The following is a 55,400-nucleotide window of genomic DNA, read 5'->3' as shown; positions in this document are numbered from 1 at the left end:
TCGGCCCGTCACTCGTTCAAGCGCCAGCATCCGCCTACCGATCGTCGGCGCGCTGAGCCCGGTGCGCGCGGCTGCGGCCGAGAGCCCGCCGCCGGTCGCGACATGGAAGAAAAGTTGCAGGTCGTCCCAGCTCGCATCTTTCATGAATGAAAACCCCCTTTCCCCAGCGCCTCTACATCGAAAGGGCGTGAAGGCTTAGCTCAAGTGCTCCAGCCAATAGATGGAGGATGAAGCAATGCTTCTCAACTGGGTAGTTCTCTTCAGGGAAATCGAAATCCGCAATCGCCGGATCCGCCGCGATGCTTTTGCCGACCCGCTCGATCGACCGGAGTGGCGCGGAATTCTCTGGGTTGTTCCGATCATTGCTCATCTGGCCGCAAGACGGGGCACAGAAACGAAGGTGCCATGCCGCGATGATTCGCCGATCGCAAGAAGCCTCAGGTTTCGAAGCTCAGTCGCAGCACGTGGTGCAGGAATTCCGGATTGAGCAGCATGTTGAAGCTGACCGTCACCCATTCGCCTTCGCGCTTGACCATGGTTGCGCCGATCTCGTCATGGATGCCAAGAATTTCGAGGAAGAAATGGCTCGGCATTTCCAGGTTCGGGCTCACTTCGAGCAGTGCGCCGGCAAGCGTGATCGTGCGGATCAGACAGCGCACCTGCGTTCCGGTGCTGAGGTGATGGCCGACGAAGATGATGTTGCCGGGCCTGTCGAGATTGAATTCCCTGTAAGCTCGTTCCGGCTTGGGGTGTTCTGTGTCGAGGTGCATCTGAAAGGCCCTTTCAGCCTCCGCTTGTTCTACCACAGGATATTAGCTGAAGAATGCTGACAGCTGCTGAACAACTTCGATAAGATTGAATGTTTATGTGGAACTTGCGGGGAAATCGCACCGATTTCGAGCAGATTTGCCCCAAATTTGCTCATTCCCCGGTGCGCATGCGCCATTCTTGACATGTCGGCGGCGTTCGCGCATACAGAGGCCGGTTCGAGGCACCAGCCGCTCGCGGATGAAAATCCATGGTGAAGTCCTCGCGATCATGGTCACGGCCCCTTGTGCATGCTGACTGGCGGCAATGCGAGCTCCCATTCACAGTCGAAGAGCATGCCTTGCGAAGGCTCACTCCATGACGGCGACCTATCCTGCCATTGAAGAATTGAAGGCCCAGGCCAAGCGATTGCGCCAGGCGATGAACGATCGCGGCACCGCACTGACCCACAGTGCAGCCCTCGAAATAATTGCCCGCCAGCACGGCGCGCGCGATTGGAACACGCTCGCAGCCCTTGCAGCAAAGCCCAATGCCAGCCCGAAGACACAGCTCTTCGTCGGCGCCCATATTCGCGGCCGCTATCTCAATCAGCCGTTCACCGGCGAGATCCTGGCGCTTTCGGCCTTGCCGGGCGGCGATCTCCACAGGATCACCATCCATTTCGACAAGCCGGTTAATGTCGTCACCTTCGAAAGCTTTTCGGCCTTTCGCCAGCGCGTGAATGCGCAGATCGATGCCGACGGCGTCTCGCCGCGGAAGACCTCGAACGGCGTGCCGCATCTGGTGCTCGATCTCTAGATTGCTTTTTTTGAGGCCGTCCAGATCCGGATGATTTTGCCGGCTCGGGCCTTTCCACCCACGGATTTCTCCATGACCGCTCTTTCAGAAGGCAACGCCTTTCTCACCGGCTGGCTGCCGGCCGTCTTCATCAAAACGGCGGCGCCGATCGTCGCGATCACCACCGTCAACGGCCTCTTCACCGTCGTCGACGCCTATTTCCTCGGCGCCTATGTCGGCCCTGACGCGCTTTCTGCCGTCAGCCTGATTTTCCCGGGACTGACGCTGCTCATCGCCCTGCAATCGCTGGTCTCGAACGGCATGGCCAGCATCCTTGCCCGCCGGCTCGGCGCCGGCGATCGCCAAGGCGCGCGCCGAGTATTCACAGGCGCCCATACGCTGGCGCTCGCAGTCATCCTGATGCTCAACGCGCTCTACTGGATCGCGGGCCGGCAGATCATCGATGCCGGTGCTGCCGGCAATGCCGCGGTGGCCGAGGGCGCCATGCTGTTCATGGGCGCGATGATCGCCTTTGCGCCGGTCAGCTTCTTCCTGTCGCTGCATCTCGACGGATTGCGCTGCGAAGGCAAGATCGGTTTCATGACGCTGGTGACGCTGTCGGCCTCGCTGCTGAACATTCTCGCCAACTGGCTGTTCATGGCCGTCATGCATTGGGGCGTGCTCGGTTCGGCGGTCGGCTCCATCGCATCGCAATTCGTCTGTCTCGCAGCCGTGCTCGCCTATCGCCGGCGCCGGCCGGCGGCACTCAGGCCTTCTTTGGAAACCGCATTGACCGAGTGGCGCCGCATCGTCGCCTTCGGCGCGCCGATGAGCCTCGGCTTCATCGGCATATCGCTGGCCTCGGCAGCCATTCTGGTCAATATCTCGCTCTGGAACACGCATGACCACGTCGCGACGATCGCCGCCTACGGCATCATCACCCGGATCATGACCTTCACCTATCTGCCGCTGCTCGGCCTCAGCATCGCCCTGCAGACGATCGCAGGCAACAATCATGGTGCTGGTCTCGGGCGCCGCGTCGGCCAAAGCCTGCAGATCGCCATGCTCTCAGCGCTCATCTATTGCACTCTGGTGGAGATTACTGTCGAATTGCTGGTTGGCCGCCTCGGCGCCGTCTTTGTCGCCGATCCCGCCATTGTCGGCGAGGTCAGGCGAATTCTGCCCTGGACGATCGGCGCCTATTTTCTTTTCGGGCAGATGCTGATTCTGTCGTCCTATTTCCAGTCGATCGGCGATGCGCCGCGCGCGGCGATCTTCGGCCTGTCGCGGCCCTATCTGCTGACCCTGCCGCTCACTTTCCTGCTACCCTTTATCTTCGGCGAGCAGGGGATCTGGATGGTGCCGGTCTTTGCCGAGGCAGGCATGTTTATCCTCGCCTTCCTGGTCCTGTCACAGAATGCGAAACGTCGCGGCTGGCGTTACGGGCTTCTGCGGGCCTGAATCGCAAGAGCCGCGCTGGGAGCGCGGCTCTTGCCTGATGTCTTCTATTCCTTGCCTGTTGGAACTGCCGATGTAGCGGCTTCCGCCTCGTTCAACGCCTCGGCGCATTCCTGGCAGCAGACCTCGACGGTCTTGCCGCCGAGCTTGACGGTGATGGTCTCGGCGCCGAGTTCGCAGTCGCAGGCGGCACAGGTTGTCTTCTTCATCTGGTGATCCTCCGGTTGATCGTCCACGGATCGGGACGGGCTGATAAGATCATCGAAGACCGCAACGCCGCTGTCGAAATCTTTAGCGATCGACCTGGACCATCACCTCCGGCGCAGCTGCGTCGCGCGCTGGAATTCGGCCGGGGTCTGCCCGAAGGATTGTTTGAAGGAGGCGCTGAAATGGCTGTGGCTGGAAAAGCCGAGATCGAGCCCGAGCGCGGTCAGATCGTCGTACTCTCCGAGTAGATCGAGCGCGCGGGCAAGTCTCAGCCGCAGCTGATAGCGATAGAGCGGTGTCGCCTCGACCTGTTGGAAGACCTGGGTGAGATAAACCGGCGAGACGCCCACTTCGACGGCGATTTCGCCGAGCGTCCAGCGCCGCGCGAGATCGGAGGAAAGCACCAGCTTTGCCCGGTCGACGAGTTTCTGCCGGCCGGCGCTGGCGCCCGGCGCATGCGATGTGCGCTCGCCGAGCGAGCGGCGGACCAGCGTCAGTGCGAGTGTTTCTGCCTCCAGCGTTTCGGCGACATTGCGGCTCAAACCGTGACGCAGGAGGGCGACCAGCGCCTGTGCGCGCGGATCGATCCGTCGGCGCTGGCGGCGGAAGGAAAAAGCAGGGCCGGGCTGCACCTGATCTTTCGGCGCGAGTTCTTCGAGCATGGTTTCGTCGATTGCCAGATCGATGCAGGCGTCGCCACCTTCGATCGGATGGCTGATCCGATATCCCTGGCCGGCATTGAAGAACAACAGCTGATTGGCTTCGGCCACCGTGTCATTGCGGCCGACATGCCGCATGAAGACGCCGCGATAGGGATAGACGAGGCTTGTTGCGTGGGCGCATTCTTCGTCGCTCTTATGGCGGCACTCACCATTGCAGACGATGTCACGAATGGTGATCATCTTCGTTTGCAGGAGCGGTGCTGTTGAAAACTGCGACATTTGATGTTCCGGGTCAGGACAGGCCGCCGACGAGGCGGCCCGAGGCACAGTATCACAACTGACGCCTGTATTTTAGTAGCGACTATAGACGTGAACGTCGCTTTCTGTCTGCCCCCTGGAGAGACCGATATCTTTCAACTGATCGTCGGAAAGTTCCATTAGCGCATTACTGTTGCGCCGTTCGCCTATCTTGCGCGCCAGCCAGCGTGCTGCCGCGACGACGGCAAGAAGCAGGCCGGGACGGAAATGACGCGAAGAGCGAATATTCCGGGCCGAGATTGTGACATTCGAGCTGTGCATGGTGTCCTCCATCCGTGTTTGGATGGAAGCAGTGAACCATCAACGGCAGCTTGCCGCTGTCAGATTATTTAGCGATCTGACGCAGTCCTCACGCCTTGACCAGCCACTCGTGCTCGACGGCGTTGTGGAATTTCCAGATCCGCGTCGGCCCGGCCATGACGTTGAGGTAATAAAGATCGTAGCCATGGCAGGCGGCGCAGGGGTGATAGCCTTTCGGCACCAGCGTCACGTCGCCGTCCTCGATCGCCATCGCTTCGTCAAGCGAGCGGTCGTCGGTGTAGACGCGCTGGAAACCGAAGCCCTGCGGCGGGTTGAGACGGTGGTAATAGGTCTCTTCCAGGAAGCTCTCGTTCGGAAGGTCGTCCTGGTCGTGCTTGTGCGGCGGATAGGACGATGTATGGCCGCCGGGCGTAATCACCTCGACGACAAGCAGCGAATGCGCCGAGCTGTCGTCCTCAGGCATGATATTGTTGACGTAGCGCACATTCGTGCCCTTGCCGCGCGTCACCTGCGCATGCGTGCCCGGCGGAATTTCCTTCGCCGGATAGGTGCCACCGCCGGGCGCCGAGCAAACGGCGAGCTCCAGATCAGTTTCAGCCGTCACCGACCACGTCGATTCCATCGGGATGTAGAGCGCATGTGGCGCGCCTTCGAACGGGTTCATGCGGCCGCCGAGCGTGCCGAAATCCTTGGTGCCTGCCGACGCCTTGCCCTTGCCGCTCACCCAGACGAGGCACACTTCGCGGTCGCCGGTCTCTCCGGAAACGGTATCGCCCGGTTTCATCCGATGCAGGTCGAAGCCGACATAGGTCCAGCCGGCATTCTCAGGGGTGACATGCGTGACCCGGCCATGTGTGCCCGATGGTTTGACCTTGAGGTTTGGCATGGTGATTTCTCCTCGTAAGTTAGGGGGCACGGTCCCCTCATCCGGCTGCCGCCACCTTCTCCCCGAGGGGAGAAGGGATATGCCGCGCCGTCTCTTTTCCCCTTCTCCCTTGGGGGAGAAGGTGCCCGGAGGGCGGATGAGGGGGCCTCTTGCTCCAGCAGTTCGGCAGGACCTTTCAGTTATCCCTTCGGAAACCCTTCGGTCTCGACTGTATAACCCGCGGCGGTCATGACCCGCATCAATTCCGCATGGCCGATCTCGGCCATCTTCTGCGGAGGTGACTTGCGTGGATCCTGTTCTGCCTCGACAACGAACCAGCCTTCATAGCCGTGATCGGCCAGCCGCTGGACGATGGCGCCGAAACCGAGCGAGCCGTCACCCGGCACCGTGAAGGCGCCGAGCGCCACTGCGTCGAGGAAGGATTGCCGGCTGCGGTCGAGCCCGTCGACGACAGGCTTGCGGATGTCCTTGACGTGAACATGGTTGATGCGGGCGTGGTGGTTGCCGATGGCGCGCAGCACGTCACCGCCGGCAAAGGCGAGATGGCCGGCATCGAGCAGCAGCGGAATGCCTGCGCCCGAAGAGCGCATGAAGGCGTCGAGTTCCGGCTCGGTTTCGACGACGGCGGCCATATGATGGTGATAGGAGAGCGGCATGCCCTGTTCGGCGCACCATTCCCCAAACTCGGTGACGCGGCGGGCATAGGCCTTCATCTCGTCGTCGGAAAGGCGCGGCTTGGTCGCGAGCGGCTTGGACCGGTCGCCCTGGATCGAGCGGCCGACCTCGCCATAGACGATGCAGGGCGCATTGACCGCCTTGAACAGCTCGATCATCGGAGCGATGCGGTCCTTGTTGGCGGCAAGCTCCTCGATAACCAGCGTGCCCGAGAACCAGCCGCCGCACAGCGTCACGTCGGCGGCGCGCAGGATGGGCAGCATATCCTCGGGATTGCTGGGAAAACGACGGCCTTGCTCCATGCCGGTAAAACCGGCGCTGCGCGATTGCCGAAGGCATTCCTCCAGCGATACGTCGTCGCTGAGTTCAGGAAGATCGTCGTTCCACCACGCGATGGGCGACATGCCGAGTTTGGCCTTCATCATATTCTCCTCAAAAGCACTGCGGAAGAGCGGCTCCGCTCCTCCGAAAAATGACAGCAGTAGATTAGCCGATGCGCTGGGCGGCGCGTGCCTCGACATAGCCCTTGCGCGCCTCGTTGACCTGTTCGCGGGGGCTGACCTCCGGCACCGCGACATCCCACCAGTGGCCGCCGGCCTCGGTGGTAACAAGCGGATCGGTGTCGATGAGGAAGACCGAAGTGCGATCGTTCTTCTTCGAACCGGCGATCGCCTGCTCCAGCTCGGTGATCGAGCCGACCTTGACGGCAATGGCGCCCATGCTTTCGGCATGCGCGCGGAAATCGATCTCCGGCATCACCTCGTGATAGGAGTCCTTGAGCAGATTGTTGAAGTTGGCGCCGCCGGTGCCCATCTGCAAGCGGTTGATGCAGCCATAGCCGCGATTGTCGAGCACGACGATGTTCAGCTTGAGGCCGAGCATGACCGAGGTCGCGATCTCGGAGTTCATCATCATGTAGGAACCGTCGCCGACCATGACGACGACATCCCGTTCGGGATGCGCCATCTTGGCGCCGAGCCCGCCGGCAATTTCGTAACCCATGCAGGAAAAGCCATATTCCATATGATAGCTGCCCGGCGCTGTCGCCGGCCAGAGTTTGTGCAACTCGCCGGGAAGGCCGCCCGCAGCGCAAAGTACCGTCGTATTCTCGCCGCCGATCGTGCGCGCCACCGCGCCGATCACCTGGGCGTCGGAGGGCAGGGCGGCATTGGTCGTCGCCAACGCTTTGGCGGCGGCCTCCATCCAGGCCTTCTTCTCCGCAGCCGCCTTTTCGGCCAGTGCCGCCGGCGCCTTCCAGCCGGAAAGCCCCGCCGAAAGCGCCTTCAGCCCTTCGCGGGCATCGGCCACCAGCGGATGGCTGTCATGCTTCACCGCATCATAGGCGGCGATATTGAGACCGATCATCCTGAGGCTGTCGTTCTTGAACAGCGCCCAGGAGCCGGTGGTGAAATCCTGGCAGCGGGTGCCGACGGCGATAACGAGATCCGTCTCTTCGGCAATCGCATTCGCCGCCGACGTGCCCGTGACGCCGACCGAGCCAAGCGCCAGCGGATGGGTCTCGTTGATCGACGATTTGCCGGCCTGGGTGACGACAACCGGAATGGCGTGGGCCGCGGCAAAGGCGGCAAGCTCCTTCGTCGCCTGCGAATAAAGCACGCCGCCGCCGGCAACGATCACCGGCTTCTGCGAGGCCTTGATCAGCGCGATGGCATTCGCCAGCTCGTCGGCATCCGGTTGTGGCCGGCGGGTCGTCCAGACTTTTTCATCGAACAGGCTTTCCGGGTAATCGTAGGCTTCCGCCTGGACGTCCTGGCAGAGCGACAAGGTCACCGGGCCGCAATCCAGCGGATCCGTGAGCACTTGCATGGCGCGCTTCAGCGCCGAAATGATCTGCTCGGGCCGGGTGATGCGGTCGAAATAGCGCGAAACCGGACGGAAGGCATCATTGGCCGAAACCGTGCCGTCGCCGAAATCCTCGATCTGCTGCAGCACCGGATCCGGCGCGCGGTTGGCGAAGACATCGCCCGGCAGGAAGAGAACCGGAATACGATTGACATGCGCGACGCCGGCGGCCGTCACCATGTTCAGCGCGCCGGGGCCGATCGAGGTGGTGCAGGCCATGAAGCGCGTGCGAAAATTCGCCTTGGCATAGGCGATCGCCGCATGCGCCATGCCCTGCTCGTTGTGGGCGCGATAGGTCGTCAACTCTCCGCGCACCTGATAGAGCGCCTCGCCCATGCCGGCGACGTTGCCGTGGCCGAAGATCGCCCAGACGCCGCCGAAGATCGGCACCTTTTTGCCGTCGACAACAGTCATCTGCTTTTTGAGGAAATGTGCGACGGCCTGCGCCATCGTCAACCGTATCGTCTTGCCCATCGGGGCCTCCCGAACTTTGAACTCTCTATCTATCTTCCCCTCCCCAACCCGTCCCCACAAGGGGGAGGGGCCAATCTGCCGGGCTCTCTGCTTCGCGCCGCAACGTTTCATCCTCGGGATGCTCGCTCATGGCGTGAGGTGATGCCTCAAGTTAAGTCCCTCCCCCTTGTGGGGAGGGGTTGGGGAGGGGTCTTAATTTTCCTACTGACGCTCGCGCGTCTTCAGCCACGCCTCTGTCAGTTGCCGGAAGCGGCCGGCCATATCGCTGATCGCTTCCTCGTCGTTCATTGCGCCCGAAAGCCAGGCGCGCGCCGCATCGGCAAAGATCGTCCGGCCGACGGCAAAGCCCTTCACCGAAGGAGCAGCCAGCGTCGCCTCGAAGCAGGAAATCAGCTCGTCGGCGGGCGCCTCGAGCCCGAGCAGTACGATACCGCGGCACAGGGGATCATTTTTGGCGATCACCGCATCGATCTTCTTCCAGGCTTTGCTCGATGCCTGCGGCTCGAGCTTCCACCAGTCAGGCTTGATGCCGAGTGCATAGAGCTCCTCCAGCGCGGTTGCGATCGTATCGTCCGTCAGCGGTCCGTTCTTGCCGGCAATGATCTCCACCAGCAGTTCGCGCCCGACCTTGCGGGCCGCCTCGAACAGCGTGCGCAGCTTCTCCTGCTGCTCGGTCTTCAATTCGGCCGGATCATCGGGATGATAGAAGCACAGGCACTTGATGCAATGGCCAAGCGGCCATTCCACAAGCTGCGAGCCGATATCCTGGCTGAATTCGAAACGCAGCGGCTTCGAGCCCGGCAATTCCACCGGCCGGCCGATCCAGGAAAAATTCTTCGCCGCCGCATCGAAGAAGGCGTCACGGCCGAAACGTTCGTCGATCAGCATGCCGTAGCCGTCGCGGCCATTCGAAACCCGCGACGCTGCGGCGACCGCCAGCCGCTTGAAGGCGACGATCTTTTCGTGGCCGACGCCGAGTTCATCGGCAACGCTGACGAGTTGTGAACGATGATCGATCGCCAGCGCCATCAGCAGCGGGATTTCGCCGCGCCGGGTCGATGCCCAGTGGATATGGTTGATCGCCTCGTCCTTGCGCAGCGCACGGTGTTTGCTTCCGCTCGTCAAAAAGAAGTCAAGTTCCGCCCAGGTGGGATATTCCGGCGAGCAGAGCAGACGGGAGACGGCAAACGCGCCGCAGGCATTAGCCCAGGTGGCGCAGGTCTTCAGCGGCTCGTCACGCAGGAAGCCGCGCAGGAAGCCGGACATGAAAGCATCGCCGGCGCCGAGCACGTTGAAGACTTCGATCGGAAAACCCTGGCCGACGATGCCGGCTTCAAGATCGTCGGCGATCGGCCCGTCATAGACGATGCAGCCCATGGCGCCGCGCTTGAGCACGATCGTTGCCGGCGACAGGCGACGAATCTCCTTGAGCGCGCCGAGCACGTCGTCGGCGCCGGAAGCGATCAGGATTTCCTCTTCGGTGCCGATGATGAGGTCGCAATCCGGCAGCGTCTCCTTCATCTTCGAGGACACCCGGTCGGATTTCACGTAGCGCTCGAAGCCTTCCGCATGGCCGGCAAGGCCCCAGAGGTTGGGCCGGTAGTCGATGTCGAAGATCACCTTGCGGCCGTTCGCCTTGGCGATGCGAATCGCCTTGCGTTGCGCGGCCTCGGTATTCGGCCTCGAGAAATGCGTACCGGAAACGAGAACGGCGCGCGACGATTTGATGAAATTCTCATCGATATCGCCTTCATCGAGCGCCATGTCGGCGCAGTCGGACCGATAGAAGATCATCGGCGACACGCCCTCGGCCTCGACCGCAAGCAGCACCAGTGCCGTCAGACGCTCCTTGTCGGTGACGATACCGTCTGTTGCCACACCTTCGCGCGCCGACTGCTCGCGGATGAAGCGTCCCATCTGCTCGTCGCCGACACGGGTGATGAGACCGGATTTGAGGCCGAGCCGCGCCGTGCCGATGGCGATATTGGCCGGGCAGCCGCCGACGGATTTGGCGAAGGAGGCAATATCCTCCAGCCGCGAACCGATCTGCTGGCCGTAAAGATCGACCGAGGAGCGGCCGATAGTGATTACATCAAGCGCCGGCTCCGGCTGTGAGCTCGGATTCGATTGTACCATGATGTCCTCCCGCTAGATTTTGCGCGGCTTCCAGTGCCTGCGAATTTTCAATAATGAAACATTGGTTCCGTTATTTTGTCAATTCGGAATGTTTATTCCATTTTCGCTTTTCCAGCTTTTGGATGCTGAAGCTTGCGGCGCCGTTCGGCGATCGCCACCGGAAGCGCCATGGTGAGCGCCATCGAGGCAGAAAGCGAGCGGAAGCCGGCGAAATCGGCTTCCGCCACCTCGAACCAGTGCGTGGCGCAGGCGGCAAGCGGCGAGAACGCCGAATCGGTGATCGCGATGACGGGGACGCCGCGGTCGGCAAGCTCCTGGCTCTGGCTGAGGCTGTCGGCCGCATAGGGCGAGAAGCTCGCGGCGATCGCTGCATCCTTCGGTGTTGCGAACTGCACCATTTCGGGGTCGACGCCGTTCGGCGAGGCGACGATCTGGTGGCGGATGTTGAGCTTGGAAAAAGCGTAGGTCATGTGCGCCGTCAGCGGGTAGGAACGCCGTTTGGCGATCAGATAGATGGTTTCTGCGGCGGCAAGGATACTCACCGCTTTCGTGAACGTATCGCTCTGCACCGTCGCCGCCAACCGGTTGACCGACTGGCTGGCCGCGGCAATGAAACCGGAAAGCAGATTGGCGTCCTCGTCGTCGCCGCTCGTTTGCTCCAGCGTGACGAGCCGCTCTTCATAGCTCAGGGTTCGGTCGCGCAGCCTTTCGCGGAAGATGCTCTGCAGGTCGGAAAAGCCTTCGTAGCCCAGATGATGCGCCAGGCGCACCAGCGTCGAGGGCTGGACGTCGGAGGCGGCTGCAATGCTTGCCGTCGTGCCGAAAGCGATCTCGTCGGGATTGCCGAGCGCGAAAGCGGCGACCTGCGCCAGCCGCTTCGGCATGTTCGCCTTGCGCTCGATGATGGTGCTGCGCAGGCTTTCGAAATCGCGCGGCACACGCGCCTGCCTCTGGGGATCGTTATCCATGCTTGCTGCCCGCGAGATGAAACAAATATTCCATATTATTGAGCATAGACGATTTCAAATCACACGCCTAATTGTTTTTAATCCTCTGTAATTGAAGGGTTTTGAACAATTTTTCGGGAAAAACGCGAAAATGCCTGCGGACAACTCTCTTGTCAAAATGATCCAAATATTCCAAAAATCCGCGCGCAGCTTTGGAGGAGACGGAAATGAAGTCACTTGGCATCGGTTTGATCGGCACCGGCTACATGGGCAAATGCCATGCGTTGGCGTGGAATGCGGTGAAGACCGTGTTCGGCGATGTCGAGCGTCCGCGTCTCGTGCATCTGGCCGAAGCCAATGCCGGGCTGGCGCAGACGCGGGCCGGTGAATTCGGATTCGAGAAGGCGACGGCCGACTGGCGGGAACTGATCGCCGACCCCGAGGTCGACGTCGTCTCGGTCACCACGCCCAATCAGTTCCACGCCGAGATGGCGATTGCAGCCCTCGAGGCCGGCAAGCACGTCTGGTGCGAAAAGCCGATGGCGCCCGCCTATACCGATGCCGAGCGCATGCTGGAAACGGCGGAGCGTTCCGGCAAGGTTGCCGCCCTTGGCTATAATTACATCCAGAATCCCGTCATGCGGCACATCAAGATGCTTGTTGGTGAGGGTGCCATCGGCACGGTCAACCATATCCGCGTCGAGATGGACGAGGATTTCATGGCCGATCCCGATGTCTTCTTTTATTGGAAGAGCGAGCTTTCCGCCGGCTACGGCGCGCTCGACGATTTCGCCGTGCACCCGCTGTCGCTGCTCTGGTACCTCTTCGGCCATGTCGAGGCCGTCATAACCGACATGGTGAAGCCCTATGCGAACCGACCGCTCAGCGACGGTGGCCGTCGCGCCGTCGAAAACCACGATGCCGCCAACGTGCTGATGCGGCTTGGCGGCGGCATCTCCGCTGTCTTGATGGCGAATCGCGCCGCCTGGGGCCGCAAGGGCCGCATCGCTCTGCAGATTTATGGTTCGAAAGGCTCGATCGTCTACGACCAGGAGCGGATGAACGAATTCGAACTCTATCAGGCCGAAGGAAGCGGCTCCGAACAGGGTTTCCGCAAGATACTGGCGGCGCCCGCCCATCGGCCCTATGATCGGTTCATCCCAGCGCCCGGCCACGGCCTAGGCTTCAATGATCTGAAGATCATCGAATGCCGCGAGCTGATCCGGGCGATATCGGGCGAGCCGTCGTCGATCGTGACATTTAAAGACGGTCTCAGGATAGAGAAGTCGGTGCATGCCATGGCACAGTCCTTCCACGAGCGTCGCTGGATCGAGATCGGCTGAAGGTAAGAAGCCGCTTTCCGTTGACGGCGCGCAGAGCAGGGAATAGGCCTTGGCGCGGTTGTCGGCGCATTTTCGGGAGTGAGATCGTGACGGATAGACTGGTGATCATCGGCGCGGGACAAGCCGGCTTCGCATTGGCGGCCAAGCTGCGTGCCTTGAAGGACGCGCGCCCGATCACCCTTATCGGCGCCGAAGACGTTGCGCCCTATCAGCGCCCGCCGCTTTCGAAGAAATACCTGCTGGGCGAAATGACCTTCGACCGCCTGCTGTTCCGCGCCGACCACTGGTATGCCGACAATAACGTCGATCTTCGCCTTTCGACCTGGGCCGAGCAAATCAAGCCGGACAGCAAACAGGTTCTGCTGCAGGATGGCTCTGTTCTCGATTACGGCACGCTGGCGCTCGCCACCGGCTCGACGCCGCGCCGGCTGCCGGCCGCAATCGGCGGCGATCTCGAAGGCGTCTATGTCGCCCGCGACAAGCGCGATGCCGATCTGCTCGCCGACGAGATGCGCCCCGGTCGCCGCGTCCTCATCATCGGCGGCGGTTATATCGGCCTCGAGGCGGCAGCCGTCGCCCGCCACCGCGGCCTTGAGGTCACCGTCATCGAGATGGCTGACCGCATCCTCCAGCGCGTCGCCGCGAAGGAGACCGCCGACATCATGCGCGGGATCCATCAGACCCATGACGTGGTGATCCGCGAGAAAACAGGGCTCAAGCATCTGGTCGGCAGGGATGGCCGCGTCACTGGCGCCGCCCTGTCCGACGGATCGGTTATCGACATCGACTTTGCCGTCGTCGGCATCGGCGTCGTGCCGAATGACCAGCTCGCCAAGGAAGCCGGCCTCGAAGTCGCCAACGGCATTGTCGTCGACGAATTCGCTCGCACCTCCGATCCGGCGATCTTTGCCGCCGGCGATTGCGCAGCTCTTCCCTGGCAGGGTGGCCGCATCAGGCTCGAATCGGTGCAGAACGCCGTTGACCAGGCCGAAGCGGCGGCCGCCGTCATCGCCGGTGGCAGCGAGCCATATGATCCGAAGCCGTGGTTCTGGTCCGACCAGTATGATGTCAAGCTGCAGATCGCCGGCTTCAATCTCGGTTATGACGAAACGCTGCTGCGCCCCGGCGCCCGCGAAGGCGCCCATTCGATCTGGTACTTCAGGCAAGGCCTGCTGATTGCCGTCGATGCCATCAACGACGCCAAAGCCTATGTGACCGGCAAAAAGCTGCTGGAATCCGGGACCAACCCCGACAGGTCGATTCTCGCCGACCCCTCCGCCGACCTCAAGCGCCTGCTTGGCTGAGCCCAAGACCGATCGTCGCAACGAATCACAGCCAGCGGAAACGCCGTGCTCGGCTCGCCGATCTTATCGAACGCCGGGCAGCAAAGCTCAGCTTCTTCGCTAAAGAGAACGAAGCGCGATCAAATTCCGCGGATCAGCCCAGGAAATGCGGTCTGTTTAAGCAACCGGTCGAAATGCCGGCCACTGCATTTCTTCTGGTGAAACCTGAAAAAACCCTTGCATTCACAGACCGGTCACCATAGTTAGGCCGCACCGGAGAGGTGGCCGAGTTGGTCGAAGGCGCTCCCCTGCTAAGGGAGTATACGTCAAAAGCGTATCGTGGGTTCGAATCCCATCTTCTCCGCCATTTTGATTTTTCCCAGCTCAAATCGATTCTTACCGTCCGGCAGAGAACCCCTTCGCTTAGGTGATTATGTCTCGCGGCGGCGCGATGAGAAAAATCGCTCCGCCCTGGGCGAGAGAATCGCCGGCGGGAATCACCGCCCGCTCCCATGCCCCGGCAAGCGGCGAAACCGGTTCTGTGCATGTCCGGTTACGCTTGCCGCAGTGGCGATATCTCCTTCGGCATCCGGATTTCGTCAAAAAAGCGTCCCAGATATGTTGCGCAGCCCATGTCCAGTTCATTGTTGATCCGGCCTAAGCCGCCGCAAAATCAGGGCTTTCTTAACAAAACATAAAGGAAATCGCGGCCGGTGGCCCGACTTGTGTCCTTTCAGCAACAGGATTTCGGGAAGGCTCCCCCAAACCCCCCATCCGAGCAAGTTGGTGATTGCGTGACGGCCGCCGTCTTGTATTTTCACTCTCGGAAGCAAGGGCGACTGATCGTCCACTTCTTGAAACACGGGGATGGGGCAGGGAACGCTGCTCAGCGAAAGATCCCAAACCCGACCGAAACTTTGAATTGGAGGTCATTTATGAACATCAAGAGCCTTCTTCTCGGCTCCGCTGCTGCTCTCGCAGTAGTTTCCGGTGCTCAGGCTGCTGACGCTATCGTTGCTGCTGAGCCGGAACCGGTTGAATACGTTCGCGTCTGCGACGCTTACGGCACCGGCTACTTCTACATCCCGGGCACCGAAACCTGCCTCAAGATCGAAGGCTACATTCGTTTCCAGGTCAACGTTGGCGATCAGGTTGGCGGTTCGCTAGCTCATCCTAACGACTCCGATTGGGATGCCGTTACGCGCGGTCAGGTTCAGTTTACCGCCAAGAGCGACACCGAGTATGGTCCGCTGACCGGCGTCATCGTCATGCAGTTCAATGCTGACAACGCCACCGATCAGGAAGCCAAGCTCGACTCCGCTTACCTCGACATCGCCGGCTTCCGCGCTGGTCTGTTCTACAGCTGGTGGGACGATGGTCTCTCGGGCGAAACCGACGATATCGGTTCTCCGGTAACGCTACATAACTCCATCCGTTATCAGTACGAAACCGGCGACTTCTACGCTGGTATCAGCGTCGACGAGCTGGAAGACAGCCCGTTCTATGATGGCGAAACCGCCAACAACTTCGGCGTTGCAGTCGGTCTCGGCGGCAAGGCCGGTGCATTCAGCTACCAGATCACTGCTGGCTACGACACCGACAACGAAGAAGGCGCCGTCCGCGCTATGGGTACTGTCGAAATCGGTCCCGGTACGCTCGGTCTCGCAGCTGTCTACTCCACCAACCCGAATGCCTACTACAACGCGGCTGAATGGGCGATCGCTGCTGAATACGCTATCAAGGCGACTGACAAGCTGAAGATCACCCCTGGTGTTCAGTACTACAGCGACTACGGTGTTGACGGCAGCGACTTCGCCGACGGCGATGCCTGGAAGGTTGGTCTGACGGTTGATTACCAGATCGTCGACAACTTCTACGCCAAGGCTTCGGTTCAGTACCTCGATCCGGAAGATGCTGACGACTCCACGACGGGCTACTTCCGTCTGCAGCGTTCGTTCTAATCTGATCTGATTTCGGTCAATCAGGAAAGCCCGGCTCTCGAGCCGGGCTTTTTGTATTCCGATAAATGGCAGGGATAGCTGCCGGATGTCCGGCGTCAATCAGACTATCCGCAGGTGGCGAGAAAAGCTCGAATAGCTGCGGGAATACTGCTGAGATGCAGGAGGGGTGCATGTCCTTGCCCTTCGACAGCGTGAAAGATCAACCTTGAGTGCCGCCGCCCCATTTCATCAGCGGTCTCCTTTGATAGCAGAGATGTATTTTCGCCACGGATCAGCAGGAGCGGAAATCGGCTCAGGCTTTCGAATTGCTCCCAGAGATCCGGTAGCGGCTGGCTGAGATCGACCGATTTCAGTGCCTCGGCGATCGCCGGATCGAAATCGGCGACCGGCCCTCCGCCGATGTCGCGATAAATGGCACGTGCCATCTCGCGCCAGTCGTCGTTTTCAAGCGCGGTGAACGACGCGCCATGATTTTCCTTCAATATATCGGCCGCGGCGTTCCAGTCTTCTGGCCTTCTGCCGCCGTTGAGATAATCGCGGATCCGCGCCAGCCCTTCGGCCTCGACGACAGGCCCGATATCGTTGAGGATGACGGCTTCGAGAAGATCCGGCCGTGTCGCCGCGATCAGGTGCAGGATCAGCCCGCCCCGAGACGTGCCGATGAAGATCGCCCTCTCGATTCCGAGTGCCGCGCAGGCGGCAACGACGTCGCCGGCCTCCATCGTGAGATTGTAGTTCGCCTTGTTCTCATCCCAGGCCGAGTTTCCCCGCCCGCGCGAATCGAGCGCGATGACCCGGCGCGGTTCTGTCATGTCCCCGGAGAGAAGCAGCGCAAGCGGATGAAAATCCCGCGTATTGCGGGTCAGGCCGGGCAGGCAGACGACCGGCAGTCGTCCCGCGGTTACCGCCTCGCCCGGCCGATAGTCGCGGGCATAAAGCTTCAGCCCATCCGAAGACGCGTAAAATCGTTCCTGGATACCGCTTGCATCCGTATCCGGCATCGTATCCCTCGAGAGTTGTTGATCCCGCAGATGTAGCCTGCCGCGCCAAACGGCTTCAGGAGGCGCTGCGTCCGCCGATCAGGTCGCGCTCGATATCGGTCGGCTGGCCGAGACGGGCCTTGTAGACCTCGTAATTCTCCATGACCCGCTGGACGTAGTTGCGCGTTTCGGGGAAGGGGATGCGCTCGATCCAGTCGACGATCTCGTCGATCGACTTGCCGCGCGGATCGCCATAGCGGCCGATCCATTCCGGTACCCGCTTCGGTCCGGCATTATAGGCGATGAAGGTGAGAATGTAGGAGCCGCCGAAGGCGTCGATCTGCTCGCCAAGGTAATGCGCGCCGAGTGTGGCGTTGTAACCGGCATCGGCCGTCAGCTTGTCTTTCGAATAGGTGATGTTGTGGCGCTTGGCCACCGCTTGGGCTGTCCCCGGCAGAAGCTGCAGCAATCCCCGCGCATTCGCCGCCGAAACGGCGGCTGGGTTGAAGGCGCTTTCCTGCCGGGCGATGGCATAGGCGAGTGCCTTGCCGGAGCCGGAGATATTGGCATTAGCCGGGATGACACCGACAGGAAAGGCGAGTGCTGCGACGTCGATGCCGCGTCCATAGGCGATCTTGCCGATCTGCAGCGACAGATGGTGATCGCCGGATTGCTCAGCCTGTGCCGCAAGCACAGCCAGTTCACCCGGGCTCTGCAGTTGATCGGCGAGCGCCAGATAGAGAATGTCGGCCCGCCATCCATGGCCTGCCGCCTCCAGCCGGGCGATCGCCTGCACGGCTTCGCGTCCCTGGAAGCGTTGCCGGTCGTCCGCGGTCGGCGAGGGATAGGTAACGTTCAGCGTCTTCCGCCCTAACCGTTCCGCCGCGAGCTGGCCATAGAAAGTGCCGGGAAAAGTCGCAGCCTTCGCATAGAATTCGCCGGATTTGCCAGGACCTCCGGCCTCCGCCGCTCGTCCCAGCCAATACCAGGCGCGTGAAACCGAGATCGGCCCGTTTGACGTCTGGAGGATCTTGCGGAAGTGTTGTTCCGCGGCTGCCGGATCCTGCAGGCCGCGAAGCGCGTACCATCCGGCATGGAACTCAGCCTCGACGATATCCGTCGGGCTCGTTGCGGCGTAATTTGCGACGATGCGATAGGCCGGCTTGAACTGTCCCTGGTCGACGAGACCACGGCTGACGATACGCTGCTCGTTCCACCACTCGCCCGAATTGACAAGGTCGCTGCGCTCGGGCGGCATCTGCTCCAGAAGTGCTGCCGCCTCGGCATATTTGTCCTGCTTGCGGAGATATTCGATTCGCGCAAACAGCAAGCCGGCATCGCCGCGCCATCTGGCATCGACGGTATCGAGTAGCGCGCCGGCATTGCCAGCCTTGGCGTCGACGGCAGACCAGGCCTTGTAGAGCGACTGCGCCTGGCCCATGTCTCCAAAGCGCTTAGCCTGCGCCACTCGGCCGCGATACATCAGATAGTCCATCCGCGCCTTGTGGTCGGCGGGCGTCAGCAGCGCCGAAAACTCGATGAGCATCTTATCCTCGGTCGCCTTGTCGAGACCCTCTCCACGCCAGACCTTGCGGATATATTTTGCCGCCTGCGCCTGCTTGCCCGTTGCAATCAGCGCCCGGCCGAGGATGACGGCGCCCTGCATCGTCTCAGGTGCGGTATCGCCGAAGGCGGCGAGCACGGCTGATGGGGCGGGGTTTTCATCATAGAGCGCGCGTTCGGAATAGGCGCGCAGCCGCGAAAGGCCCGGCCAGCTCTTGAGCTCTTGCGCAGCACTGGCGATTTCATAGGAGGGAACGCCCTTCAATCCGGAAACGGCGATCGCCCAGGTGAGGATATGGCGGTCGAGCGTATCGTCGCGCATGCTGTCGCGGATCGACAGCGCTAGCTGCGGGTCCTTGTCGGAAAGCGCGTCGAGGCCGGCTTTCAGATCGTTGTTGACTGGCGCGACTGCCGGATTGCGCGGAATGGCGCCTGTTGTGATCGATTCCGGTATGGCCGTCTCAGGAATGAAGCCGAGCGGCTTGACAGCAGGCACGGGCGCGCTCTCGCCGGGAAGCGGCGACGCTACACCGCCCCACGCGGCGGCAATGAAGCCGAAGGCGGACAGAATCAAGACAGCTTTCTTCATCCGGGATCTCGCAACGAAAACACGCCCTGCCATTTGGCTAGAGGCATCTTAACGAAACCTTACCGTACCAGGTAAAATTCATTCACATCTGCTATCGGAATTGCCCTAAACCGAACTCTACGCGCTTGTCGCGATGATTTCGGCGCTCTATGGTGCGCAAAATATTCATGGAATGCGGCCGAAGCAAGGATTTGGTCGTGAGGAGCTTTGCATGTTCAATGGGTCCATTCCCGCCCTCGTCACCCCCTTCACGGATGCCGGACTGATCGACGAAGACAGCTTCGCCGCGCATGTCGACTGGCAGGTCAAGGAAGGCAGCCGGGGTCTCGTTCCTGTCGGCACGACGGGCGAATCCCCGACGCTGTCGCATGCCGAGCACAAACGGGTGGTGGAACTCTGCATCGAGGTTGCTGCAAAACGCGTCCCCGTCATGGCCGGCGCCGGCTCGAACAATACACGTGAGGCGATCGAGCTTGCCCAGCATGCCCAGAAGGTCGGTGCGGACGCAGTTCTGGTCGTCACGCCTTACTACAACAAGCCGACGCAGAAGGGCTTGATCGCGCATTTTTCGGCGATTGCAGAGGCCGTCGATCTACCGATCTATATCTACAACATCCCCGGCCGCTCCGTGGTCGACATGACGCCGGAAACGATGGGTGCGCTCGCCAAAGCCCACAGGAATATCGTCGGGGTCAAGGATGCGACGGGCAAGATTGAGCGTGTCTCCGAGCAGCGCATCACCTGCGGTTCGGATTTCAGGCAGTTGTCCGGCGAGGATGGGACGGCGCTCGGCTTCAACGCCCATGGCGGTGTCGGCTGTATTTCGGTAACGGCCAATGTCGCCCCGCGCCTCTGCGCCGATTTCCAGGCGGCGACGCTGGAAGGCAACTATTCGAGCGCGCTGGAATATCAGGATCGGTTGATGCCGCTGCATAAAGCGATCTTCCTGGAACCTGGTCTTTGCGGCGCCAAATACGGGCTCTTCAAGCTTGGTCGTATGAGCCGCAACGTCCGCTCGCCGCTGATTTCGACGCTGGAACCGGCAACGGAAACGGCGATCGACGCCGCCCTGCGCCACGCCGGGCTTCTGAACTGAAGAGACCGGCCGTCTTCACAAGGCCGGGTCGTTCCCCTACATAAGGGCAAGCAATGAGGGCGCGGCTTTTCGCGCCCTGAAGGGAATATCGTCATGGCCCCCAAAGGCAGCCAGCGCGTGGTGAACAAGGTCGTGGCCGAAAACCGCAAGGCCCGCTTCAACTACGAGATCATCGATACCTACGAGGCCGGCCTCGTGCTGATGGGCACGGAGGTCAAGGCGCTACGCGAAGGAAAGGCCAATATTGCCGAATCCTATGCGTCGGATGAGGGCGGCGAGATCTGGCTGATCAATTCCTATTTGCCGGAATATCTGCAGGCGAACCGCTTCAATCACGAACCGCGCCGACGCCGCAAGCTGCTGCTGTCGGGGCGTGAAATTCATCGCCTGCGCTCTGCTATCAACCGCGAAGGCATGACGCTGATCCCGCTGAAGATCTATTTCAACGATCGCGGCCGGGCAAAGATGGAGCTGGCGCTCGCCAAGGGCAAGAAATTGCACGACAAGCGCGAATCCGAGAAGGAGCGGGATTGGAACCGGCAGAAGAGCCGCCTTCTGAAGGACAATGGCTGACCACACTGGGCTGCCCACTATGCCGTGATTGGCGATCACACTGCAGTCGGCCGCTGTCGCTGATCTCGAGTGTGCAGGTATGGCGGTGCGGGGAGGGGCTGCCACGCCCTTTCCCTCGCGGCCACTCGCTTCGAAATGATCGATTGAGATCAATCCTCTACATCGTTCGCCGGTGCGACTTCGACCTGACGTGGGGCTCGCTCGGCGGGATCGCGACCAATTTCAGCTTTCAGAGATAGGAGATCGATGAAGTGATCGGCTTGGCGACGCAGGTCGTCGGCAATCATCGGCGGCTGGGTCGCCATGGTTGAGATCACCGAGACCTTGCGGCCCCTGCGCTGCAACGCCTCGACCAGGTTGGTAAAGTCGCCGTCGCCCGAGAAGATAACGAGATGATCGACAGTTTCGGACTGTTCCATGGCGTCGATCGCAAGCTCGATGTCCATGTTGCCCTTGATCTTGCGTCGACCCATGGAATCCGTGAATTCCTTGGCAGGCTTGGTGACGACTTTATAGCCGTTATAGTCGAGCCAATCGATCAGCGGCCGGATCGACGAATATTCCTGATCTTCGATCAGAGCCGTATAATAGTAGGCGCGCAGCAAATAACCGCGTTTCTGGAATGCTTTCAAGAGCTTGCGGTAATCTATGTCGAAGCCGAGGCTCTTGGATGCAGCGTAAAGGTTGGCGCCGTCAATGAAGAGTGCAATTTTCTCGCGTGGGTCAAACATCGCTTACCAATCCAATGAGAGCAATAGAAATCCGCAGGACCAAAATCCAATAAAAACAATGACTTGTATTTTGACTTCGATCTGATCCATATTTTAACAATTATTCATATATGAAAGATTTAGGGCACGATTCGGCATATTCCAAGCAACCTTCGGTGGAATTGTGACATTCTCCATGGAAATTTAGCTCGGCCGCGGATAAAGACGAGGGGAGCCGGAATGAAAAACTTGTATTTGCCCGGTTTTAATTGTATCCGGCGTGCTAATCCCGAAATGACGACCGTAAAGGACAGGCAATGGCCCGTGTCACAGTTGAAGATTGCATCGACAAGGTGGAGAACCGCTTCGAGCTGGTTCTGCTCGCCAGCCACCGCGCCCGGCTGATTTCCCAGGGTGCCTCGATCACCATCGATCGCGACAACGACAAGAACCCGGTCGTCGCCCTGCGCGAAATCGCCGACGAGACGCTTTCGCCCGATGACCTCAAGGAAGATCTGATCCATTCGCTGCAGAAGCATGTCGAAGTCGACGAGCCCGAGCCCGATCCGGCCAGCATGATCGCCGCCGGCGGTGTCGCCGCAGCCGACAGCGAAGAGCAGGACGACGTGCCCGAGACGATCACTTTCGACCAGATGTCGGAAGAAGAGCTGCTCGCCGGCATTGAAGGCCTCGTGCCGCCGGAAAAGAGCGACGACTACTAAGCGCGTAGCCTGATCCAGGTCGCATGTGATCCCCCGGTTGAATCCGATCCGGGAAAAGTTTCATGCGATGGAAAAGAGCGATGATTACCAATCGTCAATCTTGCGCCTTTATTGCTTAGGCATATTATTGCCCATGTGTGCGCCAATCGTTGATTGGCGCGCTTTTATTTTTATCGGAGTGGCTTTGGAATGATGCGGCAGTACGAGCTCGTGGAGCGGGTTCAGCAATACAAGCCCGATGCCAATGAAGCACTGCTGAACAAAGCCTATGTCTACGCCATGCAGAAACATGGCCAGCAAAAGCGCGCGAGCGGCGATCCCTATATTTCCCATCCGCTCGAAGTCGCCGCCATCCTCACCGACATGCACCTCGACGAATCGACGATCGCGGTTGCCCTGCTGCACGATACGATCGAGGATACGACGGCGACGCGCGCCGAGATCGACGAACTCTTCGGCGAGGATATCGGCCGCCTGGTCGAGGGTCTGACGAAGATCAAGAAGCTCGACCTCGTTACCAAGAAAGCCAAGCAGGCGGAAAACCTGCGCAAGCTGCTGCTGGCCATTTCCGACGATGTGCGCGTGCTGCTCGTCAAGCTTGCCGACCGTCTGCACAATATGCGCACCCTCGATCACATGTCGGCCGACAAGCGGGCCCGCATCTCCGAGGAGACGATGGAAATCTATGCGCCGCTCGCCGGCCGCATGGGCATGCAGGACATGCGCGAGGAGTTGGAGGAACTCTCCTTCCGGCATATGAACCCGGAAGCCTACGACACCGTCACCAAAAGGCTGGAAGAGCTCTCCAAGCGCAATGAAGGCATTGTCAAGAAGATTGAGGCCGAACTGCGTGACCTGCTGGTCGCAAGCGGCCTGACCAGCGCCTATGTCAAGGGCCGGCAGAAGAAGCCCTATTCGGTCTTCCGCAAGATGCAGTCGAAGTCGCTTTCCTTCGAACAGCTTTCCGATGTTTACGGCTTCCGGTTGATCGTCGAGGACATCCCCTCCTGCTATCGGGCACTCGGCATCGTTCACACCCGCTGGCGCGTCGTGCCTGGCCGCTTCAAGGACTATATCTCGACGCCGAAGCAGAACGATTATCGTTCCCTGCACACCACCATCGTCGGTCCTTCCAGCCAGCGGATCGAACTGCAGATCCGCACCAAGCGCATGCATGAGATCGCCGAATTCGGTATCGCCGCCCACACGCTCTATAAGGACGGCGCCACCAATGCCGACGGCGACATCCTGTCTCGCGAATCCAATGCCTATTCCTGGCTGCGCCATACGATCGAAGCGCTCGCCGAGGGCGACAGCCCGGAAGAATTCCTCGAGCACACCAAGCTCGAACTCTTCCAGGATCAAGTCTTCTGCTTCACGCCGAAGGGCAAGCTGATTGCCCTGCCGCGTGGCGCCACGCCGATCGATTTTGCCTATGCGGTGCACACCAATATCGGCGATACCACGGTGGGCGCCAAGATCAACGGCCGGATCATGCCGCTGGTGACGCGGCTTGCGAATGGCGATGAGGTCGAGATCATCCGCTCCGGCGTGCAGGTTCCACCCGCAGCCTGGGAGGAGATCGTCGTCACCGGCAAAGCGCGCGCCGCCATCCGCCGCGCCACCCGCATGGCGATCCGCAAGCAATATGCCGGCCTCGGCCACCGCATTCTCGAACGCACCTTCGACAGGGCCGGCAAGATTTTCTCCCGCGAGGCGATGAAGCCGGCGCTGCACCGCCTCGGCCAGAAGGAAGTCGAGGATGCGATCGCTGCCGTCGGCCGCGGCGAGATGTCTTCGCTCGACGTGCTGCGCGCCGTCTATCCCGACCATCAGGATGAGCGCGTCACCGTGAGGCCCTCCGGCGACGACGGCTGGTTCAATGTCCGCAGTGCTGCCGGCATGATCTTCAAGATCCCCGGCAAGACCAAGCCCGGGCCTGATGGCGGCCATTCGGAAATCGACACCGACGCCGATATCGGGCCGATCCGCGGCCTGTCCGGCAATGTCGACGTCAAGTTCGCGTCAACAGGCGCGGTGCCCGGCGATCGCATCGTCGGCATCATGGACCAGGGCAAGGGCATCACCATCTATCCGATCCAGTCGCCGAGCCTGCAGCGCTTCGACGATCAGCCCGACCGTTGGATCGACGTCCGCTGGGACCTCGACGAAGCCAACAAGTCGCGTTTCATGGCGCGCATCATGGTGAATGGGTTGAACGAGCCCGGCACGCTTGCCAAGGTCGCCCAGACGGTTGCAGGCCTCGACGTCAATATCCGTTTGCTAAATACCGTGCGGGTAGCGGCGGATTTCACCGAGATGATGCTCGAGGTCGAGGTCTGGGACCTCCGTCAGCTCAATCAACTGCTCGCTCAGATGAAGGAACTGGACTGCATCGCCACGGTTCGGCGGCTTTATGAGTAGGCTCTTTGTTAAGCCCTCAGGGCTTTGAGCGCAAAATTGCACATTTTATGATCGTTCCGTGGTCAAGGTGGAGCGTTAAAAAGGCAAGCAATGCGCTAAATGCATGGCTGTCTCCATGTTGCGGCTGTAGTAATTAACTTGTGCCGAGCCTATCTTCTGGTCATCGAAACGCAAACAGAAGATGAGACAAGAAATGTTTGACCCCATCAAGAAATTCGCCCGTGCCTTCCGCGCTCCGACCACGCAGGAACGTGAAATGGCATATCTCAATGGCTCGCTCGATCGTATCGATCTCGAGTTTCGTCAGCGCCAGGTCGACCGCGGTCTGTTCCGCACGCGCTGATACTGAACTTTATACTTGAGACGAGTGAGGACGTTATGCATGACGGACGCCCCTTGGCATGAAGAAGCTCCTCACCGCGAAGAGAACTGAGCTGTTTTTTACGCGGTATCAACTGCCGCTCTTGTCATGGTCATGTGCGCTGCACTAAATACCGGCCATGTTGTTTCGCCGTCGCAAGCCCGCGGGATTCAAGGAAAAGATGCGAGAGCTTTTATGGCCCCGCAAAGGTTTCCTTCGCCCGATCCGTTATCTGACAATGCGCATCCTGCGCCTCAGCGCTTCGCCGCATGCGGTTGCGGCCGGCGTCGCTGCGGGTGTCTTCGTCTCGTGGACGCCGTTCATTGGCGTGCATTTCGTCATGGCTTTTGTCATCACCTATTTCCTCTCCGGCAGTATGGTGGCCGCCGCCCTCGGCTGCGCCGCTTTCGGCAATCCGCTGACCTATCCCTTCATCTGGGGCATCACCTGGGAGATCGGGCATCTGCTGTTGAGCCGTGAGGATCATCTGGCGGGTCAGACCGTTGATCTGGCTGCCCTCTTTCACAAGCTGAACTTTTCCGAACTGTGGAGGCCGGTGCTCGAACCGATGCTCGTTGGCGCCATTCCGCCCGGGATCGTCACCTCCGTTGCGCTCTATGCGCTGACGTTCTACACCGTGAAGGGTTTCCAGACGCGCCGCCACACACGGCTGTTGGAGCGGGCGCGATTGCGCCTAGCCAGCCCGGCCGGCGACATGCCGAGCGTATGAGCCTGATCAAGAATGCTTAAGCGACGGAAGGTTCCGGCATGATCATCGGCATTGGCAGCGATCTGATCGACATTCGCCGCGTCGAGAAATCCATCGAACGCTTTGGCGAGCGCTTCACCCGTCGCTGCTTCACCGAGATCGAGCGCGCGCGTTCCGACCGCCGGGCAAATCGTGGTGCATCCTATGCCAAGCGTTTCGCCGCCAAGGAGGCCTGTTCCAAGGCGCTCGGTACCGGCATAGCCCAGGGGGTCTTCTGGAAGGACATGGGCGTCGTCAACTTGCCGAGCGGCAAGCCGACCATGGTTTTATCGGGCGCCGCCGCCCTGATCCTCGAATCGATGCTGCCCGCAGGCCATAGGCCCGCCATTCATTTGACAATAACGGATGATTATCCCTTGGCGCAGGCCTTCGTGATTATCGAGGCGTTGCCCGAGAGCCTCTGATCGCGACCTCGGGAGCTGTTGATCGCGACCTCGGGAGCTGTTGATCGCGACCTCTCGTCGCTTTTGATGTTGTCGCCATTGCCGCAACCGGCCGAAGTCGCTAGAACAGGGCGATTTTAGGCCGGGCCGGCCCAAAATCTGAATCCTGTTCTCGATTAAAGAATTAGAGCATGATGTCATAAGAAAACCGCTGACACTTTTCGGCATCATGCTCTAAGAGAACGACAGAAAAATTGCGCCGCCGCGGCGTCTTGAAGGAATAAGACTGCGTGTCCGAAAAAGTCGAAACCAAGCCGAACGCCCTCTGGGAAAATATCAAAGTCATCATCCAGGCGCTGATTTTGGCGATGGTGATCCGAACGGTGCTGTTCCAGCCCTTTACCATTCCGTCCGGTTCGATGATGCCGACGCTGCTCGTCGGCGACTACATCTTCGTCAATAAGTTCGCTTACGGCTATTCGAAATATTCGCTGCCCTTCTCGCCCGATATCTTCAGCGGCCGCCTGTTCGGCTCCGATCCGAAGCGTGGCGACATCGTCGTTTTCCGCTTCCCGCCAAACCCTGAAGTCGATTACATCAAGCGTTGCATTGGCCTGCCGGGCGACCATATCCAGGTTACCGACGGCGTGCTCTACGTCAATGGCAAGCCGGTTCCGAAGGTGGCTGACGGTACCTTCACGTCGGATTACAAACTCGATCCGGGCGCCGATGTACCGGTCTTCCGCGAAACGCTCGACAGCGGCAAGACCTACGATACGCTCGATCAATCTCCCGTGTCGCGCGGCGATAACACCCGTGAATTCATCGTGCCGGAAGGCCATTATTTCATGATGGGCGACAACCGCGACAACTCGCTCGACAGCCGTTTCGACGTCGGCTTCGTGCCTGCAGAAAATCTTGTCGGCCGCGCCAGCGTCATCTTCTTCTCACTCGGCAACGACACCTCCTTCCGCGAAATCTGGAAGTGGCCGACGAATATGCGCTGGGACCGCCTCTTCAAGGTTGTTGAATGAGCAAGGCGCAGACGCTTTCTGCGGCCGACCGCGCAAAGCTTGAAGGCCTGATCGGTCACGACTTCGCCGAAAAGGAACGCCTGGATCGGGCGCTGACCCATGCCAGCGCCCGCACCGAAAAGGGCGGCAATTACGAACGGCTGGAATTCCTCGGCGACAGGGTGCTCGGCCTCTGCATCGCCGAGCTTCTGTTTCGCACCTTCGGTGCGGCGGCGGAAGGCGAGCTCTCGGTTCGCCTCAACCAGCTCGTCAGCGCTGAAACCTGCGCTGCCGTCGCCGACGAACTCAGTCTTCACCTCTATATCCGTACCGGCGCCGATGTGAAGAAATTGACCGGCAAGCGGATGATGAACGTGCGCGCCGACGTCGTCGAAAGCCTGATCGCCGCGATCTATCTCGACGGCGGCCTCGAAGTTGCCCGCCGCTTCATCCTGCGCTACTGGCAGGGCAGGGCGGTCAGGGCCGATGGCGCCAAGCGGGACGCCAAAACCGAGCTGCAGGAATGGTCGCACGCCAAATTCGGCGTCACGCCCAACTACCGGGTTGATGAACGCAGCGGACCGGATCATGATCCGCGTTTCAAGGTGACGGTGGAAGTTGCTGGCATAAAGCCGGAAACCGGCGTAGAGCGGTCGAAGCGCGCCGCCGAACAGGTTGCGGCGACGAAGATGCTTGAGCGCGAAGGCATTTGGCAGCAATCGCCTGCCGGAAACTGACGGGACAATGACACAAGAAGAAGATATCGCGGCCGAAGCTGCTGCAGAAACCAATCGTCCGACGCATTCGGGCTTCGTTGCGCTGATCGGGCCGACCAACGCCGGTAAGTCGACGCTGGTGAACCGCCTCGTCGGCGCCAAGGTCTCGATCGTCAGCCATAAGGTGCAGACGACGCGTGCCATCGTCCGCGGTATCGCGATCCATGACAACGCCCAGATCGTCTTCATGGACACGCCCGGCATCTTCAAGCCACGCCGCCGGCTCGACCGCGCCATGGTGACCTCGGCCTGGGGCGGTGCGAGGGATGCCGATCTGATCGTACTGCTGATCGACAGCGAGCGCGGCCTGCGCGGCGATGCCGAAGCCATCCTCGAAGGCCTCAAGGAGGTCCGGCAGCCCAAAATCCTGCTGCTCAACAAGATCGACCGCGTCAACCGTGAGGATCTGCTGGCACTCGCGGCCGCTGCCAACGAGAAGATCGCCTTCGATCGTACCTTCATGATATCAGCCGAAAACGGCTCCGGCTGCGACGATCTCATGGACTATCTGGCCGCCACGCTGCCGGAAGGGCCGTGGTACTATCCGGAAGACCAGATCTCCGATCTGCCGATGCGCCAGCTCGCCGCCGAGATCACCCGCGAGAAGCTGTTTCTGCGCCTGCACCAGGAGCTTCCCTACGCCTCGCATGTCGAGACCGAAAAGTGGGAAGAGCGCAAGGACGGCTCGGTGCGGATCGAGCAGGTGATCTATCTCGAGCGCGACAGCCAGAAGAAGATCGCGCTCGGCAAGGGTGGTGAAACCATCAAGGCGATCTCGACTGCGTCGCGCAAGGAATTGTCGGAGATCCTCGAGCAGCCGGTCCATCTCTTCCTGTTCGTCAAGGTTCGCGAGAATTGGGGTGATGATCCCGAGCGGTTCCGCGAAATGGGTCTCGATTTCCCGAAATAAGCACGGCAAGGATTTCGTCGGCCAGGCGCCAGACCGTTGTTTCCGCATAAAAAAATCGCTTTGCTCACGGAACAAATTTGTGGCTTTCGCATTCCTGAATGAACGGCGTGCAAGCGATGGTGCGTCGGTTTTGCGACGGCAAGGGCAAACATGGTGACGTCGAGATCGGTCAATTCTTTCAAGACCCCTTGCCAGCAATGTCCCTTGCGGCCCCTGCCGCATTTCAGGGAATTCAGCCGCGACGAGCTGGAATTCGTCTCGAGCTTCAAGAGGGGTGAGCTTGCCGTCGATGCCGGCTCCACTATCCTCGTCGAGGGCGCACACAGCGCTCATCTCTTCACCGTGCTTGCTGGTTGGGGCTTTCGCTACAAGATGCTGGAGGATGGGCGCCGCCAGATTCTGAATTATATCATGCCAGGCGATCTGATCGGCCTGCAGGGAACGATCGCCGGCGAGATGCAGCATTCCGTCGAAGCGCTTTCGCCGGTATCTCTTTGTGTTTTCGAGCGTGACAGACTGATGACGCTCTACAACAAACACCCCTCGCTCGCCTTCGACATCACCTGGATCGCTGCGCGCGAGGAGCGTATTCTCGATGAACACCTGCTCAGCATCGGCCGCCGCACGGCGCTGGAAAGAGCAGCCTACCTGATCGCTTTCCTGTTTGAGCGTGGCCGGAAGCTTAATCTCTTCAACGGCCGCAAATTCATCCCCATCACCCAGCAGCACATTGCCGATACACTCGGCCTTTCCATCGTCCACACCAACAAGACCCTGAAAAAGCTCGGTGAACGTCGGTTGATCCGCTGGCAGGAGCGCGGCTGCGAGGTTCTGAACGGCGAGGAATTGATGGCCATTGCCGGCTGGGAAGGGCTCGGAGAGGGCAAACGCCCCTTCATCTAACCCTTGGCCCTATGTCTTTTTTAAATGCGCATTAGCAGCTCGGAAAATAAGGTCGGTCGTCGCCTTTCCTCCGATTTTGATTCTTATCGACCGGGCAGAAAAGTGGTTTATTCAGAAATGGTGGCGGAATTCACCGATAGCGTGCCATGCGGGGCACCGGAAGGCAATGATGTTGGCGAAACAGCCGGGACGCTGCGACAGGCGCCCGACGGGAGGCATGGAATCATGAGCGCAATCCGTGTTCTGGTTCTTGAAGACAGTCTGATCATCGCGATGGAGGCGGAGGATATGCTGCGCCTGGCCGGCGTCGAGAGTATCGATATCGTCGGCAGTGTGGAGCAGGCGAGGGCTGCTATCGCTGCGGAGACATATGATTTCGCCCTTCTCGACGTCAATCTCGGTGAGGGCATGAGCTTCGGATTTGCCCGCCATCTTCTCGATATTGGCATTCCCTTCGGCTTCGTCAGCGGCTATTCCGATACGGGCGATTTCCCGCCCGACTTGCAGCACATTCCGCTTTTGGTGAAGCCTTTCGACGAAACGGCGATGCGTGAATTCCTGCTGAGGCTTTTCCCGGCTGTCGCCTGATGCGCTCCGTGACAGGAGCATGATGTCGCCCGAAAACCGCTCACTGTTTTCGGCATCATGCTCTAGGATGGATTCGTCGGCCGTAAGGACTTCTTTCGATGCAGTGGCAGGACCATGCGATCATCCTGGGCGTTAAGCGCCACGGCGAGACGAGTGTCATCGCCGAGGTGATGACGCGTGATCGCGGCCGCCATCTCGGCCTGGTTCGTTCCGGCCGGTCGCGCGCCATGCAGCCAGTGCTGCAGGTGGGCAATGCCGTGGAGGTCCTTTGGCGCGCCAGGTTGGACGAGCATCTCGGCGAATTTCGCGTCGAGCCGGTGACGTTGCGCGCCGCCCGCCTGATGGAAACGGCGACCGCCGTCTACGGCGTTCAGGCGATGGGCGCGCTGCTGCGGCTGCTGCCGGAGCGTGACCCGCATCCGCATCTCTTCGATGCGCTGGAGGTCATCCTCGATCACCTGCACAACCCGGCCGATGCCGGCGAACTCTTCGTGCGTTTCGAGCTTGCGGTGCTGAACGATCTCGGCTTCGGTCTCGATCTGGCCGAATGTGCCGCGACCGGCGCCCGTTCCGATCTCGCCTATGTCTCGCCGAAATCCGGCCGCGCCGTCAGCCGCAGCGCCGGTGCCCCCTGGGCGGACAAGATGCTGCTCCTGCCGCCCTTCCTCGGCATCGAAGGCAACCATGCAGCCGACTTCGACAGCCTTGCGGCGGCGTTTCGTCTGACGGGATTCTTTCTGCATCGCCACGTCTATGAACCGCGAGGCATCGAGGCCGTTGCAGCCCGCGAGGGCTTCGTTCAGGCGGCACTCAAGGCGCTCAATCCTGCTTTGCGGACGCTTTCCGGTCAGATCTCCGCCTGAGATCGGTTTTCAGCCGTTTTTTACGGGTGCAAAACATCCTCCGGATTTGGCGGTTTACCCGTATATGAGCCCTTCCTATGTCTTGGAGACGCCAACCAAGGAGGATTTCATGCTGATCAAGACCGCAACCCCGACGACGATCACGCTCTGGAACGGCCGCGAAATTCCGCGTCTCGGCATGGGATGCTGGGCGATCGGCGGTCCCTTCTTCGCCGGCGACACACCACTCGGCTGGGGAGACGTCGACGACGATGAATCGGTGGAAGCGATCCATCGCGCCATCGAACTCGGCATCCGCTTCTTCGACACCGCTTCAAACTACGGCGCCGGCCATTCGGAGGAGGTGCTCGGCCGGGCAATCGGCAATCGCGACGATATTATCGTCGCCACCAAGTTCGGCTTCGCCACCGATTCGCAAACCAAGCAGGCAACCGGCGCTTTCGCCGACGAAGCCTTCATCCGCCGTTCGGTCGAGACCTCGCTGCGCCGTCTCAAGCGCGACCGCCTCGATCTTCTGCAGTTCCACCTCAATGACTTTCCACTGGCACAATCGGACGCAGTCTTCGACACGCTGGAAGCGTTGCGCGCCGAAGGCAAGATCGATGCGTTCGGTTGGAGCACCGATTTTCCTGATCGTGCTGCCCGCCATGCCGGCCGTCAGGGCTATGTCTCCGTTCAGCATACGATGAATGTCTTCGAGCCGGTGCCGGAGATGATCGCGGTGATCGAGAGAAAGGGCCTGATCTCCATCAATCGCGGTCCGCTGGCCATGGGCCTCCTAACCGGCAAATTCACCGCCGACAAGGCGGTCGGCGCCAAGGATGTACGGGGCGCAGCCCTCGACTGGATGGTTTATTTCAAGGACGGGCGCATGGCCCCGGAATTTACCGCAAGGCTCGACGCCGTCCGCGATCTCCTGACATCGGGCGGCCGCACGCTGACGCAAGGGGCGCTTGGCTGGCTCTGGGCGAGGTCGCCGCGCACCCTGCCCATTCCGGGCTTCCGCACCGTCGCCCAGGTGGAGGAAAATGCCGGCGCGCTGGAAAAGGGACCGCTATCGGCCGATGTCATGGCCGGGATCGACGCGGCACTCGCGCGTGTCTGACGCTTCCAAAGCCTGTCGCATCAGATCCTGAGGACACGCATCATGCTGCGACGCGACGCTTGAGCGCCCAGCCCTCCGGCCTCTCTTCTATAATGCTGACTGTGTCGCCGATCATGATCCTGCCGTTGCCGCGTGGGGTGACGTTCCAGCCGAAAAGCGGGCCGGGCACACGTCTGTCGGCCGACATGCGGATGCGGCCCATGGCCGGCATCGGGTTTGGCCCGTCGCGTGAGCCGGTCAACTGGTCCTGCGTCGTCATGATGCAGCGCGAGCAGGGTTTGACGAGATCGAAGCGGATGCCGGCGATCTCGATCGCCGCCCAGCGGTCCTCCGGCCAGGCCTCGTCGATATCGATGACGATGTTCGGCCGGAAGCGTTCCATGCCGACGCTGCCTTCGCCATGGGCGGCGAGATCGGCATTCAGCGCCTTCAGCGAGCCGGTCGTCGTCACCAGGATCTGGTAGCCGTCGGTAAAGGTGACCGGCGTGCCTTCGCCGGCCCATTCGGCATTCGCAGTCCGCCGGGCCTGTCCGTCGAAGAAGACCAGCCGCACCTCGCGGCCAAGCCATTCGGAAAGCTGACGGTTGCTCTCGGGATCGGCGACGGCGGCGCTGACAGTTGATTTCCAGACGGACACATCCATGCGGCTTTCAGGCTGAGGCGGCGGTACCGATATTTCCGGTTTTCCCTGCATCAGCAGCCGAAAGACGCCGGGTTCCGGTCGTACTTCGATACGCGCGAGGTCCGGCAACTCGCGCTGGGTGATGAAGTGCCCGTGCGCATCGGTGATCATTGCTCGCCGGTCGCCAGGAAGCCCATAGGCGTCGATGTCGGCCGAAGGCAGGGCAAGGCCGCGGGCGCTCTTGAGCGGGTAGATGAAGAGGTCGCTGATATGCATGCCGTTCTCCTAGATCTCGTCCATGAATGCCTGGAGGAAGTCGCGCAGGCTTTGGTCGCGATCGGCCGCCAGCCTGCGGCCGGTCTCGGTCTGGAACCCGTCCGCCAGTTTGAACAGCTTCGTCTGGAAATGGTCAATCGCATAACGCTTGTCATCGAGCGGGCGGTTCGCTGCCGCCGGATCGAATGGATCATAGAGTCCAGATCCCAGTCGCCCGGCGATATAGAAGCAGCGTGCGGCGCCGACCATGCCGATCGCATCCAGCCGGTCGGCGTCCTGGAGGATCTTTGCCTCCAATGTCTGCGCCACCACCCCGGCCGAGAAACTATGCGCGGTGATCGCGTGAGCCGCGGCTTCGATATCCGCGTGGCTCCAGCCGAGGTCTGCCAGGATGGCCGATGCCTTTTCCGCCGCCAAGGCCGACGCTTTTGCCCGTAGCGGCGAATTCTTCTCGACGGCGACGCAGTCGTGCAGCAGCACGGAAGCGGCAAGAACCCGCCCGTCGCCGCCTTCTCTAGCATGGATGCGCATGGCGTTCCGGAAGACGCGCAGGATATGGGCAAGGTCGTGCGAGCCGTCGTCGCCATCGGCAGCGTCTGCGATCAGCGCTGCGGCGAGAGTTTCATAAGGAGAGAAGGCTTCGGCCTCGAACATTGCGCCACCTGTTATGAGGAAGAATGTTTTCCGTCGATAGAACACCGGAACGGAAGCGGAGATCTCGGTCAAAGCCCGCGACAATGAAGGCTCGCTGACCGCTGCCGATTTTGTAGCGGCTTGCCGTGCGAGTCGCAATCGAGGCTCAGCCCCGGGGAAGATGCATCTTGCCGCCGTTCTTCGGAAGGGAGAGAAGATGGGGCACGTCACGCACGGGTCTCGGCGGACTGATGTGATAGCCCTGGATCTCGTCGCATTCCTCGCATTCGAGCAGCGCCAGCTGTGCGGCCGTCTCGACGCCTTCGACGGTAACGCGCATGCCGAGCGCATCGCCAAGCAGGATGATTGCATGCATGATCGCATGCGCTTCCTTGTTGTCGACGATGTCGCTGACGAAGGATTTGTCGATCTTGATCTTGTCGAAGGGGAAGCTCGAAAGATAGCTCAGCGAGGAATAGCCGGTGCCGAAATCATCCATCGAGATGCGGATGCCGCGCTCCTTCAGCGCATGCAGGATCGGCAGCACCTCGCTGAGATTTTCCATCAGCACGCTCTCGGTGATTTCGAGCTCAAGCCGCGACGGCGATACAGCAGCAGCGGCAAGCGCCTCGCTGACGTCCTCAGTCAGGTCGCTGCTGCTGAACTGGATCGCCGAAACGTTGACCGCGACCTTGATATCCTCCGGCCATTGCGCTGCATCGTTGCAGGCTTGGCGCAAAACCCAGCGGCCGATATCGACGATAAGGCCGACCTCTTCGGCGAGCGGAATGAAATCCATCGGCGCAACGCGGCCGCGGATCGGGTGGTTCCAGCGGATCAGAGCCTCGAAGCCGCAGATGCGCCGCTGCGAAAGGTCATAGAGCGGCTGGTAATGCAGCTCGAATTCTTCTTTTTCAACGGCTGCTCTGAGGTCGGCCTCCAGCGCATGGCGCAGCTGCATCTGCACTTCCATCTCGCCTGCGAAGAAACGCTCGCGCTTGCGCCCGTCCGCCTTGGCATGCGACAGCGCCACGCCGGCATTCTTCAGGAGGATATCGGTGTCTTCGCCATCCCCCGGGGCGACTGCGATCCCCATCGAGACGCTGAGCTCCACTTGTTTCTCGCCGTGGATGAATGGCTCGGAAAGCGCACGGCGGATCTGCTCGGCAAGGGCAGTCACGTTCCACGGCTGCTGTCTGCCTGTCTGCAGGATGGCGAACTCGTCCGAGCCGAGGCGCGCCAAGGCATTCTCCGAACCAGCCGAGGCTCGGATGCGCTGGGCGACCTGCTGCAATATTTTGTCGCCGACTGACACGCCCATCGTGTTGTTGATCGATTTGAAACGGTCGAGATTGAGGTGAACAAGGGCGATCTGCTCGTCCGGCTTGCGCTCGATGAGCGTCGCATCGACCTGCTCGCGGAAATGGATGCGATTCGGGAGGCCGGTCAGCGGGTCGTGATGGGCGAGATAGGTGATGCGCTCGGCCGCCCTTCGATCCTCGGTGACATCGGCATGAATGGCGATGTTGCTGCCGTCGGCAAGGATGGTCACCATGCTCTGGATGATGCGGCCGTCGTCCATCAGCCATTCGCGCCGACGGATACTGCTGCGTTTTGTGGTTGCAGAGGAATGTCGCCCGACCCGGCGGCCGGGTTTGGCGCTGGCGCCCTCCGCGCCGCGCATTTTGTCGGTGAGATCGGCGATTGTCGCGCCGGCAGCGACATCGTCCTGCGTCAGGCCGAAAAGCTGAGCGAAGCGAATGTTGGAAAGTGTCAGCCGTTGGTCCGCGTCAAATACGCTGAGACCGAGCGGCAGGTTGTTGAGGATGATTTCGAAGAGCCTTTGCTGTCCGTCGAATGCCTGACTGAGGGCGGAAATATTGCCTCTCAGCGCATGGTTTTCTCTCAGCAGCGTATCCGCGCTTCTCTCGATTTCGTCATAGTCGCTTTCATGGACGCGGTAGGTCGCGATCACAAGCTCCATCAAACGTCGCGCATCGACCGATCCATCGGCCATGACGGCCTGGCTGCATTGCTTCCAGAAGAGCGCTTCAGCTTTCATGGGGATGCCTCTTGCGGGGCGGCTGCGACAGCAATGGTCGTCCTCACCTGACGAACGTACCTCATCACATCGAAAACCCTTCCAAAGTGAACATAAAATTGATTTTTTTATAAGCTGAAAGTCTGGGTAGTGGCTTGTGGCGCCCATTCTGGTCGGACGGGATTAATATTCGGTTGCAGTGCGGCAGCGAGGCCAGATCGTTAGGCATTTGTTTTATATGTGAAAAATCGCTGAAATACCGCGAGATCCGCTCATTTGACCTCGACGGAAGGTTGGCAGCCAAGCATTGCGTTAACGGTTGTCAATCATCGTTAATGAGAAGTTAACAACTTATTGACGCACCGCGCAAATCAGTTTAACCAGCGAGTCAATTAGTGATTTTCCACGTTCGTATTGCGTACAAACACCACCGGCTAAAGGCGGTGAATGGAGGTTTGTATGACCAGCACCACATCCGTTTCGGACACTTCATATGCATATCTGGCGACGCTCTCGCGGCTTGATGCCAATGGCGATGGTGTCCTCAGCCGCGGCGAACGCGCCGCCGATCAGAAGCCCGGCATCATCAAGGAACTCCTGGACGAGGACAAGGCCAGCGAAACGCAGCCGAAATTTTCCGGCAGCCTGATTGCGCTGATGATGGACTCGCGTGACAGCGGCGTGGCAGCCAGTATCGCCGTTCCCTATCCTTTGCAGCAGACCGCGCCGACGACCGGCGATCGGTCGGACGATGTTTACCGCAACACTTACGGCCAGTTCGACTTCAACGCCGTCGCCTGAGCCACTCCCGAATCAGGCGATCTGCAAGCCGGCCGTTTGGCCGGCTTTTCCAGTCCTGTGTTCCCAGCGCATGACCCGAAAACCGGAATCGATATCAGCAAAGGATCATGCGTTAATCCAACGGATAGAGCGTCCTTTGTGCTTAATCAGGAACACCTTCCTGGCTGACACGTTCAGAAGGACAACCGGACGGAAGGAGACCTCCATGAAAGCCATGTGCACCATCGCCGCCCTGAGCCTGCTTGCAGTTGCATTGCCGGCGAGCGCTCAGGACAAGCAGACGGCGGTCGCCAATTTCGTCGGCAAGGACGGCAAGGAGGACGGCCGCGCGCAACTGACGGCTGCCGCCAGTGGTGGCGTCCTGATCGAAGTCGAGATATCGGGGCTGCCGGCCAACAAATGGGTGGCCTTCCATGTTCACGAGACCGGCCGCTGCGATGCCGCGACCCATCACGAGTCGGCCGGCGGTCACTTCAACCCTGAGAAGGCCGAGCACGGCCTCCTTGCCGCCAAGGGTCCGCACGCCGGCGATATGCCCAATCAGTATGTCGGAGAGGACGGTATGCTGAGAGCCCAGGTCTTCGATAGCAAGGTCACGCTCGACGGCAAGACCGACGGAATTCGCGGCCGCGCATTGATGGTCCACGCCAATTCGGATGATTATCGCAGCCAGCCCTCCGGTGATGCCGGTGAAAGACTCTCCTGCGGCGTCATCCAATAGACTGTTACGACAAAATTATACGCCGATTCAACGTGTTAAGAGCTATGCGATCTGAAATCGCGGCGGTGCTGGAATGTGTCATTGGCGCGTCGGCGCCGGCTTTTCGGCCGCCGCCCTGCCTTTGGAGTTCTTTGCCGACGCAGCGTCCGGTACATCCGGAACAACGTCCCGATCCCTCTCGTTGAAAGCGAGTTTGACGCGCTTTATCATGTCACGGCTGACCGCCCACCAGTCGCCGGTCTTTGCCCAGTAGCGCAGCGTCACCAAGATCGCGCCGTCACCGAGGCTATCGATGAAGACGCTTGGTTCCGGTGACCTCAGCACCCGGGAATCGGCTTTGGCAAGGCCCATCAGTGTCTCCAACGCTTGATGGATGTCATCCCCATCGGCGATCTTGACGTTCACATCGTTCCGTCGCGTAGGCTCGCGACTGAAATTGGTAATCGGCGTGTTCCAGAGTGTCGAATTCGGCGCCAACCGGTAGAGCCCGTCGCCGGTCCTGAGTTCAGTCGCAAACAACCCGATTTCGCGCACTGTGCCGGCCACACTGCTGGTCTCGATGTATTCCCCGACTCGAAATGGCCTGAGGATCAGCAGCATGATGCCGGCGGCGATATTCTGCAGCGTCCCCTGTAGCGCCAGTCCGATTGCCAGGCCGGCTGCGCCGAGGGTCGCGATGATTGAGGCGGTCTGGACGCCGAACTGGCCGAGCACGGTGATGAACACCAGGATAAGCAGCGCGTAGCGCAGCACATTGGTGAAGAATCGCGCCAGCGTCTCGTCGATGCCATGGACGCGCGACAGGCCTTCATAGGCCCAGCGGCTGGTAAAACCGGCGAGCGCCCAGCCGAGAATGAGCAGGATGACGGCGCCGAGGACGGAAAAGGAATATTGCACTGCCAGCGCGCTCGCCTGGCTGAGCGCCGTTTGCGTGGCGAGAAGGACGTCGGCTGCCTGTTGTTGCATGATCTGGCCCTGTCGATTGTTCTTGGTCGGAGGCTAGATGGAGCGAATGGCGGTAGCGTCAACCGCAGGCGGCGTCGTCGATCGCAAGCACGAAGGGCGCGTTGCCGTCGGCATCCGCACCGCGGCCGATTGCCCGCACTGCCGCGACCAACTGGCCGCGGCGGTTAAGCAGCGCGTCGCCGATCTCGATCAACCGGGCATTCGGCGTCGCGAAAGGCGAGGCCGCCCGCAGCCGGCCGGCAAGCCTTTCTTCGCTCTGATCCGGTACGAGCGACAGCGCGGCGATCAGGGCTGCCGCCGGCGATCGCGACACGCCCATCCAGCAATGGATGAGCAGCGGCGTCTCCTGCCGCCACGATGCGGCAAAGTCGATAATTCCCTGCACATGCGTCTCGTCGGGCGCCACCAGGCCGCCGGTGCCCTTGAAGGCGATGTCGTTCATCGCAAGCGTCAGGTGGCGGTCGGCCGCGATCACGCCAGGTCGGTGAAAGGCCTGCTCCTTGGCGATCAGGCTGATCATGTCACGCGCCTTGTGGCGCACCGCCATCTCCGCGATGCGCGACAGCGGCGAGACGACGATGAAGCTCACGACACCATCTCCCGCTCGGCCTCGATCGCCGCGAAGCGCTCGCAGAACAGTCGCTGCGCTTCGACTGCCGGCAGGGGCTCGATCATCAGCATCTCCGGGCTGATGCCGCGCGGCTGGCCGAAGAATTTCTGCGCCTCGGCGGGTGTGAAGCCGGCAAGCACCGTCGCCTCGAAATAGGCGGCGATCGTATCGGCCTTCTTGATTCGGTCCTTGAGGTCGCGCGAGGGATGCGGCGGCAGGCCGAAGCGCAGGTGCACTGCGGCCTCCAACCGCTTCTCCACCGTCTTGTAGCCGCCGCCGACCACCGATTTGAACGGTGAGATCATATCGCCGATCACATATTCGGGTGCATCATGCAGCAGCGCCATCAGACACTCCTGCGGCCGCGCATCGTTGAAGCGGCGGAAAATGTCTTCAACGACGAGACTGTGCTGCGCCACCGAAAAAGCATGATCGCCTGATGTCTGGCCGTTCCAGCGAGCGACACGCGCCAGCCCATGGGCGATATCGATCAGTTCGACATCGAGCGGCGAGGGGTCGAGCAGGTCGAGCCTGCGCCCGGACAGCATACGCTGCCAGGCACGCGGGGCTTTTGCGGTTGTCACGCACTGGCCTCGTCGGCGCTGGTGGGGAAGACAAGGCCGGACCATGCCGGCAGGACGAGGGAAACAGGTGTTTCGCCGGCGAGCAGCGGCGTGCCTGCGGCGATTGCGGCGCCGGCGCGGTCGATACGCACGATCGCAAGTCCATGGTCGCCTTCGACCGAACCGAGCGTCCCTATAGGCTTGCCGGCCGCGGTGATCTCCGTTCCCGTCCCCGGCAGGGCTGTCACGGCAGAAACGGTCACGACGCGCCGGCGCGCAGTGCCGCGGTGCTGCATGCGCGAGACGACCTCCTGGCCGACATAGCAGCCTTTCCTGAAGGAGAGGCCGCCATTCAAATCCATCAGCACGTCATGCGGGAAGGCATCCTGCAGGGCGAAGTCCGATCCTGAGGTGACGATGCCGAGCCTGATACGCAGCGCGTCATAGAGCGCTTCCTCACCTTTGCCGTGTTTGCCGGGCCGACGGACCAGCGTGACGCCCGCCTTGGCGAAGCGACTGTCCCGGGCGCCCTGGCTGCCCCGGGCGCCCTGGGCGCCCTGGCTGCCCCGGGCGCCCTGGGCGCCCTGGCTGGCGTCGGCATCATCGCCCCAGCAAACGGTGACGCCCTCCTCTGCGCGAAGGGCAAGCGTGACGGCGGCACGCAGCTTGTACATCGTCAGTCGCTTCAGCAGGCCATCGCGCTGGCTGGCGTCCGTTTCGATCGTATAGCCATCGCCCTCCTGCCAGATCATGAAGTCGAACAGGATCTTGCCTTGCGGCGTCAGCAGCGCCCCGGGCCGCACCTCGTCGGACCCGAGCGAGATGATATCGGTGGTGATCAGATTCTGCAGGAAGGATTGGGCTTCCGCACCGCTGACAAAGAGCAATGCGCGGTCTTTCAGGAATACGGCTGGCATGGCGGAACCTGTCGCGTTGGTCATCGCTCACAGGTATGTCTTCATGAGGGGGATCGCAAGCGCCTCATGCGAAACGCGAGAGGAGCAAGCGAGGTGGGCGTCAGTCGCCCGCCGTGAAGAATTTCCATTTGCCCTGAGGCGTAATGCCGAGGCGGTAGAAATTATATCCGCCGAATTCCTGCATGTCGGAAAGATCGCCGGCGGTGACGATGCGCAGTAGCTCGACGCGCTCCGGCGGCGTCAGCGACTTCAAGTCCTTCTCGGCAAAATACGGCCACACATACATATCGTCTGCCGTACCCTGGCCGACATGCACGAAGCCGGTCGAGATGATGTCGAGCATGATGGCGAGGATCTCGTCTCCGTCAGGGTCGCCCGAAAGATCCTTTAGCGTGCCGATCGGATCGTCTGTGGGCTCACCCACCGTCACCTGCGTCTGCTCAGTGCCGGCGCCCATCAGCGGCCGCAGCCGTTCGAGATCGCCGGAGGCGGCCGCCTCGACGATTTGCTCGCGCATCTTGCGAACCGGCTCGGGTACCTTGCTGATGTCGTAAATCACTTCGGCGGGCTTGGCAGCATCCTGGGCGCCTGGCGTCTTGTCGACACCCTGATTATTCTGGCTGTTGACCAGCGGATCCGCCATGGGAACGCCGGGAGCGGCTCCGCTTTGCGGTTGGCTCTGTCCCTGAGCGGCCGGGGCGTCGTTGGTGGGCTGGCCTGGGACCTTGTGCAGTTCGGAAAGCGCGTACGCTGCCGGCGCGAGGAAAACATTGCCGGCGGCGAGGCTGAACGCAAGCAGCACCGGCGCGAGCGGAATTCGCGATACTTTCTCTTTACCGGTGCGCATCAAACTCTCTGATAATAATTATTGCAGGGTGCGGTTCGCGGAGAATTCGCCGGCAAGCATGCGCTCACGGAGCGAATCCAGCAGGGCCTCTGCGCTGCTTTCCCCGTGCAATCTGATGGTCTCCCGCAGTGCATGCGCAATGGCGGCATCAGCGATGATTTCAGGCTCGATTCCGTCCGCCATGCCGTCGGCCCAAGCCTCGTTCTGGTACTCCAGAGCCGCCTGCATCTTTTCGTGGACGATCATGTCGTCGATCTCGTTGAGGCTTGCTTCCATTGTCTTTTCCTCAGAACTTCTCATGTCTTACTGCACCGTTAACAACACTAACAGCCTTTTCCCAAAACGACACGTCCGCATGCGAAAACAGGTTAATTAAACGTCAATTTCCAAAACGCGAGGTAATTTCTGTGGCGAGTGTTGCACCTTCGTTACGGTAGCGCTCTTCTGCCACGATGGCCGCTGCGGTGCAATCCGTATAGACGGAGGCGAACGCGCGGTAGCCGCGATTGAAGGCTGCAGTCAGCCTTTCCTTGCGCAGCTGCTCGTTGCCGGTCTCCGAATCGAGCAGCTGCTGCATGCCGTTGCGCCACTCGTCGGCGTCTGCCGCCTTGCAGAGCGTTCTCAAATAATGCACCGAACCCAACACCTCGGCGAGCCGCGCCAGCTTGTCGTCATAAGGCACGATCACGGCGGGCGGCGGCGTAATCTCCTCCTGTGGAGGCGGCGAATTCTTGCCCTGCGCCATGGTCGGACCGGCCAGGACGAGCAGGGACAAGAAAATGCGTCGAACGGGAATCATGCTCTCAGTTGATACGTTGAGCATGACGGCAACAAGGCGGGCCTGAGAGTTTCCACTTCTATTCGCCGCCCGCCAGGACATGATGCCCAAAAGCGTCAGCGGTTTTCGGCATCCTGTTCTAGCCGCTCGGCGCATTCGAGCACGCTCTGCGGTACGGGCAATCGCCGGATTTCCTCCACCGTGTACCAGCCGACGGCGGCCGCATCGTCGGCGGCTTCCGCCACCACATCCCTATCCGCCTCGACCCGGAAGACCGAGAGCAGGAAATGGCTGTTGACGCTGCCATCGGCCGCATGGGTCTTCAGATCATAGGTCGAAAGCAGCCGCGGATTGCGTGCCGAAATGCCGGTCTCTTCACCGAATTCTCGCAAGGCCGTTTGCTCCGGGGTCTCGCCAGGTTCAGCGCGTCCGCCGGGAAAGGCATACATGTCGGCGGAAGGCGGATTGCGCCGCAGCACCAGCAGGAATCGTCCGTCGCGTTCAAGAATGGCGGATGAGGCGGCTTTGGCGGTGGAGGTCATCGGGGCTGCTCTTGGGGCTCTTGGCTCGGATCGCCCATCCTATCCGATGAACCGATATTTGCATGCCGCCGCTGCTTGGCTTCCCCAGTTTTCGCTGGGATAGTGGTGACGGATTCGAAAGGTGCTTTCGTGACCTACATCATTTACGCCTTCGCCGCCGTCTTCGAGATCGCCGGGTGTTTTGCCTTCTGGGCGTGGCTGAAACTCGAAAAGCCGATCTGGTGGCTGGCGCCGGGCATGGTCTCGCTGGCGCTTTTTGCCTGGCTTCTGACGCTGGTGCCGAGCGAGGCGGCCGGCCGCACCTTCGCGGCCTATGGCGGCATCTACATCGTCGCCTCGCTGCTCTGGCTTTGGCTGGTCGAAAGCCGCATGCCTGATCGTTACGACATCGGCGGGGCGTTGATCTGCCTTGCCGGGACGAGCATCATCCTCTTTGCGCCGAGAGGCTGAAGCGCCTTGACCGGACTCAGGCCCGGTGCAAAGACAAGCCGATGTGTGGACGTTTTGCCCTGACAATCACTAGCGCCGGCCTGCGCGACATTTTCTCCGGTCTGGATTTCGACGAATTTCCGGCGCGCTACAATATTGCGCCGACGCAGCCGATTCTCGTCGTCATTTCAGGCGAGGGCAGGGAGCAGGGCAGCAACTTGGCCGACCGGCGCGCCGTGCTCGTGCGCTGGGGCTTCACGCCGGGCTGGGTCAAGGATCCGAAGGAATTTCCGCTGCTGACCAATGCCCGCTCCGAGACCGCGATCGGCAAGGCTTCTTTCCGGGCGGCCATGCGCCATCGCCGCGTGCTCATCCCGGCCTCCGGCTTCTATGAATGGCATCGTGCATCAAAGGATAGCGGTGAGAAACCGCAGGCCTATTGGATCAGGCCGCGTCAAGGCGGGGTCGTCGCCTTTGCCGGCCTGATGGAGACATGGTCCTCGGCTGATGGTTCCGAGGTCGATACCGGCGCGATCCTGACGACATCAGCCAACTCAGGCATATCCTCGATCCACGATCGCATGCCGGTCGTCATCAAGCCCGAAGACTTTTCGCGCTGGCTGGATTGCAAGACGCAGGAACCGCGCGAGGTGGTCGACTTGATGCGGCCCGTTCAGGACGATTTCTTCGAGGCCGTCCCGGTCTCCGACAAGGTCAACAAGGTCACTAATATGGGGCCTGACCTGCAGCAGCCGGTCGTCATCGAAAAGCCGCTGAAGGCTCCCGAGAAGCGAAGGCCTGACGACGACCAGCTCAGTTTCTTCTGAAGCGGCATCCGCCATTTTTCACTTGGCGGTATAACCGCTTGGTTTGTCTTGTGCGTTGGAGGAGGTTTTGGTGCGGCTTGCTGCAACCGCTCCACGTCAGACCCGCCGCACGGCGGGTTGGAGGATGGCGTGGTCGGCATCGTCTGAGGCTTCCGGCGATAAATCTCAGCATCCGCTTCGTCAGCGGTACCTAACGCATGTCACCCAAAATCACTGCTGTTTTGGGATGACGACATGCGGAGAACCAGACTTGAAGCGCACCGAAGTCCGGTTGGAAGTGTAGCACCTCAAGCGGATTTCTTGACGGTGCCCGGCTTGTTCTTTGCCATCAGCGATGCTGCGACAACGGCCTTCAGGCCAACCGGGCGATAGTTGGCGCTGAGATCAGGCTTGGACGGCTGCTGTTCGCTGCTAATACTCTTTTTCGAGGTCACGATACTCTCCTTACGTGGTTCTTCCCTGGGCATTTTATGATTTGCTGTTTCGTCATAAATAGCGACAAAACAGAGACGCATCCCATCAGGATTTGTAAACGAGCACCATAATTCGCGAGGCTTAACTGAAGCCTACGTTGGTTAATACTTACTGAAGACAGCGGTTCCAACTAAAGTGCGCAGCGGTTTTCGCCGGAGAATCGCGCGTAGCGGTTATCCCGTGGGTGAGAACGTAGAGAGAAGATTTCCCAGGTCAGAAAAATCAGCAATGCGCGGAGATCAGATGTGCCGGCCGATATCGTCGTCGCCGACACCAGGTTCCTCGATCGTCAGCGTCCCATATTTCCGGCGCCATTTCCGTGCGCCGAAGGGAAGCGATATAAGGTAGGCAGCAACGGTAAAGACCATCACCTCCCAGGTGTAGCTCATCAGCAGAGCCACATAGAGCACGACGCCGAGCATCATCGGCAGCACGAGATCGCGCCGCAACCGGTTGCCTTCCGATTTGCCCGACCAGACCGGCAGCCGGCTGATCAGCAGGAAGGCGATAACGACCGTATAGATCGACGAAACATAGGCGAAGGTGCGGTCCGTCGCCAGGCCGAGGAAGCCGAGATAGACCGGCAGCAGCACTAGCATGGCGCCAGCCGGCGCCGGCACGCCGACGAAATATTCCGATTGCCAGCTCGCCTTGTTCTCACGTTCGGCCATGACGTTGAAGCGGGCAAGCCGAAGCCCGGCGGCGATCGCGTAGATCAGGGCGGCGATCCAGCCGAGCGAGCGCGCCTGGTCGAGCGCGAAGACATAGACGACGAGGGCGGGTGCGACGCCGAAATTGACGATATCGGCAAGCGAATCCATTTGCGCGCCGAACTTCGAGGTCGCCTTCATCAGCCGGGCCACGCGCCCGTCGATGCCGTCGAGGAAGGCGGCCACCAGTACCATGGAGACGGCGAGCTCGTAACGGTTCTCGAAAGCCAGCCGGATGCCGGTCAGCCCGGCGCAGATCGCCAGAATGGTGATGAGGTTCGGAAAGACGAGACGGAGCGGGATTTCGCGCAGGCGCGGGCCGCGGGCGGAATCATCCGGACCATTGGGCTCGAAAGGCGGAAAGGGCGTTTCCATATCGCGTTCCAATCTGAACCTGGAGCATGTCGCGCAAAACTGTGCAGCGGTTTGCGATAACGACAGGCGTAAAACAATGGGCTTAAGCGCCAAGAGCGAATCTGAAAGATCGCGACGCGCTTTAGCTGCGGCGGCTGATGACGGGACCCTTGGCGGAGGCAAATTCGGCGATAACAGTTTCCCCGGCAATCGCCACTTGGCCGAGCGAGACGCGTGGCGCGGCACCGGCCGGCAGGAACACGTCGAGCCGCGACCCGAAACGGATCAGCCCGAAGCGCTCGCCGGCATCTAACGGTTCGTTGGGGTTTGCCCAGCAGAGGATGCGCCGTGCCACGAGACCGGCGATCTGGACCACACCGATCTGGCCGTGCCGGGTTTCGATCACCAGCCCGTTGCGTTCATTGTCCTCGCTCGCCTTGTCGAGCTCGGCGTTGACAAAGCTGCCGGAGCGGTAGTTGATGCTGACGATGCGCCCGCGCATCGGCGCCCGGTTCACATGGCAATTGAAGACGTTCATGAACACCGAGATGCGCAGCATCGGCTCGGAGCCGAGATTGAGTTCCGCCGGCGGGGTCACCATCTGGATCGCCGAGACTTTGCCGTCGGCGGGAGAGATCACCAGATCGTCGTCCTGCGGGGTCACCCGTTCGGGATCGCGGAAGAAATAGGCGCACCAGAGCGTGAAGATCATGCCGATCCAGAAGAGCGGCTTGAAGATCCAGCCTAGGATCAGCGACGCGACGAAGAAGGCGGCAACGAAGGGATAACCCTCCTTGTGCACGGGGACGATCGTGTTGCGAACCGTGTTGAACAGGCTCATGCTGCCGGTCTCCTTGCGTTTGCGTTTCTCGCTGGTTAGCGAAAAACCGTCTCCGGGGCAATGCTATGGCCCGCGCCCTGGTTCCGACGCCGGGGTTCTGAACAACAAAAGCCTGTCGGTGCCCTATCCCGGCTCAGCTTGCCGGGGCAAGCCGCGCAATCACGCCGAGGTCGTCGCTTTCTCGCACCTGCTTCAGATGTTCCTCCGCCTGTGTCGCCTCGCGTTGGCGGTTCCACATCGAGGCGTAGAGACCGTTCATTTCGAGCAGGGCGGCATGCGTCCCGCGCTCGGCGATCTCCCCGCTTTTCAGCACGATGATTTCGTCGGCGCCGATGACGGTCGAAAGCCGGTGGGCGATCACCAGTGTCGTGCGGTTCTTCGACACCACGTCGAGCGCGGTCTGGATTTCCCGTTCCGTCGTCGTATCGAGCGCCGATGTCGCCTCGTCGAGGATCAGGATCGGCGGCGCCTTGAGGATGGTGCGGGCGATCGCCACCCGCTGCTTCTCGCCACCCGAAAGCTTGAGCCCGCGTTCGCCGACCTTGGTCTCGAATCCCTCGGGCAGCGTCTCGATGAAATGGGCGATCTGCGCTACCTCGGCTGCCGCAAAGACCTCGCCTTCGCTGGCCGATGTGCGGCCGTAGCGGATGTTATAGGCGACCGTGTCGTTGAAGAGCACGGTATCCTGCGGCACCATGCCGATCACTGAGCGCAGGCTCTTCTGCGTCACTGTGCGGATGTCCTGGCCGTCGACGGTGATTACGCCGCTCTGGATATCGTAGAAACGGTAGAGCAGCCGCGACAGCGTCGATTTGCCGGCGCCCGAAGGACCGACGACGGCAACTGTCTTGCCGGCTGGAACATCGAAAGAAATGCCCTTCAGGATCGGACGGGCCGGGTCGTAGGAAAAGTGCACGTCCTTGAAGGCGATCGCACCCTGGCCGATCCGAAGCTCGGTCGCATCGGACGTGTCTTTGACCTCGGCCTTGACCTCAAGCAAGTCGAACATCTGCTCGATGTCGGTCAAGCCCTGGCGGATTTCGCGGTAGACGAAGCCGATGAAATTGAGCGGCGCGGAAAGCTGCAGCAGCATCGAATTGACGAAGACGAAATCGCCGACCGTCTGCTCGCCGCGCTGGACGGCCAGCGCCGACAGCACCAGCATGATGGTCGTGCCGATGCCGAAGATGACGCCCTGGCCGAAGTTCAGCCAGCCGAGCGAGGTCCAGACATCGGTCGCCGCCTTCTCGTAGCGTTCCATCGATTTGTCGAAGCGTTTTGCCTCCATCTCTTCGTTGCCGAAATATTTGACGGTCTCGAAATTGAGGAGGGAGTCGATTGCCTTGGTGTTGGCGTCGGTATCGCTGTCGTTCATTGACCGGCGGATGGCGATGCGCCAGTCGGATGCTCGGATGGTGAACCAGATATAGGCCCAGACAGTGAAGCCGGTGACGGCGAGATAGGAGAAGCCGTAGCCCCACCAGAAGATCGCCGCCGTCAGCAGGAATTCAATGACTGTCGGGACCGAATTAAGGATCGTGAACCGCACGATCGTCTCGATGCCCTTGGTGCCGCGCTCGATGATGCGCGAGAGACCGCCGGTCTTGCGCTCCAGATGGAAGCGCAGCGACAACTCGTGCATGTGCACGAAGGTCCTGTAGGCGAGCTGACGCACCGCATGTTGCCCGACGCTGGCAAACAGCGCGTCGCGCAACTGGTTGAGGCCGAGCTGAATCAGCCGGGTGATGTTATAGGCGATCACCAGGGCGATGGCGCCGGCCAGCAGCGGCGGCACCGAGCCGGCCAGATCCATCCTGCCGTTCAGCGCATCGGTCGACCACTTGAAGAAATAGGGGACGAGCAGCAGGACGAACTTGGAAATCAGCAGGAAGACCGAGGCCCAGACCACGCGCATCTTGAGGTCCGGCCGGCCGGCCGGCCACATATAGGGCCAGAGGTTGAGAAGCGTCTGCAGCAGGTTGGATTCCGAGACTGTCTTACCGTTTGCCATGCTTGTCTCCAGCCCGGATGGGCTTGCGGCGATTGCCGCGCTTCGATGCCGGCAAGAGCACGGAACCGGGACGTGCCCGAAAGCACTCGCCGCAACCCGCAGCCGCCATCGCCAGATAGGGTGTCGGGCGGACGGATACAACAAATGCGGAGTTCAGGAAAAGACAGGCCGGGCGGTTCGCCCGCCCGGCTTCGTCATCTTGTCTGGCGTTTAGAGGTGTTGGCCGGAAAGGCGCTTGCGGTGCAGCTCTTCGGCATTCGGCAACACATCCTTCGGCAGACCGAAAATCTGACCGGGACGGATGCGGTCTGGATCGACGATCTTGTCTTCGTTGGCGATGTAGATCGTCGTGTAACGAACGCCGAGGCCATAGGTGCGGCGCGAGATCTGCCACAGCGTGTCGCCGCGGCGAATGATGACCGCCGCGTTGTTTGCCGTCAGCGGCGCCTGTTCGATCGTCTTCGGCTGATTGCCTACGACATCGTTTGCAGAGGTCACCGCCGGCGCGGGCGTGGCGGTAAGTTCAGCGATCATGCCACCCAGCCTGTCGAGTGCCGCGCCGACGGACTTCGCGTCCCCAGGCAGGCTCTGCAGCAGCGTCAGCGCATTGCCGGCGACCTGAGAGGCGGCGCCGGACGCTTGCTTGAAGGCATCGGATGCATCTGCCGACGCGCGGAAATCGGCGACCGAGCGCAGTGCGAATTCCGTTGCCGAGCGCGCTGCCGCAAGCTGTTCGGCGCCCGGCAGCTTGCCGTCGGCAAACAGCCCCTTCAGCAGGCCGAAGGCCTTGCCGGTCTCGGCCTTGCGCTTGCCGAGTTCGCCTTCGTCGAGCGGCACCATCGAGGAAGCGCCATTCGCGTCGGCAGGCGCGGATTGGGCGGCGACCCTCACCTGGTCGCCGGCAGGGCGATTGAAATTCACCGCCGCGCGAACGATCACCTTGCCGGAGGGATCGACAACATCAACGCGGATCTTGTGGTCGCCGACCGAAAGCGCCACCACACCGTCGATGACGAAATGGCCGTCCGAGCCGGCCGTGTCCTGGCCGACCAGGCTGTCGTCGGCATAACCGACGACCTTGGCGTTGGCGCGCGCCGTGCCGGCAATGAAGATCTTGTTGCCTTCGATCTCGACGGCATTGACCATCACATCGGGCGCATTCGTCTTGTCGGGTGCGGCGGTGCCGGGGATGGCCGGTGCCGTGGCTGCGGCGCCGGAGGCGGCGTCGGTGAGGTTTGGCGTCTGCAGCGCCAGCTCGCCGGTCGGCGCAGCTGTTGTGGCAGGCGCAGGCGAGCTTTCGCCCGTGGCCGGCTTGTTGGAGGCATCAGCAACTTCGGTTCCGGCCTTCGGCGCGGTGATGATGCGGCTCGCTGTGCCGGGTTTGGATACCATGGCGAGCAGATTGGCACCGTTGCCGTCTTTCGGCACGGAAATGGTCGCGACTTCTTCGGAAAGCGAGCTCTTGCCGTCCTTGCCGGTGAACTTGAGCACCAGCTGGTGGTCGCCCGCTGCAAGCGGCTCGTCGAGAACCGCGGCGAAATCGCCGCTTGCATCGACATTGGCTGTCGTTACGACCTTTTCGCCGTCAAGCACTTCGAGCTTGCCGTTCGGTTCGGCGGAGCCGGCAATCACCGTCGAGCCGTCGGGCTCAACGCGCAAGACGTCGAAGGCGGGAAGCTTCGGGCCGGCATTCGCCGCTGCCGTGCTCGCAGCAGGGTCGGACGCACCGGTCAGCGCAGCCTCGGCCTTGGCGATCGCGGCAAGCGCATCGGCGATGTTCTCCGGCAGCGCCTGGACGATAGCGAGCGCCTTCGCGCCGCCGTCCTTGGCTTTCGTGGCAAGCGTCTGGGTCGCCGGATCGAGGCCCTCGGGGATTGCGAAACCGGCAAGTGCGCCCAGCGCGTTGACGGCCTTGGTCTTGGTGGCGGCGAAGACATCGTCGGCAGGGCCCTTGCCGTCGGCAAACAGCGCCTTAAGTTCGCTGAGCGAGACGCTGGCGCCGGCCGAAAGGCGGCCCACCTTGTCGGCTGTCGCAGCCGCATCCGCCACAGCGGAGCGCGATGTCTTTGCCGACTCGTTAACCGTATCCTTGAGTTCCGTGCTCGCCTGGTTGATCGCGTCGCCGACCTTGCCTGCATCGCCGCCGATGCGCGGCATAACGAAAAACACCATCAGTAGGATTGCGATTACGAGCACTGCAAGGGCCAGCAAGCCGGCACGGTTCTTCATCATTATGTCTCCCAAGGCGGCAATTTGCCGTAGTAACCGAAATTGCTAGCGATTCCCGTTGCTTTTCACAAGCATTCAAAGCAATTCGGCAAGCTAGGCACGCTGCTTTCCAGTCAATTTTCTTGACTGCATTGAAATGGAATAGTTGTTTGCCTCTATGACCGAACAATCTGTATCGATTCGATCCATCTGCGTTTACTGCGGCTCAAGGCCGGGACGCGATCCCTCCCACATGGCGGCCGGGCGCGCTCTCGGACGAGAGATCGCCGAATACGGCCTGCGCCTCGTCTATGGCGGGGGTACCAAAGGCATCATGGGCGCGGTCGCAAGCGGCGTGCTTTCAGGCGGCGGTCAGGTCACGGGCATTATCCCCGAATTCCTGATCGATATGGAGGCGACTCGCCACTCGCTCGGTCAGCTCAACGAACTTATTGTAACCCCTGATATGCATGCGCGCAAACACACGATGTTCGAGCGTTCCGATGCTTTCGTCGCGCTGCCAGGCGGCATCGGCACGCTGGAGGAGATCGTCGAGATCATGACCTGGGCACAGCTCGGCCGCCACGAAAAGCCGATGGTTTTTGCCAACGTCAACGGTTTCTGGGATCCGATGATGGAACTGATGCGCCATATGACCGAAGAAGGCTTCCTGCACACCGCCCACCGGGTGCAGCCGCTCGTCGTCGACGAGATCTCCGGCATCATTCCGGCGATCATGGCCCAGGCAGCCCAACTCGCCGCCGATCGTAACGGCGAGGACGAGGTGATCTCGAAGATGTAGAAGTCCGTACGGGCGCCCTCAGCGCCCGCGGCTTCCCCTCAGCATCGACCAGCTGTAGAGGACCAGCCCTGCCCAGATCAGCGGGAAGGCAATCATGCGCGCCGTGCCGAGCGGCTCCTGGAAGACGAAGACCGCGATCAGGAAAATCATCGTCGGTGCGATATACTGCATGATGCCGATCGTCGAGAGTTTCAGCAGCTTGGCGCCGTTGGCATAGATCATCAGCGGCACAGCGGTAATGACGCCGCAGCCGAGCAGCAGCGTCGTATCTGCAAGGCCGGTGCGGTAGAGGTGGCCCTGGCCGCTGCCGAATTCGAGATAGAGGATATAGAGCAGGGCGGGTCCGCTGAGGATCAGCACTTCGAGGAAGAAGCCCTGGTTCGGCCCGAGCGGCAGCGTCTTGCGGAGCAAAGCATAAAACCCCCACGAGATCGCCAGCGTCAGCGCCACCCATGGAATGCCGCCGCTATCGAATGCGAGAATGGCGACGGCAAGCCCTGCCAGCGCGATCGCGGCGATCTGCAGCGGCTGCAGCTTCTCCTTGAGCAGCACCGAGCCGAGGAAGATGCTGAACAGCGGATTGATGAAATAACCGAGCGCCGCATCGAGCGAATGGCCGGCGCCGATCGCCCAGACATAAGTGCCCCAGTTGACGGTGATCAGCGACGCCGTCAGCGCTGCCATCGCCAGCATGCGCGGCGAGCGCAGCGCAGTCGCGATCTCCTGGGTGCGCCCGAGCACGATCAGAACGATGCCTGCCAGCGGCAGCGACCAGACGATGCGGTGGGCGATCACCTCGGCCGGCGAAATATGCGCCACCGCCTTCATGTAGATCGGCAGGAAGCCCCAGAGCAGATAGGCCGTCAGCGCGAAGGCGAAACCGCGCGGACTGTCTTCGTTCTTGGCCAAGGGAACGGATGCATCGGTCGACATCGGGGTGTTTCCATCTTTGTTCTTCTTCTGATCCGGCCTAGCTTAAGCGCCGTGAATAGGCCAATTCATTTCGTTGAATGAACCTTGAGAGAATTTGAAGCGGAAACGAGGCGACGGACGGATGATGGCGGCAAAGACCGGCAAGGCTTCCTCGCCGAACCGGCGGAAGAGACTTATTCCGCCGCGATCTTGCCTGCCAGCTGCCGGTTCTTCATCAACTTGTAGATGACGGAGTCCATCAGTGCTTGGAACGAGGCGTCGATGATGTTCTCCGAGACGCCGACCGTCCACCAGCGCACGCCGTCGCTGTCGGTGGACTCGATCAGAACGCGGGTGATCGCCTCCGTGCCGCCATTGAGGATACGCACCTTGAAATCGGCGAGCACCAGATCGTCGATCTCGTGCTGGTATTTGCCGAAATCCTTGCGTAGCGCGAGGTCGAGCGCGTTCACCGGGCCTTCGGCATCGGCAACCGACATCAGCGTCTGGCCGTCGATGGTGATCTTCACCACGGCCTCGGAGACGATCTTCACGCGGCCAAGACTGTCGAAGCGGCGCTCGATCATCACCCGGAAGCCTTCGATGGTGAAGAATTCCGGGATCGTGCCAAGCGTGCGGTGCGCCAGCAGCTCGAAGCTCGCATCTGCGCCCTCATAGGCATAGCCGATGGATTCACGTTCCTTGACGATCGAGATCAGCAAGTCGAGCTTTGGATCGTCCTTGGCGACGGTAATGCCGCGCCGCTTCAGCGCATTGATGAAGTTCGCCTTGCCGCCCTGGTCTGACACCATGACCTTGCGGAAGTTGCCGACGGTCTCCGGCGGCACGTGTTCATAGGTCCGCGGGTCCTTGATCAGCGCCGATGCATGGATGCCGGCCTTGGTGGCGAAGGCGGAAGCGCCGACATAGGGCATCTGATGATCAGGCGAGCGGTTGAGCAGCTCGTCGAAGGCATGCGAAAGGCGGGTGAGATTGAGCAGCCGCTCCTCGTCGATTGCCGTTTCGAAACGTGTGGTGTAGGCGCTCTTTAGCGCCAGCGTCGGGATCAGCGTCACCAGATTGGCATTGCCGCAACGCTCGCCGATGCCATTCAGCGTGCCCTGGATCTGCCGGACGCCGGCCTCGACCGCGGCCAATGAATTGGCGACCGCCTGGCCGGTGTCGTTATGGGCATGAATCCCAAGACAGTGGCCGGGAACGCCTGAGGCGATCACCGCCTCGACGATGGCGCGCACCTCCGGCGGCTGCGTGCCGCCATTTGTGTCGCAGAGCACCACCCAGCGGGCGCCGCTGTCATAGGCGGTCTTGGCGCAGGCGAGCGCATAGGCCGGATTGGCCTTGAAGCCGTCGAAGAAATGCTCGCAATCGACAATCGCCTCCTTGCCGGCGCCGACCGCCGCCTTGACGCTTTCGGCGATGCTTTCGAGGTTTTCCTCGTTAGTGCAGCCAAGCGCCACCGCAACATGATAATCCCAGCTCTTGGCGACGAAACAGATGGCGTCGGATTTCGCCTGCAGCAGCCCGGCAATGCCGGGATCATTGGAAACCGAAACGCCCGCCCGCTTCGTCATGCCGAAGGCAACGAAGGCGGCCCGGCTGGTGCGCTTCTCGCTGAAGAAGGCTGTATCCGTCGGATTGGCGCCGGGATAGCCGCCCTCGACGTAATCGATGCCGAATTCGTCCAGCATCGCGGCGATCGCAATCTTGTCCTCGACCGAGAAATCGATGCCGGGCGTCTGCTGCCCGTCCCGGAGCGTCGTGTCGAAGAGGTAGATTTTTTCCTTGGTCACCGCGATGTCTCCGGGGCATTGATTGTTTTTATCCGGAGCTTACCCCCCTTGCCCTGCCGGGCAGAGGGGTAGTCACGGCGTGTAGCATCAGTCCGGCTTCCCGGCAAACTTATCCGTCGCCCGGATCAGCTGGTCGAGAATCCCCGGCTCCGAATAGGCATGGCCCGCACCCTCGATCAGGTGGAGCTCTGCCTTCGACCAGGCCTTGTGCAACTGCCAGGCATATTTTGCCGGGCAGGGCATGTCGTAGCGTCCATGCACGATGACGCCGGGAATATCCTTGAGCTTGCCGGCATCGCGGATCAGCTGTCCCTCGTCCATCCAACCGGCATTGACGAAGAAATGGTTCTCGATGCGTGCGAATGCATAGGCGAATTCCGGCTCCTCGAACTTGCCGCTCGTCGAAGGTTCGGGCAGCAGCGTGATCGTTTCGCCTTCCCAGATACTCCAGGCCTGCGCGGCCTTGAGGCGCACGTCTCTGTCTTCGTGCGTCAGGCGGCGATGATAGGCATGCATCATCTCATGCCGCTCTTCCGGCGGAATGGGAGCGATAAAGCGCTCCCACTTGTCCGGGAACATTTCCGAGACGCCGAACTGGTAGTACCAGTCGAGCTCGGCCTTGGTCAGCGTATAGATCCCGCGCAGGATGAGCTCGGAGACGCGCTCCGGATGCGCCTCGGCGTAGGCGAGCGCCAGGGTCGAACCCCAGGAGCCGCCGAACACCTGCCAGCTGTCGACGCCGGCCATCTCGCGCAGACGCTCGATATCGGCGACGAGATGCCAGGTCGTGTTGGCGTTAAGTTCGGCATGCGGTGTCGACCGGCCGCAACCGCGCTGGTCGAACAGCATGACGTCGTAGAGCTGAGGATCGAAAAGCCGGCGATGGGCGGGCGAAATGCCGCCGCCCGGGCCGCCATGCAGGAAGACGGCCGGCTTGGCGCCAGGCGTTCCCGACCGCTCCCAATAGATCACATGGCCGTCACCGACATCGAGATGGCCGGAGGCATAGGGTTCGATCTCGGGATAGAGTGTGCGCAGGATCTCGGTCATATCTTCACGCCTTTCGCGGGCCAGAGCGCGGTGTCGTGATCGGGATGCTGGAAGGAAATGATCGCCTCCTGCCGCGCGTAGAAATCCTGATCCTTCAGCACCGGCGCATCGAAGATCTCTTCGACCCAGGGCAGGCGGGCCTCGTAGTTTACCTGGACCAGCGGTGCGAGATCGCTGCGGTCGTCGAAAGTGCCGATCGCAAGCTCCAGCCCGCCCGGATGACGATAGGTCATCGGCGTGCCGCAATTGCTGCAGAAGCCACGGTCGATATTGACCGAGGACTGGAAATAGCTCGGCTCGCCGCGCG

The 55,400-nt window shown here is 61.0% G+C and carries 57 protein-coding genes, 1 tRNA gene and 1 pseudogene (2 of these 59 running past the window's edge); 26 read left to right on the top strand and 33 right to left on the bottom strand.

Annotation, left to right across the window (positions count from 1 at the left end):
* On the bottom strand, positions 1-144 hold the 5' portion of the coding sequence (locus HJB82_RS08130) for a LysR family transcriptional regulator (RefSeq protein WP_207583592.1). 723 nt of this gene lie to the left of the window's left edge; only the first 144 of its 867 coding nucleotides appear in the window; the start codon lies at positions 142-144; its stop codon lies off the left edge, out of view.
* A gap of 91 nt (positions 145-235) precedes the next feature.
* Here HJB82_RS08130 and HJB82_RS31510 point away from each other — a divergent pair, with 91 nt between their 5' ends.
* Positions 236-487, top strand: coding sequence for a hypothetical protein (locus tag HJB82_RS31510; protein WP_246762736.1), 252 nt, complete (start codon positions 236-238; stop codon positions 485-487).
* On the opposite strand, the gene HJB82_RS08125 is transcribed toward HJB82_RS31510, so the two are convergent.
* Positions 438-770, bottom strand: a complete 333-nt coding sequence (locus HJB82_RS08125; RefSeq protein ID WP_049733849.1) for a hypothetical protein — start codon at positions 768-770, stop codon at positions 438-440. The two genes, HJB82_RS31510 and HJB82_RS08125, sit on opposite strands and share 50 nt — an antisense overlap.
* Positions 771-1,125: 355 nt before the next feature.
* Between HJB82_RS08125 and HJB82_RS08120 the strand changes: the two genes are divergently transcribed.
* Together HJB82_RS08120 and HJB82_RS08115 are read left to right on the top strand one after the other, a co-directional pair.
* Complete coding sequence (locus HJB82_RS08120; RefSeq protein ID WP_221139800.1) at positions 1,126-1,566, top strand: glyoxalase superfamily protein; 441 nt, start codon at positions 1,126-1,128, stop codon at positions 1,564-1,566.
* 72 nt (positions 1,567-1,638) lie between these two features.
* Positions 1,639-3,006 (top strand): MATE family efflux transporter, encoded by a 1,368-nt coding sequence (locus HJB82_RS08115; protein WP_221139799.1) that lies wholly within the window; start codon positions 1,639-1,641, stop codon positions 3,004-3,006.
* 44 nt (positions 3,007-3,050) lie between these two features.
* Here the strand turns inward: HJB82_RS08115 and HJB82_RS08110 are convergent, their stop codons facing one another.
* From HJB82_RS08110 to HJB82_RS08075, 8 genes are all read right to left on the bottom strand, one after another.
* A complete protein-coding gene (locus tag HJB82_RS08110; protein ID WP_207583595.1) occupies positions 3,051-3,212 on the bottom strand; it encodes a hypothetical protein in 162 nt (53 codons plus the stop codon).
* A 102-nt stretch (positions 3,213-3,314) separates the two neighbouring features.
* A complete protein-coding gene (locus tag HJB82_RS08105) occupies positions 3,315-4,151 on the bottom strand; it encodes a helix-turn-helix transcriptional regulator (RefSeq protein ID WP_207583596.1) in 837 nt (278 codons plus the stop codon).
* A 72-nt stretch (positions 4,152-4,223) separates the two neighbouring features.
* Positions 4,224-4,451: a DUF1127 domain-containing protein gene (locus HJB82_RS08100; RefSeq protein WP_207583597.1), complete on the bottom strand. Its 228-nt coding sequence runs from the start codon at positions 4,449-4,451 to the stop codon at positions 4,224-4,226.
* A gap of 88 nt (positions 4,452-4,539) precedes the next feature.
* Positions 4,540-5,337, bottom strand: coding sequence for a 5-deoxy-glucuronate isomerase (gene iolB, locus HJB82_RS08095; RefSeq protein WP_221139798.1), 798 nt, complete (start codon positions 5,335-5,337; stop codon positions 4,540-4,542).
* Positions 5,338-5,516: 179 nt separating this feature from the next.
* The gene (iolE, locus tag HJB82_RS08090; RefSeq protein WP_221139797.1) at positions 5,517-6,434 is read right to left on the bottom strand and encodes a myo-inosose-2 dehydratase; all 918 of its coding nucleotides are present in this window, start codon (positions 6,432-6,434) and stop codon (positions 5,517-5,519) included.
* 64 nt (positions 6,435-6,498) lie between these two features.
* Complete coding sequence (gene iolD, locus HJB82_RS08085) at positions 6,499-8,349, bottom strand: 3D-(3,5/4)-trihydroxycyclohexane-1,2-dione acylhydrolase (decyclizing) (RefSeq protein ID WP_221131477.1); 1,851 nt, start codon at positions 8,347-8,349, stop codon at positions 6,499-6,501.
* A 201-nt stretch (positions 8,350-8,550) separates the two neighbouring features.
* On the bottom strand, positions 8,551-10,485 hold the full coding sequence (iolC, locus tag HJB82_RS08080; protein ID WP_221131478.1) for a bifunctional 5-dehydro-2-deoxygluconokinase/5-dehydro-2-deoxyphosphogluconate aldolase: 1,935 nt from the start codon (positions 10,483-10,485) through the stop codon (positions 8,551-8,553).
* 92 nt (positions 10,486-10,577) lie between these two features.
* The gene (locus tag HJB82_RS08075; RefSeq protein WP_221115297.1) at positions 10,578-11,453 is read right to left on the bottom strand and encodes a MurR/RpiR family transcriptional regulator; all 876 of its coding nucleotides are present in this window, start codon (positions 11,451-11,453) and stop codon (positions 10,578-10,580) included.
* Positions 11,454-11,659: 206 nt separating this feature from the next.
* On the opposite strand from HJB82_RS08075, the gene HJB82_RS08070 reads away from it, so the two are divergent.
* The 4 genes from HJB82_RS08070 (at position 11,660) to HJB82_RS08055 (ending at position 16,019) form a co-directional block, all read left to right on the top strand.
* Positions 11,660-12,775 carry a Gfo/Idh/MocA family protein gene (locus tag HJB82_RS08070; protein ID WP_207583603.1) on the top strand — a complete coding sequence of 372 codons (1,116 nt, stop codon included), beginning with the start codon at positions 11,660-11,662 and terminating at the stop codon, positions 12,773-12,775.
* 86 nt (positions 12,776-12,861) lie between these two features.
* Complete coding sequence (locus HJB82_RS08065; RefSeq protein ID WP_221139796.1) at positions 12,862-14,079, top strand: FAD-dependent oxidoreductase; 1,218 nt, start codon at positions 12,862-12,864, stop codon at positions 14,077-14,079.
* Between the two features lie 254 nt (positions 14,080-14,333).
* Positions 14,334-14,425, top strand: a tRNA-Ser gene (locus tag HJB82_RS08060).
* A 568-nt stretch (positions 14,426-14,993) separates the two neighbouring features.
* Positions 14,994-16,019: a porin gene (locus HJB82_RS08055; RefSeq protein ID WP_221139795.1), complete on the top strand. Its 1,026-nt coding sequence runs from the start codon at positions 14,994-14,996 to the stop codon at positions 16,017-16,019.
* A 104-nt stretch (positions 16,020-16,123) separates the two neighbouring features.
* Here HJB82_RS08055 and HJB82_RS08050 read toward each other — a convergent pair whose 3' ends face one another.
* A complete protein-coding gene (locus HJB82_RS08050; protein ID WP_221139794.1) occupies positions 16,124-17,020 on the bottom strand; it encodes an alpha/beta fold hydrolase in 897 nt (298 codons plus the stop codon).
* Positions 17,021-17,075: 55 nt separating this feature from the next.
* The gene (locus HJB82_RS08045) at positions 17,076-19,151 is read right to left on the bottom strand and encodes a lytic transglycosylase domain-containing protein (RefSeq protein ID WP_221139793.1); all 2,076 of its coding nucleotides are present in this window, start codon (positions 19,149-19,151) and stop codon (positions 17,076-17,078) included.
* Positions 19,152-19,362: 211 nt separating this feature from the next.
* Here HJB82_RS08045 and dapA point away from each other — a divergent pair, with 211 nt between their 5' ends.
* Both dapA and smpB read left to right on the top strand, forming a co-directional pair.
* Complete coding sequence (gene dapA, locus HJB82_RS08040; protein ID WP_207583608.1) at positions 19,363-20,247, top strand: 4-hydroxy-tetrahydrodipicolinate synthase; 885 nt, start codon at positions 19,363-19,365, stop codon at positions 20,245-20,247.
* A gap of 93 nt (positions 20,248-20,340) precedes the next feature.
* Positions 20,341-20,820 carry an SsrA-binding protein SmpB gene (gene smpB / locus HJB82_RS08035; protein ID WP_164008587.1) on the top strand — a complete coding sequence of 160 codons (480 nt, stop codon included), beginning with the start codon at positions 20,341-20,343 and terminating at the stop codon, positions 20,818-20,820.
* Between the two features lie 149 nt (positions 20,821-20,969).
* Here smpB and HJB82_RS08030 read toward each other — a convergent pair whose 3' ends face one another.
* The gene (locus HJB82_RS08030) at positions 20,970-21,551 is read right to left on the bottom strand and encodes an NYN domain-containing protein (RefSeq protein ID WP_207583609.1); all 582 of its coding nucleotides are present in this window, start codon (positions 21,549-21,551) and stop codon (positions 20,970-20,972) included.
* A gap of 296 nt (positions 21,552-21,847) precedes the next feature.
* Between HJB82_RS08030 and rpoZ the strand changes: the two genes are divergently transcribed.
* From rpoZ to HJB82_RS07970, 12 genes are all read left to right on the top strand, one after another.
* Entirely contained in the window at positions 21,848-22,252 is a 405-nt protein-coding gene (rpoZ, locus tag HJB82_RS08025; RefSeq protein WP_003558080.1) for a DNA-directed RNA polymerase subunit omega, read from the top strand.
* 189 nt (positions 22,253-22,441) lie between these two features.
* Positions 22,442-24,676 (top strand): bifunctional (p)ppGpp synthetase/guanosine-3',5'-bis(diphosphate) 3'-pyrophosphohydrolase, encoded by a 2,235-nt coding sequence (locus tag HJB82_RS08020; RefSeq protein WP_207583610.1) that lies wholly within the window; start codon positions 22,442-22,444, stop codon positions 24,674-24,676.
* Between the two features lie 193 nt (positions 24,677-24,869).
* On the top strand, positions 24,870-25,019 hold the full coding sequence (locus tag HJB82_RS08015) for a DUF3563 family protein (RefSeq protein WP_207583611.1): 150 nt from the start codon (positions 24,870-24,872) through the stop codon (positions 25,017-25,019).
* A 157-nt stretch (positions 25,020-25,176) separates the two neighbouring features.
* Positions 25,177-25,767 (top strand): DUF2062 domain-containing protein, encoded by a 591-nt coding sequence (locus tag HJB82_RS08010; RefSeq protein ID WP_164008596.1) that lies wholly within the window; start codon positions 25,177-25,179, stop codon positions 25,765-25,767.
* Between the two features lie 38 nt (positions 25,768-25,805).
* Entirely contained in the window at positions 25,806-26,210 is a 405-nt protein-coding gene (acpS, locus tag HJB82_RS08005) for a holo-ACP synthase (protein WP_007626522.1), read from the top strand.
* Positions 26,211-26,479: 269 nt separating this feature from the next.
* Entirely contained in the window at positions 26,480-27,223 is a 744-nt protein-coding gene (lepB, locus tag HJB82_RS08000; protein ID WP_207583613.1) for a signal peptidase I, read from the top strand.
* A complete protein-coding gene (gene rnc / locus HJB82_RS07995; protein WP_207583614.1) occupies positions 27,220-27,939 on the top strand; it encodes a ribonuclease III in 720 nt (239 codons plus the stop codon). Before lepB ends, rnc begins: the two co-directional genes overlap by 4 nt.
* 7 nt (positions 27,940-27,946) lie before the next feature.
* Positions 27,947-28,888 carry a GTPase Era gene (era, locus tag HJB82_RS07990; protein ID WP_164008604.1) on the top strand — a complete coding sequence of 314 codons (942 nt, stop codon included), beginning with the start codon at positions 27,947-27,949 and terminating at the stop codon, positions 28,886-28,888.
* A 150-nt stretch (positions 28,889-29,038) separates the two neighbouring features.
* On the top strand, positions 29,039-29,791 hold the full coding sequence (locus HJB82_RS07985; protein WP_207583615.1) for a Crp/Fnr family transcriptional regulator: 753 nt from the start codon (positions 29,039-29,041) through the stop codon (positions 29,789-29,791).
* A gap of 102 nt (positions 29,792-29,893) precedes the next feature.
* Entirely contained in the window at positions 29,894-30,379 is a 486-nt protein-coding gene (locus tag HJB82_RS07980) for a hypothetical protein (protein ID WP_207583616.1), read from the top strand.
* Positions 30,380-30,477: 98 nt separating this feature from the next.
* Positions 30,478-31,242 carry a DNA repair protein RecO gene (gene recO, locus HJB82_RS07975; RefSeq protein ID WP_207583617.1) on the top strand — a complete coding sequence of 255 codons (765 nt, stop codon included), beginning with the start codon at positions 30,478-30,480 and terminating at the stop codon, positions 31,240-31,242.
* Between the two features lie 109 nt (positions 31,243-31,351).
* Positions 31,352-32,347, top strand: coding sequence for an aldo/keto reductase (locus tag HJB82_RS07970; RefSeq protein ID WP_207583618.1), 996 nt, complete (start codon positions 31,352-31,354; stop codon positions 32,345-32,347).
* A 40-nt stretch (positions 32,348-32,387) separates the two neighbouring features.
* Here the strand turns inward: HJB82_RS07970 and HJB82_RS07965 are convergent, their stop codons facing one another.
* From HJB82_RS07965 to HJB82_RS07955, 3 genes are all read right to left on the bottom strand, one after another.
* Complete coding sequence (locus HJB82_RS07965; RefSeq protein WP_207583619.1) at positions 32,388-33,245, bottom strand: MOSC domain-containing protein; 858 nt, start codon at positions 33,243-33,245, stop codon at positions 32,388-32,390.
* A gap of 9 nt (positions 33,246-33,254) precedes the next feature.
* Positions 33,255-33,899, bottom strand: a complete 645-nt coding sequence (locus HJB82_RS07960; RefSeq protein ID WP_221115292.1) for an HD domain-containing protein — start codon at positions 33,897-33,899, stop codon at positions 33,255-33,257.
* A gap of 145 nt (positions 33,900-34,044) precedes the next feature.
* Positions 34,045-35,940 carry a bifunctional diguanylate cyclase/phosphodiesterase gene (locus HJB82_RS07955; protein WP_221131486.1) on the bottom strand — a complete coding sequence of 632 codons (1,896 nt, stop codon included), beginning with the start codon at positions 35,938-35,940 and terminating at the stop codon, positions 34,045-34,047.
* Positions 35,941-36,366: 426 nt separating this feature from the next.
* On the opposite strand from HJB82_RS07955, the gene HJB82_RS07950 reads away from it, so the two are divergent.
* Both HJB82_RS07950 and HJB82_RS07945 read left to right on the top strand, forming a co-directional pair.
* Positions 36,367-36,720, top strand: a complete 354-nt coding sequence (locus HJB82_RS07950) for a hypothetical protein (RefSeq protein WP_207583622.1) — start codon at positions 36,367-36,369, stop codon at positions 36,718-36,720.
* A 205-nt stretch (positions 36,721-36,925) separates the two neighbouring features.
* The gene (locus tag HJB82_RS07945; protein WP_207583623.1) at positions 36,926-37,441 is read left to right on the top strand and encodes a superoxide dismutase family protein; all 516 of its coding nucleotides are present in this window, start codon (positions 36,926-36,928) and stop codon (positions 37,439-37,441) included.
* 78 nt (positions 37,442-37,519) lie between these two features.
* On the opposite strand, the gene HJB82_RS07940 is transcribed toward HJB82_RS07945, so the two are convergent.
* The 8 genes from HJB82_RS07940 to HJB82_RS07905 all read right to left on the bottom strand — a co-directional run bounded on the left by HJB82_RS07940 (position 37,520) and on the right by HJB82_RS07905 (position 42,664).
* On the bottom strand, positions 37,520-38,407 hold the full coding sequence (locus HJB82_RS07940; protein ID WP_207583624.1) for a mechanosensitive ion channel family protein: 888 nt from the start codon (positions 38,405-38,407) through the stop codon (positions 37,520-37,522).
* 58 nt (positions 38,408-38,465) lie between these two features.
* The gene (locus HJB82_RS07935; RefSeq protein WP_207583625.1) at positions 38,466-38,996 is read right to left on the bottom strand and encodes a tyrosine phosphatase family protein; all 531 of its coding nucleotides are present in this window, start codon (positions 38,994-38,996) and stop codon (positions 38,466-38,468) included.
* A complete protein-coding gene (locus HJB82_RS07930; protein WP_207583626.1) occupies positions 38,993-39,601 on the bottom strand; it encodes a YfbR-like 5'-deoxynucleotidase in 609 nt (202 codons plus the stop codon). Before HJB82_RS07930 ends, HJB82_RS07935 begins: the two co-directional genes overlap by 4 nt.
* On the bottom strand, positions 39,598-40,497 hold the full coding sequence (locus HJB82_RS07925; RefSeq protein ID WP_221139792.1) for a folate-binding protein YgfZ: 900 nt from the start codon (positions 40,495-40,497) through the stop codon (positions 39,598-39,600). The genes HJB82_RS07930 and HJB82_RS07925 overlap by 4 nt, the downstream gene beginning before the upstream one ends.
* A gap of 100 nt (positions 40,498-40,597) precedes the next feature.
* Positions 40,598-41,344 carry a hypothetical protein gene (locus HJB82_RS07920; protein WP_221115289.1) on the bottom strand — a complete coding sequence of 249 codons (747 nt, stop codon included), beginning with the start codon at positions 41,342-41,344 and terminating at the stop codon, positions 40,598-40,600.
* Between the two features lie 18 nt (positions 41,345-41,362).
* Positions 41,363-41,620: a hypothetical protein gene (locus HJB82_RS07915; RefSeq protein WP_003578293.1), complete on the bottom strand. Its 258-nt coding sequence runs from the start codon at positions 41,618-41,620 to the stop codon at positions 41,363-41,365.
* 103 nt (positions 41,621-41,723) lie between these two features.
* Positions 41,724-42,167, bottom strand: a complete 444-nt coding sequence (locus HJB82_RS07910; protein ID WP_207583629.1) for a TIGR02301 family protein — start codon at positions 42,165-42,167, stop codon at positions 41,724-41,726.
* A 71-nt stretch (positions 42,168-42,238) separates the two neighbouring features.
* Complete coding sequence (locus HJB82_RS07905) at positions 42,239-42,664, bottom strand: NUDIX hydrolase (protein WP_207583630.1); 426 nt, start codon at positions 42,662-42,664, stop codon at positions 42,239-42,241.
* A 129-nt stretch (positions 42,665-42,793) separates the two neighbouring features.
* Between HJB82_RS07905 and HJB82_RS07900 the strand changes: the two genes are divergently transcribed.
* Positions 42,794-43,114, top strand: coding sequence for a YnfA family protein (locus HJB82_RS07900; protein ID WP_207583631.1), 321 nt, complete (start codon positions 42,794-42,796; stop codon positions 43,112-43,114).
* Between the two features lie 41 nt (positions 43,115-43,155).
* Positions 43,156-43,920, top strand: a complete 765-nt coding sequence (locus HJB82_RS07895; protein ID WP_207583632.1) for an SOS response-associated peptidase — start codon at positions 43,156-43,158, stop codon at positions 43,918-43,920.
* A 287-nt stretch (positions 43,921-44,207) separates the two neighbouring features.
* Here HJB82_RS07895 and HJB82_RS07890 read toward each other — a convergent pair whose 3' ends face one another.
* From HJB82_RS07890 to HJB82_RS07870, 5 genes and pseudogenes are all read right to left on the bottom strand, one after another.
* Positions 44,208-44,354, bottom strand: a complete 147-nt coding sequence (locus tag HJB82_RS07890; RefSeq protein ID WP_207583633.1) for a hypothetical protein — start codon at positions 44,352-44,354, stop codon at positions 44,208-44,210.
* Positions 44,355-44,633: 279 nt separating this feature from the next.
* A complete protein-coding gene (gene pssA, locus HJB82_RS07885; protein WP_003587548.1) occupies positions 44,634-45,479 on the bottom strand; it encodes a CDP-diacylglycerol--serine O-phosphatidyltransferase in 846 nt (281 codons plus the stop codon).
* 121 nt (positions 45,480-45,600) lie between these two features.
* Positions 45,601-46,314 (bottom strand): annotated as a pseudogene (locus HJB82_RS07880) (phosphatidylserine decarboxylase); the annotation flags it as partial.
* Positions 46,315-46,432: 118 nt separating this feature from the next.
* Positions 46,433-48,310 carry an ABC transporter ATP-binding protein/permease gene (locus tag HJB82_RS07875; protein ID WP_207583635.1) on the bottom strand — a complete coding sequence of 626 codons (1,878 nt, stop codon included), beginning with the start codon at positions 48,308-48,310 and terminating at the stop codon, positions 46,433-46,435.
* A 210-nt stretch (positions 48,311-48,520) separates the two neighbouring features.
* The gene (locus tag HJB82_RS07870) at positions 48,521-50,542 is read right to left on the bottom strand and encodes a LysM peptidoglycan-binding domain-containing protein (RefSeq protein WP_207583636.1); all 2,022 of its coding nucleotides are present in this window, start codon (positions 50,540-50,542) and stop codon (positions 48,521-48,523) included.
* Between the two features lie 154 nt (positions 50,543-50,696).
* Here HJB82_RS07870 and HJB82_RS07865 point away from each other — a divergent pair, with 154 nt between their 5' ends.
* Positions 50,697-51,320 (top strand): TIGR00730 family Rossman fold protein, encoded by a 624-nt coding sequence (locus HJB82_RS07865; RefSeq protein ID WP_018241422.1) that lies wholly within the window; start codon positions 50,697-50,699, stop codon positions 51,318-51,320.
* Between the two features lie 18 nt (positions 51,321-51,338).
* On the opposite strand, the gene rarD is transcribed toward HJB82_RS07865, so the two are convergent.
* From rarD to HJB82_RS07845, 4 genes are all read right to left on the bottom strand, one after another.
* On the bottom strand, positions 51,339-52,253 hold the full coding sequence (rarD, locus tag HJB82_RS07860; protein WP_207583637.1) for an EamA family transporter RarD: 915 nt from the start codon (positions 52,251-52,253) through the stop codon (positions 51,339-51,341).
* A 173-nt stretch (positions 52,254-52,426) separates the two neighbouring features.
* Positions 52,427-54,043 carry a citramalate synthase gene (cimA, locus tag HJB82_RS07855; protein WP_207583638.1) on the bottom strand — a complete coding sequence of 539 codons (1,617 nt, stop codon included), beginning with the start codon at positions 54,041-54,043 and terminating at the stop codon, positions 52,427-52,429.
* An 87-nt stretch (positions 54,044-54,130) separates the two neighbouring features.
* Positions 54,131-55,093, bottom strand: coding sequence for a prolyl aminopeptidase (pip, locus tag HJB82_RS07850; RefSeq protein WP_221139791.1), 963 nt, complete (start codon positions 55,091-55,093; stop codon positions 54,131-54,133).
* A protein-coding gene (locus HJB82_RS07845) for a GFA family protein (protein ID WP_207583640.1) crosses the window boundary here: on the bottom strand, positions 55,090-55,400 show its 3' portion. It continues 166 nt past the right edge of the window; the window shows 311 of its 477 coding nt (coding positions 167-477); its start codon lies beyond the right edge, outside the window; it ends in the stop codon at positions 55,090-55,092. The genes pip and HJB82_RS07845 overlap by 4 nt, the downstream gene beginning before the upstream one ends.

The organism is Rhizobium sp. NZLR10 (genome assembly GCF_019685125.1).
Classification (GTDB): Bacteria; Pseudomonadota; Alphaproteobacteria; order Rhizobiales; family Rhizobiaceae; genus Rhizobium.
This window is presented reverse-complemented; position numbering and strand designations above follow the sequence as displayed.

Bases quoted from the DNA above. Each gene is read 5' to 3' on its own strand.
- HJB82_RS31510 (WP_246762736.1), top strand. From the start codon at position 236: ATGCTTCTCAACTGGGTAGTTCTCTTCAGGGAAATCGAAATCCGCAAT.
- HJB82_RS08125 (WP_049733849.1), bottom strand. From the start codon at position 770: ATGCACCTCGACACAGAACACCCCAAGCCGGAACGAGCTTACAGGGAA.
- HJB82_RS08120 (WP_221139800.1), top strand. From the start codon at position 1,126: ATGACGGCGACCTATCCTGCCATTGAAGAATTGAAGGCCCAGGCCAAG.
- HJB82_RS08115 (WP_221139799.1), top strand. From the start codon at position 1,639: ATGACCGCTCTTTCAGAAGGCAACGCCTTTCTCACCGGCTGGCTGCCG.
- HJB82_RS08110 (WP_207583595.1), bottom strand. From the start codon at position 3,212: ATGAAGAAGACAACCTGTGCCGCCTGCGACTGCGAACTCGGCGCCGAG.
- HJB82_RS08105 (WP_207583596.1), bottom strand. From the start codon at position 4,151: ATGTCGCAGTTTTCAACAGCACCGCTCCTGCAAACGAAGATGATCACC.
- HJB82_RS08100 (WP_207583597.1), bottom strand. From the start codon at position 4,451: ATGCACAGCTCGAATGTCACAATCTCGGCCCGGAATATTCGCTCTTCG.
- iolB (WP_221139798.1), bottom strand. From the start codon at position 5,337: ATGCCAAACCTCAAGGTCAAACCATCGGGCACACATGGCCGGGTCACG.
- iolE (WP_221139797.1), bottom strand. From the start codon at position 6,434: ATGAAGGCCAAACTCGGCATGTCGCCCATCGCGTGGTGGAACGACGAT.
- iolD (WP_221131477.1), bottom strand. From the start codon at position 8,349: ATGGGCAAGACGATACGGTTGACGATGGCGCAGGCCGTCGCACATTTC.
- iolC (WP_221131478.1), bottom strand. From the start codon at position 10,485: ATGGTACAATCGAATCCGAGCTCACAGCCGGAGCCGGCGCTTGATGTA.
- HJB82_RS08075 (WP_221115297.1), bottom strand. From the start codon at position 11,453: ATGGATAACGATCCCCAGAGGCAGGCGCGTGTGCCGCGCGATTTCGAA.
- HJB82_RS08070 (WP_207583603.1), top strand. From the start codon at position 11,660: ATGAAGTCACTTGGCATCGGTTTGATCGGCACCGGCTACATGGGCAAA.
- HJB82_RS08055 (WP_221139795.1), top strand. From the start codon at position 14,994: ATGAACATCAAGAGCCTTCTTCTCGGCTCCGCTGCTGCTCTCGCAGTA.
- HJB82_RS08050 (WP_221139794.1), bottom strand. From the start codon at position 17,020: ATGCCGGATACGGATGCAAGCGGTATCCAGGAACGATTTTACGCGTCT.
- HJB82_RS08045 (WP_221139793.1), bottom strand. From the start codon at position 19,151: ATGAAGAAAGCTGTCTTGATTCTGTCCGCCTTCGGCTTCATTGCCGCC.
- dapA (WP_207583608.1), top strand. From the start codon at position 19,363: ATGTTCAATGGGTCCATTCCCGCCCTCGTCACCCCCTTCACGGATGCC.
- smpB (WP_164008587.1), top strand. From the start codon at position 20,341: ATGGCCCCCAAAGGCAGCCAGCGCGTGGTGAACAAGGTCGTGGCCGAA.
- HJB82_RS08030 (WP_207583609.1), bottom strand. From the start codon at position 21,551: ATGTTTGACCCACGCGAGAAAATTGCACTCTTCATTGACGGCGCCAAC.
- rpoZ (WP_003558080.1), top strand. From the start codon at position 21,848: ATGGCCCGTGTCACAGTTGAAGATTGCATCGACAAGGTGGAGAACCGC.
- HJB82_RS08020 (WP_207583610.1), top strand. From the start codon at position 22,442: ATGATGCGGCAGTACGAGCTCGTGGAGCGGGTTCAGCAATACAAGCCC.
- HJB82_RS08015 (WP_207583611.1), top strand. From the start codon at position 24,870: ATGTTTGACCCCATCAAGAAATTCGCCCGTGCCTTCCGCGCTCCGACC.
- HJB82_RS08010 (WP_164008596.1), top strand. From the start codon at position 25,177: ATGTTGTTTCGCCGTCGCAAGCCCGCGGGATTCAAGGAAAAGATGCGA.
- acpS (WP_007626522.1), top strand. From the start codon at position 25,806: ATGATCATCGGCATTGGCAGCGATCTGATCGACATTCGCCGCGTCGAG.
- rnc (WP_207583614.1), top strand. From the start codon at position 27,220: ATGAGCAAGGCGCAGACGCTTTCTGCGGCCGACCGCGCAAAGCTTGAA.
- era (WP_164008604.1), top strand. From the start codon at position 27,947: ATGACACAAGAAGAAGATATCGCGGCCGAAGCTGCTGCAGAAACCAAT.
- HJB82_RS07985 (WP_207583615.1), top strand. From the start codon at position 29,039: ATGGTGACGTCGAGATCGGTCAATTCTTTCAAGACCCCTTGCCAGCAA.
- recO (WP_207583617.1), top strand. From the start codon at position 30,478: ATGCAGTGGCAGGACCATGCGATCATCCTGGGCGTTAAGCGCCACGGC.
- HJB82_RS07970 (WP_207583618.1), top strand. From the start codon at position 31,352: ATGCTGATCAAGACCGCAACCCCGACGACGATCACGCTCTGGAACGGC.
- HJB82_RS07965 (WP_207583619.1), bottom strand. From the start codon at position 33,245: ATGCATATCAGCGACCTCTTCATCTACCCGCTCAAGAGCGCCCGCGGC.
- HJB82_RS07960 (WP_221115292.1), bottom strand. From the start codon at position 33,899: ATGTTCGAGGCCGAAGCCTTCTCTCCTTATGAAACTCTCGCCGCAGCG.
- HJB82_RS07955 (WP_221131486.1), bottom strand. From the start codon at position 35,940: ATGAAAGCTGAAGCGCTCTTCTGGAAGCAATGCAGCCAGGCCGTCATG.
- HJB82_RS07950 (WP_207583622.1), top strand. From the start codon at position 36,367: ATGGAGGTTTGTATGACCAGCACCACATCCGTTTCGGACACTTCATAT.
- HJB82_RS07945 (WP_207583623.1), top strand. From the start codon at position 36,926: ATGAAAGCCATGTGCACCATCGCCGCCCTGAGCCTGCTTGCAGTTGCA.
- HJB82_RS07940 (WP_207583624.1), bottom strand. From the start codon at position 38,407: ATGCAACAACAGGCAGCCGACGTCCTTCTCGCCACGCAAACGGCGCTC.
- HJB82_RS07925 (WP_221139792.1), bottom strand. From the start codon at position 40,497: ATGCCAGCCGTATTCCTGAAAGACCGCGCATTGCTCTTTGTCAGCGGT.
- HJB82_RS07920 (WP_221115289.1), bottom strand. From the start codon at position 41,344: ATGCGCACCGGTAAAGAGAAAGTATCGCGAATTCCGCTCGCGCCGGTG.
- HJB82_RS07915 (WP_003578293.1), bottom strand. From the start codon at position 41,620: ATGGAAGCAAGCCTCAACGAGATCGACGACATGATCGTCCACGAAAAG.
- HJB82_RS07910 (WP_207583629.1), bottom strand. From the start codon at position 42,167: ATGCTCAACGTATCAACTGAGAGCATGATTCCCGTTCGACGCATTTTC.
- HJB82_RS07905 (WP_207583630.1), bottom strand. From the start codon at position 42,664: ATGACCTCCACCGCCAAAGCCGCCTCATCCGCCATTCTTGAACGCGAC.
- HJB82_RS07895 (WP_207583632.1), top strand. From the start codon at position 43,156: ATGTGTGGACGTTTTGCCCTGACAATCACTAGCGCCGGCCTGCGCGAC.
- pssA (WP_003587548.1), bottom strand. From the start codon at position 45,479: ATGGAAACGCCCTTTCCGCCTTTCGAGCCCAATGGTCCGGATGATTCC.
- HJB82_RS07875 (WP_207583635.1), bottom strand. From the start codon at position 48,310: ATGGCAAACGGTAAGACAGTCTCGGAATCCAACCTGCTGCAGACGCTT.
- HJB82_RS07870 (WP_207583636.1), bottom strand. From the start codon at position 50,542: ATGATGAAGAACCGTGCCGGCTTGCTGGCCCTTGCAGTGCTCGTAATC.
- HJB82_RS07865 (WP_018241422.1), top strand. From the start codon at position 50,697: ATGACCGAACAATCTGTATCGATTCGATCCATCTGCGTTTACTGCGGC.
- rarD (WP_207583637.1), bottom strand. From the start codon at position 52,253: ATGTCGACCGATGCATCCGTTCCCTTGGCCAAGAACGAAGACAGTCCG.
- pip (WP_221139791.1), bottom strand. From the start codon at position 55,093: ATGACCGAGATCCTGCGCACACTCTATCCCGAGATCGAACCCTATGCC.